General features: G+C 59.6%; 54 protein-coding genes and 1 tRNA gene (1 of these 55 only partly in view). 20 read left to right on the top strand and 35 right to left on the bottom strand.

What is annotated here, in order from left to right; translation table 11 throughout:
* Positions 1-55: 55 nt before the first annotated feature.
* Together QP802_RS03390 and QP802_RS03385 are read left to right on the top strand one after the other, a co-directional pair.
* Complete coding sequence (locus QP802_RS03390; protein WP_256021157.1) at positions 56-955, top strand: hypothetical protein; 900 nt, start codon at positions 56-58, stop codon at positions 953-955.
* Between the two features lie 560 nt (positions 956-1515).
* Positions 1516-5229 carry a multifunctional oxoglutarate decarboxylase/oxoglutarate dehydrogenase thiamine pyrophosphate-binding subunit/dihydrolipoyllysine-residue succinyltransferase subunit gene (locus tag QP802_RS03385; protein ID WP_284817597.1) on the top strand — a complete coding sequence of 1238 codons (3714 nt, stop codon included), beginning with the start codon at positions 1516-1518 and terminating at the stop codon, positions 5227-5229.
* 84 nt (positions 5230-5313) lie between these two features.
* Here QP802_RS03385 and QP802_RS03380 read toward each other — a convergent pair whose 3' ends face one another.
* A complete protein-coding gene (locus QP802_RS03380) occupies positions 5314-6057 on the bottom strand; it encodes a type 2 periplasmic-binding domain-containing protein (RefSeq protein WP_070479455.1) in 744 nt (247 codons plus the stop codon).
* Between the two features lie 50 nt (positions 6058-6107).
* The gene (locus QP802_RS03375; RefSeq protein ID WP_070362672.1) at positions 6108-6659 is read right to left on the bottom strand and encodes a YflT domain-containing protein; all 552 of its coding nucleotides are present in this window, start codon (positions 6657-6659) and stop codon (positions 6108-6110) included.
* A 60-nt stretch (positions 6660-6719) separates the two neighbouring features.
* On the opposite strand from QP802_RS03375, the gene QP802_RS03370 reads away from it, so the two are divergent.
* Positions 6720-7868, top strand: coding sequence for an Mrp/NBP35 family ATP-binding protein (locus tag QP802_RS03370; protein ID WP_284817596.1), 1149 nt, complete (start codon positions 6720-6722; stop codon positions 7866-7868).
* 11 nt (positions 7869-7879) lie between these two features.
* On the opposite strand, the gene tatB is transcribed toward QP802_RS03370, so the two are convergent.
* The 3 genes from tatB to sigE are packed head-to-tail and all read right to left on the bottom strand — an operon-like array spanning position 7880 to position 9320.
* Positions 7880-8299, bottom strand: a complete 420-nt coding sequence (gene tatB, locus QP802_RS03365; protein ID WP_070362674.1) for a Sec-independent protein translocase protein TatB — start codon at positions 8297-8299, stop codon at positions 7880-7882.
* Positions 8300-8309: 10 nt separating this feature from the next.
* Positions 8310-8651 carry a zf-HC2 domain-containing protein gene (locus tag QP802_RS03360; protein ID WP_070362675.1) on the bottom strand — a complete coding sequence of 114 codons (342 nt, stop codon included), beginning with the start codon at positions 8649-8651 and terminating at the stop codon, positions 8310-8312.
* Positions 8652-8696: 45 nt separating this feature from the next.
* Positions 8697-9320: an RNA polymerase sigma factor SigE gene (gene sigE, locus QP802_RS03355; protein WP_070362676.1), complete on the bottom strand. Its 624-nt coding sequence runs from the start codon at positions 9318-9320 to the stop codon at positions 8697-8699.
* A gap of 101 nt (positions 9321-9421) precedes the next feature.
* Between sigE and QP802_RS03350 the strand changes: the two genes are divergently transcribed.
* On the top strand, positions 9422-10114 hold the full coding sequence (locus tag QP802_RS03350) for an O-methyltransferase (RefSeq protein WP_284817637.1): 693 nt from the start codon (positions 9422-9424) through the stop codon (positions 10112-10114).
* A 72-nt stretch (positions 10115-10186) separates the two neighbouring features.
* On the opposite strand, the gene glgC is transcribed toward QP802_RS03350, so the two are convergent.
* Positions 10187-11410 (bottom strand): glucose-1-phosphate adenylyltransferase, encoded by a 1224-nt coding sequence (glgC, locus tag QP802_RS03345; protein ID WP_070479448.1) that lies wholly within the window; start codon positions 11408-11410, stop codon positions 10187-10189.
* A gap of 121 nt (positions 11411-11531) precedes the next feature.
* On the opposite strand from glgC, the gene glgA reads away from it, so the two are divergent.
* The gene (gene glgA / locus QP802_RS03340; protein ID WP_070362678.1) at positions 11532-12689 is read left to right on the top strand and encodes a glycogen synthase; all 1158 of its coding nucleotides are present in this window, start codon (positions 11532-11534) and stop codon (positions 12687-12689) included.
* A gap of 24 nt (positions 12690-12713) precedes the next feature.
* The gene (locus QP802_RS03335) at positions 12714-14102 is read left to right on the top strand and encodes a GH32 C-terminal domain-containing protein (protein WP_256000423.1); all 1389 of its coding nucleotides are present in this window, start codon (positions 12714-12716) and stop codon (positions 14100-14102) included.
* A 21-nt stretch (positions 14103-14123) separates the two neighbouring features.
* Here QP802_RS03335 and QP802_RS03330 read toward each other — a convergent pair whose 3' ends face one another.
* From QP802_RS03330 to QP802_RS03305, 6 genes are read right to left on the bottom strand one after another with little or no spacing between them, the layout of a single operon-like run.
* On the bottom strand, positions 14124-14987 hold the full coding sequence (locus QP802_RS03330) for a methyltransferase domain-containing protein (protein WP_284817595.1): 864 nt from the start codon (positions 14985-14987) through the stop codon (positions 14124-14126).
* Positions 14988-15019: 32 nt separating this feature from the next.
* Positions 15020-15187 (bottom strand): DUF3117 domain-containing protein, encoded by a 168-nt coding sequence (locus QP802_RS03325; RefSeq protein WP_070362681.1) that lies wholly within the window; start codon positions 15185-15187, stop codon positions 15020-15022.
* Positions 15159-15515 carry a hypothetical protein gene (locus tag QP802_RS03320; protein ID WP_070362682.1) on the bottom strand — a complete coding sequence of 119 codons (357 nt, stop codon included), beginning with the start codon at positions 15513-15515 and terminating at the stop codon, positions 15159-15161. The genes QP802_RS03325 and QP802_RS03320 overlap by 29 nt, the downstream gene beginning before the upstream one ends.
* 9 nt (positions 15516-15524) lie before the next feature.
* Positions 15525-16298 carry a glucosyl-3-phosphoglycerate synthase gene (locus QP802_RS03315; protein WP_256000422.1) on the bottom strand — a complete coding sequence of 258 codons (774 nt, stop codon included), beginning with the start codon at positions 16296-16298 and terminating at the stop codon, positions 15525-15527.
* The gene (gene folP / locus QP802_RS03310) at positions 16298-17134 is read right to left on the bottom strand and encodes a dihydropteroate synthase (protein WP_284817594.1); all 837 of its coding nucleotides are present in this window, start codon (positions 17132-17134) and stop codon (positions 16298-16300) included. Before folP ends, QP802_RS03315 begins: the two co-directional genes overlap by 1 nt.
* 3 nt (positions 17135-17137) lie before the next feature.
* The gene (locus QP802_RS03305; protein WP_070362685.1) at positions 17138-17941 is read right to left on the bottom strand and encodes an LOG family protein; all 804 of its coding nucleotides are present in this window, start codon (positions 17939-17941) and stop codon (positions 17138-17140) included.
* A 115-nt stretch (positions 17942-18056) separates the two neighbouring features.
* Between QP802_RS03305 and QP802_RS03300 the strand changes: the two genes are divergently transcribed.
* The 3 genes from QP802_RS03300 to QP802_RS03290 all read left to right on the top strand — a co-directional run bounded on the left by QP802_RS03300 (position 18057) and on the right by QP802_RS03290 (position 21886).
* On the top strand, positions 18057-18995 hold the full coding sequence (locus QP802_RS03300; RefSeq protein WP_070362686.1) for a 2,3,4,5-tetrahydropyridine-2,6-dicarboxylate N-succinyltransferase: 939 nt from the start codon (positions 18057-18059) through the stop codon (positions 18993-18995).
* A gap of 93 nt (positions 18996-19088) precedes the next feature.
* Positions 19089-20519 carry an amino acid permease gene (locus tag QP802_RS03295; RefSeq protein ID WP_284817593.1) on the top strand — a complete coding sequence of 477 codons (1431 nt, stop codon included), beginning with the start codon at positions 19089-19091 and terminating at the stop codon, positions 20517-20519.
* Complete coding sequence (locus QP802_RS03290) at positions 20516-21886, top strand: amino acid permease (protein WP_252931067.1); 1371 nt, start codon at positions 20516-20518, stop codon at positions 21884-21886. The genes QP802_RS03295 and QP802_RS03290 overlap by 4 nt, the downstream gene beginning before the upstream one ends.
* 13 nt (positions 21887-21899) lie before the next feature.
* Here the strand turns inward: QP802_RS03290 and QP802_RS03285 are convergent, their stop codons facing one another.
* The 7 genes from QP802_RS03285 to typA are packed head-to-tail and all read right to left on the bottom strand — an operon-like array spanning position 21900 to position 28779.
* On the bottom strand, positions 21900-22436 hold the full coding sequence (locus QP802_RS03285; RefSeq protein WP_284817636.1) for a GtrA family protein: 537 nt from the start codon (positions 22434-22436) through the stop codon (positions 21900-21902).
* 30 nt (positions 22437-22466) lie between these two features.
* Positions 22467-23573 carry a succinyldiaminopimelate transaminase gene (gene dapC / locus QP802_RS03280; protein WP_284817592.1) on the bottom strand — a complete coding sequence of 369 codons (1107 nt, stop codon included), beginning with the start codon at positions 23571-23573 and terminating at the stop codon, positions 22467-22469.
* A gap of 6 nt (positions 23574-23579) precedes the next feature.
* Positions 23580-23906, bottom strand: coding sequence for a ferredoxin (gene fdxA, locus QP802_RS03275; protein WP_070362691.1), 327 nt, complete (start codon positions 23904-23906; stop codon positions 23580-23582).
* A 13-nt stretch (positions 23907-23919) separates the two neighbouring features.
* Positions 23920-24297, bottom strand: coding sequence for a hypothetical protein (locus QP802_RS03270; protein ID WP_284817591.1), 378 nt, complete (start codon positions 24295-24297; stop codon positions 23920-23922).
* Positions 24294-25169, bottom strand: a complete 876-nt coding sequence (gene mshB, locus QP802_RS03265; protein WP_070362693.1) for an N-acetyl-1-D-myo-inositol-2-amino-2-deoxy-alpha-D-glucopyranoside deacetylase — start codon at positions 25167-25169, stop codon at positions 24294-24296. The genes QP802_RS03270 and mshB overlap by 4 nt, the downstream gene beginning before the upstream one ends.
* A complete protein-coding gene (locus QP802_RS03260) occupies positions 25153-26832 on the bottom strand; it encodes an ABC transporter family substrate-binding protein (RefSeq protein WP_070479431.1) in 1680 nt (559 codons plus the stop codon). The genes mshB and QP802_RS03260 overlap by 17 nt, the downstream gene beginning before the upstream one ends.
* Before the next feature lie 30 nt (positions 26833-26862).
* A complete protein-coding gene (gene typA, locus QP802_RS03255; RefSeq protein ID WP_070362695.1) occupies positions 26863-28779 on the bottom strand; it encodes a translational GTPase TypA in 1917 nt (638 codons plus the stop codon).
* Positions 28780-28960: 181 nt separating this feature from the next.
* Between typA and QP802_RS03250 the strand changes: the two genes are divergently transcribed.
* Complete coding sequence (locus QP802_RS03250) at positions 28961-29650, top strand: Rv1157c family protein (RefSeq protein WP_070362696.1); 690 nt, start codon at positions 28961-28963, stop codon at positions 29648-29650.
* A gap of 7 nt (positions 29651-29657) precedes the next feature.
* Positions 29658-30194: a ribonuclease FAU-1 family protein gene (locus QP802_RS03245; RefSeq protein WP_070362697.1), complete on the top strand. Its 537-nt coding sequence runs from the start codon at positions 29658-29660 to the stop codon at positions 30192-30194.
* Here QP802_RS03245 and QP802_RS03240 read toward each other — a convergent pair.
* The 8 genes from QP802_RS03240 to QP802_RS03205 all read right to left on the bottom strand — a co-directional run bounded on the left by QP802_RS03240 (position 30191) and on the right by QP802_RS03205 (position 38890).
* Positions 30191-30670 carry a nucleoside/nucleotide kinase family protein gene (locus QP802_RS03240; RefSeq protein WP_071573335.1) on the bottom strand — a complete coding sequence of 160 codons (480 nt, stop codon included), beginning with the start codon at positions 30668-30670 and terminating at the stop codon, positions 30191-30193. The two genes, QP802_RS03245 and QP802_RS03240, sit on opposite strands and share 4 nt — an antisense overlap.
* Before the next feature lie 3 nt (positions 30671-30673).
* On the bottom strand, positions 30674-31435 hold the full coding sequence (locus tag QP802_RS03235) for an energy-coupling factor transporter transmembrane component T family protein (RefSeq protein ID WP_070362699.1): 762 nt from the start codon (positions 31433-31435) through the stop codon (positions 30674-30676).
* Positions 31432-32790, bottom strand: a complete 1359-nt coding sequence (locus QP802_RS03230; RefSeq protein WP_284817590.1) for an ABC transporter ATP-binding protein — start codon at positions 32788-32790, stop codon at positions 31432-31434. Before QP802_RS03230 ends, QP802_RS03235 begins: the two co-directional genes overlap by 4 nt.
* Before the next feature lie 5 nt (positions 32791-32795).
* On the bottom strand, positions 32796-33395 hold the full coding sequence (locus tag QP802_RS03225) for an ECF transporter S component (RefSeq protein ID WP_256007823.1): 600 nt from the start codon (positions 33393-33395) through the stop codon (positions 32796-32798).
* A 208-nt stretch (positions 33396-33603) separates the two neighbouring features.
* A complete protein-coding gene (locus QP802_RS03220) occupies positions 33604-35283 on the bottom strand; it encodes a dipeptide ABC transporter ATP-binding protein (protein WP_070479428.1) in 1680 nt (559 codons plus the stop codon).
* On the bottom strand, positions 35280-36245 hold the full coding sequence (locus QP802_RS03215) for an ABC transporter permease (protein WP_284817589.1): 966 nt from the start codon (positions 36243-36245) through the stop codon (positions 35280-35282). Before QP802_RS03215 ends, QP802_RS03220 begins: the two co-directional genes overlap by 4 nt.
* Positions 36238-37164 carry an ABC transporter permease gene (locus tag QP802_RS03210; protein ID WP_284817588.1) on the bottom strand — a complete coding sequence of 309 codons (927 nt, stop codon included), beginning with the start codon at positions 37162-37164 and terminating at the stop codon, positions 36238-36240. Before QP802_RS03210 ends, QP802_RS03215 begins: the two co-directional genes overlap by 8 nt.
* Before the next feature lie 118 nt (positions 37165-37282).
* Positions 37283-38890 carry a peptide ABC transporter substrate-binding protein gene (locus QP802_RS03205; protein WP_284817587.1) on the bottom strand — a complete coding sequence of 536 codons (1608 nt, stop codon included), beginning with the start codon at positions 38888-38890 and terminating at the stop codon, positions 37283-37285.
* Positions 38891-39158: 268 nt separating this feature from the next.
* Between QP802_RS03205 and QP802_RS03200 the strand changes: the two genes are divergently transcribed.
* The 4 genes from QP802_RS03200 to QP802_RS03185 are packed head-to-tail and all read left to right on the top strand — an operon-like array spanning position 39159 to position 42494.
* Positions 39159-40067 (top strand): DUF808 domain-containing protein, encoded by a 909-nt coding sequence (locus tag QP802_RS03200; protein WP_284817586.1) that lies wholly within the window; start codon positions 39159-39161, stop codon positions 40065-40067.
* A gap of 12 nt (positions 40068-40079) precedes the next feature.
* Entirely contained in the window at positions 40080-40967 is an 888-nt protein-coding gene (locus QP802_RS03195) for an EamA family transporter (protein WP_071573332.1), read from the top strand.
* 38 nt (positions 40968-41005) lie between these two features.
* Positions 41006-42019, top strand: coding sequence for a hypothetical protein (locus tag QP802_RS03190; RefSeq protein WP_284817585.1), 1014 nt, complete (start codon positions 41006-41008; stop codon positions 42017-42019).
* Between the two features lie 49 nt (positions 42020-42068).
* Positions 42069-42494, top strand: coding sequence for a cupin domain-containing protein (locus tag QP802_RS03185; RefSeq protein WP_071573330.1), 426 nt, complete (start codon positions 42069-42071; stop codon positions 42492-42494).
* 18 nt (positions 42495-42512) lie between these two features.
* On the opposite strand, the gene selB is transcribed toward QP802_RS03185, so the two are convergent.
* The 3 genes from selB to QP802_RS03170 all read right to left on the bottom strand — a co-directional run bounded on the left by selB (position 42513) and on the right by QP802_RS03170 (position 45706).
* Positions 42513-44285, bottom strand: a complete 1773-nt coding sequence (gene selB, locus QP802_RS03180) for a selenocysteine-specific translation elongation factor (RefSeq protein ID WP_284817584.1) — start codon at positions 44283-44285, stop codon at positions 42513-42515.
* 7 nt (positions 44286-44292) lie between these two features.
* Positions 44293-45582, bottom strand: coding sequence for an L-seryl-tRNA(Sec) selenium transferase (gene selA / locus QP802_RS03175; protein WP_070479411.1), 1290 nt, complete (start codon positions 45580-45582; stop codon positions 44293-44295).
* Positions 45583-45611: 29 nt separating this feature from the next.
* Positions 45612-45706: transfer RNA gene (locus tag QP802_RS03170), tRNA-Sec, on the bottom strand.
* Between the two features lie 24 nt (positions 45707-45730).
* On the opposite strand from QP802_RS03170, the gene selD reads away from it, so the two are divergent.
* Positions 45731-46720, top strand: coding sequence for a selenide, water dikinase SelD (selD, locus tag QP802_RS03165; protein WP_256007829.1), 990 nt, complete (start codon positions 45731-45733; stop codon positions 46718-46720).
* Between the two features lie 85 nt (positions 46721-46805).
* Here selD and nrfD read toward each other — a convergent pair whose 3' ends face one another.
* The 3 genes from nrfD to fdnG are packed head-to-tail and all read right to left on the bottom strand — an operon-like array spanning position 46806 to position 52178.
* Positions 46806-47900 (bottom strand): NrfD/PsrC family molybdoenzyme membrane anchor subunit, encoded by a 1095-nt coding sequence (gene nrfD, locus QP802_RS03160; RefSeq protein WP_256007830.1) that lies wholly within the window; start codon positions 47898-47900, stop codon positions 46806-46808.
* Positions 47901-48899: a 4Fe-4S dicluster domain-containing protein gene (locus QP802_RS03155; RefSeq protein ID WP_070362714.1), complete on the bottom strand. Its 999-nt coding sequence runs from the start codon at positions 48897-48899 to the stop codon at positions 47901-47903.
* Positions 48900-48908: 9 nt separating this feature from the next.
* A complete protein-coding gene (gene fdnG / locus QP802_RS03150; RefSeq protein WP_256059989.1) occupies positions 48909-52178 on the bottom strand; it encodes a formate dehydrogenase-N subunit alpha in 3270 nt (1089 codons plus the stop codon).
* Positions 52179-52332: 154 nt separating this feature from the next.
* On the opposite strand from fdnG, the gene QP802_RS03145 reads away from it, so the two are divergent.
* Together QP802_RS03145 and QP802_RS03140 are read left to right on the top strand one after the other, a co-directional pair.
* Complete coding sequence (locus QP802_RS03145) at positions 52333-52830, top strand: ferritin (protein ID WP_071573325.1); 498 nt, start codon at positions 52333-52335, stop codon at positions 52828-52830.
* Between the two features lie 279 nt (positions 52831-53109).
* Positions 53110-54342, top strand: coding sequence for a DUF4185 domain-containing protein (locus QP802_RS03140; protein ID WP_070362718.1), 1233 nt, complete (start codon positions 53110-53112; stop codon positions 54340-54342).
* Here QP802_RS03140 and QP802_RS03135 read toward each other — a convergent pair.
* Positions 54339-55292: a Dyp-type peroxidase gene (locus tag QP802_RS03135; RefSeq protein WP_284817583.1), complete on the bottom strand. Its 954-nt coding sequence runs from the start codon at positions 55290-55292 to the stop codon at positions 54339-54341. The two genes, QP802_RS03140 and QP802_RS03135, sit on opposite strands and share 4 nt — an antisense overlap.
* A gap of 61 nt (positions 55293-55353) precedes the next feature.
* Here QP802_RS03135 and QP802_RS03130 point away from each other — a divergent pair, with 61 nt between their 5' ends.
* On the top strand, positions 55354-56796 hold the full coding sequence (locus QP802_RS03130; protein ID WP_284817582.1) for a DHA2 family efflux MFS transporter permease subunit: 1443 nt from the start codon (positions 55354-55356) through the stop codon (positions 56794-56796).
* Here QP802_RS03130 and QP802_RS03125 read toward each other — a convergent pair.
* Positions 56793-57212 (bottom strand): GNAT family N-acetyltransferase, encoded by a 420-nt coding sequence (locus tag QP802_RS03125; protein ID WP_070362721.1) that lies wholly within the window; start codon positions 57210-57212, stop codon positions 56793-56795. The genes QP802_RS03130 and QP802_RS03125 overlap by 4 nt on opposite strands.
* Before the next feature lie 37 nt (positions 57213-57249).
* On the opposite strand from QP802_RS03125, the gene QP802_RS03120 reads away from it, so the two are divergent.
* A protein-coding gene (locus QP802_RS03120; protein WP_284817581.1) for a spermidine synthase crosses the window boundary here: on the top strand, positions 57250-57671 show its 5' portion. Its footprint extends 376 nt past the window's final position; only the first 422 of its 798 coding nucleotides appear in the window; its start codon is at positions 57250-57252; the stop codon falls past the right edge of the window.

The raw sequence follows: 57671 nt of genomic DNA, 5'->3' as shown, positions 1-57671 counted from the left end.
AGGCGGGTACGATGAACGCTCGTACCAATAATTAATAAGGAGAAAAACACACAGCATGTTAGAAAAGTTCCGCAAAGATAAGCACGAAGACGACGAAACTGTAGTCGAAATTATTGAAGACGCCCGTGCTGAAGACTTAAGCTCCCTCGAGGAGGAAGCAGGCCCAGCAGGCCGAGCGTTTATCGCAGCAGTAGATAAGGCTGTCCATCTTCAGTCCGGTGCCATTCGGGCTTACGTGAACTGGCTTCGCCGTCAACACCCGGAGCAAAGTCCTGCGGAAATCCAGCACACGATGGACAAGCATTTTAAAAACGTAGTCTCCGCAACAGGTGCAGGCGTGGGCGCAGCAGCCGCGGTTCCTGGCGTAGGGCTCGTCACCGGCGCAGCAGCCGTTGCTGGCGAATCGGTAGTCTTCTTAGACCTCGCCGCGTTTTACACCCTCTCTTCCATGTACTTGCGCGACGTCAATATCGAAGACAAAGAGCGCCGACGCGCAGGCGTGCTCACGGTCATGATGGGCGCCCAGGGCGTTGCGATTGTTGACACGTTGCTCGGCGCGGACCGAGCTCGGCCGAGGGAGTTGGCGTCGAAAAATGTCCTGACGCGCTTTGCTGGCCCGGGCCTCGCCGAAGTCAATGGCATCCTGTCTCGTGTGGCCATGAAGTCGTTTACGAAGCGGTTCCGCCGAGCATGGATTGGCAAGATGCTGCCTCTGGGGCTCGGCGCGATCGCGGGCACCGCCGCCAACCGCAAGCTTGCCGACCACCTGATGGATAACATCGCCGTCGCCCTCGGCACTCCTCCCTCCCAATTCTTGAGCCCTCTTCCGGAAAAGCCTGACCAGGAGGAGGCCGGCCTCAGCGCGAATCCAAAGAACCTTCTGCGCTGGGTACTCCGACTCTTTGGTGACGACGACAAAGTACGCGACACCAATCAGCAAGAAATTACCAAATAGCTTCGGCTCCGAAGTTCATTCCCGCCTCCCCCAAAACTGAGGCGGGAATCACGCACTTCCATCTTTCGCCTACCCCCGGTAGCACCTCTGCTTTAGTTGGAGAACCACACCCTGCACCGCTACCGAAACACAGCGCCCCCTCAAATACGCGAGCCTGCTTTGGCCCCACCTTCTTGGTCCCCCCGAGACTGCACACGAGCGCTTCTCGACAGCTGCCACCGTGAATGCTGCTCGACGCCCACTCTGTACTTCCCCGCACGCCAGGCCAAAGTCGACGTGCCCGCCTCACCTCTTCAAGAGTTCGAAATCAATCAATCACGAGCAAGCAACCGTTCAAATACTTGTTGTCGAATGAGGACGTATCATTGATAACGGTTCTCATGAGACCCTTCTCACTCAAAACGGAAGATATGCCCATTTGTGGTGTATCAACCGCTAAAGGGGGTAGATCTCACAAGTACGAGGGCTTTTCGGGAATGTAAGGTAGCACTACCTAATCCCAGACAATTAAAGTCGTTGAAAAGTTACATACAACCCAAGAAGAGAGGCGAGCACCTGCCGTGAGCAGCGAAGATACGTTCGGCCAGAACGACTGGCTGGTTGAGGAGATGTTCCAGCAGTACAAACAGGATCCCAACTCCGTTGACGCGGAGTGGCGCGATCTTTTCGAGAAGAAGGGCACCCCGCCGACGGTGACAAACACCCCGGCACCAAAAGGTTCCTCGAAGACTGCGACGAGCGTCACCAGCTCCACGAGCGCTCCTACCCAGGACGGCCGTCAAACCCAGGTAGACCGCGCAGCCGCCGAAGCAGCTCCAAAGCGCACCAAGAAGCCGACCGCTTCCCCGTTGGACAAGCTCGATAGTGTCAAGGTCACTCCAGGCGAGGAACAACTCAAGGGTGCGTTCCGCGCTATCGCGAAGAACATGAACGAATCGCTCGAGGTGCCAACCGCCACCACCGTGCGCGATATGCCGGTCAAGCTCATGTTTGAAAACCGCACGTTGATCAATGAGCACCTCAAGCGCACTCGCGGCGGCAAGGTTTCGTTCACGCATATCCTTGGCTACGCAATCATTCAGTCCACCAAGCTCCACCCGGACATGAATAAGAACTACAAGGAGGACGGCAAGAAGTCCTTCGCAGTTCAGCCTGAGCACATCAACCTGGGTCTAGCAATCGACCTGCCGCAGAAAGACGGGTCCCGCTCCCTGGTCGTCGCTGCGATTAAGGAGTGCGAGAACAAGTCGTTTGCGGAGTTCGTCGAAAGCTACGAAGACATTGTGCGTCGCGCGCGCGACGGCAAGCTCACGATGGACGACTTCTCTGGCGTAACCATTCAGCTGACCAACCCAGGTGGCATCGGTACCCGCCACTCGATTCCGCGTCTGACAAAGGGCCAGGGCACCATCGTTGGTGTCGGCGCAATGGACTACCCTGCAGAGTTTGCAGGTGCCAGCGAGGACCGTTTGGCAGAGCTGGGCGTCGGCAAGCTTGTGACACTGACCTCCACCTATGACCACCGCGTCATCCAGGGTGCAGAGTCTGGTGAGTTCCTGCGCGATATTTCGCAGCTCCTCGTCGACGATAAGTTCTGGGATTCCATCTTCGAGTCCCTCGAGATCCCGTTCCTCCCGATGCGCTGGGCGAAGGACCTGCCTAATTCCGGCGTAAACAAGGACACCCGTGTCATGCAGCTCATCGAGGCGTACCGTTCCCGCGGCCACCTCATTGCTGACACGAACCCGCTTCGTTGGCGCCAGCCGGGCCTGCAGCAACCGGACTCCCGTGACCTGCTGATGGAAACCCACGGCCTGACGCTGTGGGACCTCGACCGCACGTTCCACGTCGGTGGTTTCGGGGGCAAGGAAACAATGACGTTGCGCGAGGTGCTTAGTCGCCTACGTGCTGCCTACACCCTGCACGTCGGTGCTGAATACACCCATATTCTCGACCGCGATGAGCGTGAGTGGCTGCTCGAGCGCATCGAGGCTGGCATGCCGAAGCCGACGAATGCTGAGCAAAAGTACATCCTGCAGAAGCTCAATGCTGCTGAAGCATTTGAGAACTTCCTCCAGACGAAGTACCTCGGCCAGAAGCGCTTCTCCCTCGAGGGTGCGGAAACACTCATCCCATTGATGGACGCGGTGATTGATACCGCCGCTGGCCAAGGCCTCGACGAAGCTGTCATCGGCATGCCACACCGTGGTCGCCTGAACGTGCTGTTTAACATCGTGGGCAAGCCTGTCGCTACGATCTTCAACGAGTTCGAGGGCAACATGCAGTCCGCACAGCAGGGTGGCTCTGGCGACGTGAAGTACCACCTCGGCTTCGAGGGCAAGCACATCCAGATGTTCGGCGACGGCGAGATCAAGGTCTCGCTGGCCGCGAACCCGTCACACCTCGAGGCTGTTGACCCAGTGCTCGTCGGTATTGCCCGCGCAAAGGCGGACACGCTGCGTGAAAACGGTGTTCGCGACGACAATCCAGTGGTTCCGATTATGCTGCACGGCGACGCCGCATTCGCTGGCCTCGGCATCGTGCAGGAGACACTGAACCTGTCTCGCCTCCCTGGCTACTCCGTTGGTGGCACCGTCCACATCGTTGTGAACAACCAGATTGGTTTCACCACTACCCCTGACTCTGGCCGTTCCTCCTACTACGCCACCGACCTGGCCAAGGGCTTCAACTGCCCAGTGTTCCACGTCAACGGCGACGACCCGGAGGCAGCCGCCTGGGTTGCTCATCTGGCAACCGAATACCGCCGCGCCTTCGGCAAGGACGTCTTCATCGACCTCATCTGCTACCGTCTGCGCGGCCACAACGAGGCAGACGACCCGACCGTGACGCAGCCAGTGATGTACGACCGCATCCACTCCCACGACTCGGTGCGTACCCGCTACACCAAGGACCTCATCGGCCGTGGCGACCTCACGCAGGAAGAAGCCAAGATCGCGGCACAGGACTTCCACGATCAGCTTGACGCAGTCTTCTCCGACGTCAAGTCCGCTGAGGGCAAGCCAAGCGAGCAGACCGGCATCACAGACTCGCAGAAGCTCACTCGTGGCCTGGACACCTCGATCAGCGAGGATACGTTCAAGCGCCTTGCGGATTCGTACGGCAAGCTGCCTGAGGAATTCGAGCCGAACAAGCGCCTGAACAACGTGCTCAAGAAGCGCGGTGGTTCCTTCGAAAACGGCGACATCGACTGGGGCTGGGGCGAGCTGCTCGCTTTCGGTTCCCTTGCAGAGCAGGGCAAGTTTGTCCGCCTTGCAGGTGAGGACTCACAGCGCGGTACGTTCACGCAGCGCCACGCGGTGCTCTACGACCCGAATAACGGCACTCCGTACAACCCACTCGACGCAAACGCGGAAGAACAAGACAACGGCGGACGCTTCGAGGTGTTCAACTCTGCACTGACCGAATATGCAGGTATGGGCTTCGAGTACGGCTACACCCTTGGCAACAAGGACGCTGTCGTCGCATGGGAGGCACAGTTCGGCGACTTCGCCAATGGCGCACAGACCATCATCGACGAGTACTTGTCCTCCAGCGAGACCAAGTGGGGCGAGCTTTCCAGCATGATTGCCCTCCTGCCGCACGGCTACGAAGGCCAGGGCCCGGACCACTCCTCCGCCCGTATCGAGCGCTTCCTCCAGCTGGTCGCCGAGGGCTCGATGACGATTGCCCAGCCGTCTACCCCGGCAAACCATTTCCACCTGCTGCGTCGTCAGGCGCTCGGTGAGATGAAGCGCCCGCTCGTCGTCTTCACCCCGAAGTCGATGCTGCGTAACAAGGCGGCGGTCTCGCAGCCTGCAGACTTCATCGAGGTGGACAAGTTCCAGTCAGTTATCGACGACCCCGAGTTCGTACAGCGTGGCAACGTCAAGGTTGACGGCGCAGATCACGACAAGGTCACCACGATCTTGCTGTGTTCCGGCAAGATCTACTACGAACTGGAGAAGCGTCGTAAGAAGGATAAGCGCGACGATGTCGCCATCATCCGTATCGAGATGCTGCACCCGATTCCATTCAACCGCATTCGGGATGCGTTCAAGAACTACCCGAACGCGAAGGAAATTCGCTGGGTTCAGGATGAACCTGCTAATCAGGGCGCATGGCCGTTCTACAACGAGCACCTGCGCACACTGATTCCGGACATGCCTGAAATGGCCCGTGTTTCCCGCCGTGCGCAGTCGACCACCGCAACCGGCGTGGCGAAGGTCCACCAGGAAGAGGAGAAGACTCTGCTGGATGAGGCGTTTGCGAAGTAAGTAGCGCTTACACGCAATGGCGCCCCAACCGCTTACTGCGGTTGGGGCGCTTCCCTTTTGCGGATTCACTCATTTGGCTTGCGCCTAGGGAGTAGCTGTCGCTTCGGCTTCCCCGCCGTTGGCATCTGGGTTTTCAACGTTGATGCTGGCGTATTCACGGAGCCAATCCGCAGTAACAACGCGCGGTTCTTTGCCCTGCGCGACTTCCTCGCTCATCTCTTCCAATTGCGCTGTGCTGAGCACGCGCGTCATCGCGTTGATGCGCCTGACTTCCTTGCGAGCAAACTTTGATTTGTAGAACAGCGGGATGACGCTGTTAGGAAGGTGCTCGAGCTCCACGTGCGATGCACAGCCCTGCGCAGGGGAAGGGTCAACCGATTGGATGTTGCCGGGCAGCGCACCCGCGAGGAGAGCGAACGTCGCTTCTGACGGATCCGCACCGTCGAGACGATCGTGCGCTATATCGTTGTCGAGCTCTTTCGCTCCGTGTGCGTCTAGTGCTTGCAACAGAACACCAGAGCACGCAACGACCATATCGACGTCTTCTTCTTGCAGCAGTTCGGCTGCATTTCGGGAGTACACGTCATTGAACGGGACTACTCCGGCAGGGTGCCCCATCGCTGTAATGATCTCGTAGTAGATCTCCCCCAGCACTACCTGTTCAGGTTCTGAGGTATCAATCCCGATTTTGACGATGTTGCCGCGGGATTCGCCGTTGACAAACTTCACCGGTGAAAGCGAGTCATCTGTGCAGCCAGTCAACCCGCCAACAAGGCTCGTTGCCAGTGCCGCAGCAATCAGTGTACGGAGAGGACGCAGGGACACCATAAATACCTTCTTCGTAGTGTGCTCAGACGAGCCTGGAAAACAGAGCTAGTCTAGCGCGCTGCGTTGTCTTCGGAGGCGTCGCTATCGGTGGACGACGGCTCAGTTGGCCGTCCAGTGTCGCGCTGTGGGCGCATTGCGGCGATCATGTCGCGGGCTCGACGCGCAGCGTCAGGTGCACACAGCACATCGTATCGACGCGCGACGATGCTTGTCGCTGAGGCGAAGTCACGCTTGCCACCTGTAAACGCGTAAGCGATAGCTGCGAAAATTGCTCCGAACACGCCACCCATCGCGACGCACGAGGCGAAGATGCCCCACCCACCTTCTTCCGCGAACAGCGAGAAAATGATGCCGATGAACATGCCCATCCACAGGCCCGATAGTGCGCCGCCACCAAGTACCTTGCCCCACGTGAGGCGGCCCGTAATACTCTCAACCTGCATCAAGTCCACACCGACAATTGTGAGCTTCTCTACCGGAAATTCCTTGTCCGACAGCGTGTCAACTGCTTCTTGTGCCTCCTGGTAGGTATTAAAACTGCCTACCGGCCACCCTGTTGGCACTTCGCGCGCTACCAGGCGGTTGTTGTTGAGTTGGGCCATTCGTTGTCACTCCTCTGCTCGTATGAACATCCAGCTTCTCTGACTATACTGAAGCCCGTTATGGCAAACGCAGAACTCATTTCAGAATTCCAGGTCCGCGAAGCGCTTGCTCGCGTTGACGATCCCGAAATTGGAAAACCCATTACCGAACTCGGGATGGTGGAGTCCGTACGTATCGACGGCCCCAACGTCACCGTCGGCATTTACCTCACCATCGCGGGCTGCCCGATGCGTGACACCATCGAGGGCAACGTCCGCGCAGTCGTAGAGGAAATCGACGGCGTGGAGAACGTGACAGTCACGCTTCACACTATGAGCGCGGAGCAGCGTCGCGAAATGGCTTCGAAGCTGCGTGCACAGCAGCCCGGGCCCGACATCCCTTTCGCTGACCCGTCGTCACGCACCCGGGTGTTCGCGGTAGCTTCAGGCAAAGGTGGCGTCGGCAAGTCCTCGATGACAGTGAACTTGGCCACTGCAATGGCAGCACAGGGCCTCAGCGTCGGAATTGTCGACGCTGACATTTACGGGCACTCCGTCCCTGGTCTCCTCGGCTCTTCCGACATGGGGCCGACTGTGGTCGAAGACATGATCATGCCGCCGATCGCACACGACGTCCGCCACATCTCTGTGGGGCAATTTGTGGAGGGCAATGCCCCTGTGGTGTGGCGTGGACCGATGCTCACCCGCGCAATCCAACAGTTCCTGTCTGATGTGTACTGGGGCGATCTTGACGTACTCTTCCTTGACCTTCCACCGGGGACCGGCGATGTGGCGATCACAGTGGCGCAGCTGATTCCAAATGCCGAACTGCTCATTGTTACCACTCCGCAAGCAGCCGCAGCTGAGGTCGCTGAGCGTGCCGGCACAATTTCTCAGCAGACTGAGCAGCGAATTGCTGGCGTCATCGAGAACATGGCCGGGATGGTCATGCCTGACGGCTCCGTCATGAATATCTTTGGTGAAGGTGGTGGCCAGCAGGTTGCGGAGCGCCTGACCGCGCTCACAGATAGTGACGTGCCGCTGCTGGGTTCCATCCCGTTGGATCCGAAGCTACGAGAAAACGGTGACACCGGAACCCCTGTCGTCACAGCAGAACCAGACTCCCCTGCCGCTGCGGCGATCCAGGAGATCGTCACCAAGCTGAAGATTCGCCGTAACTCACTTGCTGGCAAGTCCCTCAACCTTGGTGTGAAGCACACTGACGAATAGATCGGTGGGAACTAGGTAACGTCAGCCCAGGAGAATCCCCCTCCACTGGGCTGCCCCCCGTCCTCCGGCCCTTTCTTTGCTCTGGACTGTGGCTTTGATGGTTGGCGAGCCGGAGGCGCATCGTCTTCCATCATTTTGCGCGGATCAAAACTTTCGAGAAATTCCTCGTCATCTTCGAAGAAAAACTTCGCCATCGCGCGCTTTGGCCCCATAGACGCGTACTGCGACACCGTATCCAGTGGCTTGCGTAGCTCCTCAAACTCCTCGAGCTCACCGTTGAGCTCCCGCTTCGCGTTGTTGATCGCCTTGCGCGCAGCGTAAATGGCTGCGCGGACATCCTCGATAACGCTTGGGAGCCGCTCCGGACCAATCACAATGAGGCCGATGATCAGGATGAAAAAGACTTCACCCCAGCCAATACTGGAAAACACGGATCACATCCTACTCTCGGTGCCGCAGCGCCCGAAGCGTGGCGTCAACGGCGGCCACAATCGGTGATCGTTCCTTGTGATGAGCATCTTCACCGCAAGGCTCGGCAGGTTGCATCTCGTGGCACAGACCGCTGAGCTTCGCCACCAGCGAATCTGGGGCTCGCAGGTCGTCATCCTTGCAGGCCTTTACACGTGCGGACGCTCGCCGCTGCACAAGAACATCTTGGAAGCACTCTGGGCACTCCAACATATGTTTCATAGCGCGACGGCTTGCAGAGCGCGAAAGTTCACCGTCTGCGAAAGCTGCAATTGCTTCAGGGTTCAAATGCTCAGTGGAACAAAACGCTCGCATCGGTAACGCTCCTTTCGCATCCGTAGTCAACCACTATCTCGCGCCCTAGCGTAGTCGAATTAACTCTTCGGTGGCGACGTCATGCCGCGCCTGCTCCTCGAGCGATTCACGCAGCTGAGTTCTACCGCGATGGATGCGTGAACGGACGGTACCCATCTTGACTCCAAGCGTCTCAGCGATTTCTTCGTACGTCATACCGACGACGTCGCAAAGCACCACGGCAACGCGGAAGTCCGGACTCAATTCATCGAGTGCGTGCTGCAGAGCAGGATCGAGGTGCGCGACGTTATACGCCTGCTCCGGAGTCATATCAGTGCCGGGAACGCGCTCATAGTCTTCCGGGAGTGCTTCCATCCGGATCTTCGCCCGGTGGCGCACCATATCAAGGAACAGATTCGTTGTAATCCGATGAAGCCAGCCACCGAACGCACCCGGTTGGTAACTCTTTAAGTTACGGAACACGCGGATGAAGGTTTCTTGCGTAAGATCTTCCGCGTCGTGCTGGTTACCTGAAAGACGATACGCAAGGCGATACACACTGTCGGCGTGCTCTGCGACGAGCTCAGCCCACGAAGGCATCGCCCCCACCCCGGCATCAAATGCAGCCGTACCGCGCAAATCTTCGGGCGCGACGGAATCATGTTGGGCGGCAGCATCATCAGGTTGCATGCTTCATATTGTGGCAGATTGAAATCCCATTCACCAACGGAAAAACGTAAAGGTTACTGCATGCGCGTAGCGCACACGCTGTGAGGACAGTTCTGGTTATGATGTTGGCTGTGAGTGCGACCGCTTTTGATCAGTTGACAAATTACATCCATCAGTCTTTCACTGATGCCGAGCAACAGCCGTTCCCTGCTGCTTTCCGCGAAGCGTTGAAGTACGCCAGCGTAGAAGCGCAGGAGAACGGAGTCCGTGCGCCGTCGGTCATCGTCGGCACGTTACTTTCGACGCTCGCTGCAGCCTGCCCAAGTGGTCAGTCGCAAGGCGCAGTCGCCATCACTCCGGCTGCAGGCGTCGTCGGGCTCCACTTGCTGCGTGGTCTTCCAGAGCGCGCATCGCTTACCTGCATCGAACCCGAGGTCACGCTACAAACCGGCGCAAAGGAGGCATTCCGTGCCGCCGAGTACCCAACCTCCCGCACACGTTTCCTCACCGCGCGCCCGCTTGAGGTTATGGGCAGGCTTGCGAACGACGCCTACCACCTCGTTTACGCGGATGTCTCGCCGATCGAGTTCACCGCGGTTATTGATGCCGCCTGGCCGCTCCTCAGCGAGGGCGGCACGCTGATTCTCGCCGACTCTCTGCTGGACGGTACCGTCAGCGATTCGACACGCAGGGACCGCGAAACCGAGGCAGCGCGAGAGGCAGATAGGCACGTGAGCAGCCTCGCTGCCGACCACGGAGCGCTCGTAGCTCGCCTGCCTCTCGACGGTGGCCTGACCATCATTACGAAGCGCTAGCTCTACGTACGCACGAACAAGGCCCGCTCGAACTTCGCTGAGCTTCGAGCGGGCCTTGCCTATGAGTGTCAGTTATTCCTGAACCACCTGATTTTTGCCGACGACCACTACGCCGTTGTCCGAAACAGTGTAGCGTTTGCGGTCCTTTTCAAGGTCGACGCCAATAATTTCACCGTCAGCTACATAGACGTTCTTATCGAGGATGCAGTGGCGGACCACCGCCCCTTTACCGATGCGCACACCTGGCATCAGCACAGAACCTTCAACGGTCGCGCCTTCCTCAACACGCACATCCGTGGAAAGCACTGAATTGCGTACGGTAGCGCCCGAGATGATTGATCCCGACGCGACCATCGACTCCTGTGCGATACCGCCCACGACAAACTTCGCTGGTGGAAGGTTGCCGTCCTCTGTGGAGTGAATCGGCCACGTCGAGTTGTACAAGTTGAACACTGGGTACGAAGAGATGAGGTCCATGTGCGCCTCGTAGAAAGAATCAATCGTACCGACATCTCGCCAGTATCCCTTGTCGCGCTTTGTCGCGCCGGGTACTTCGTTCTGCGAGAAGTCGTACACGTTTGCTTCGCCCTTGCGCACGAAGTACGGGATGATGTCGCCACCCATATCGTGATCAGAGTCCTCGTTCTGCTCGTCCTCGAGCAGCGCTTGAATCAGCGGTTCCGTAGAGAATACATAGTTGCCCATCGAAGCGAACGTCATATCCGGATCGTCCGGGGTTCCTGGTGGATCCGCGGGCTTCTCCAAAAACTCGGTGATGGTACCGTCCTCTTCGGACTGGATGCAGCCGAACGCCGTGGCTTCTGATCGAGGCACGCGGATGCCGGCCACCGTTGCAGCCTTGCCTGACTTGATGTGGTTCTCCACCATCTGCGAAGGATCCATCCGGTAGACGTGGTCTGCACCAAAGACCAGCACGTAATCCGGCTTATCGTCGTAAATGAGGTTGAGCGACTGCACAATCGCGTCTGCAGAGCCGTTGTACCAGCGCTTGCCACGACGTTGCTGCGCCGGCACCGATGCGATGTACTGCGGAGTCGGGCCAGATACGTTCCAAGCCGTCGCCACGTGCCGGTCCAGCGAGTGCGACTTGTACTGTGTCAACACTGCGATTCGCATGTACCCAGCGTTGACCAAGTTCGACAGAACAAAATCAATTAATCGATAGTTGCCTCCAAAAGGAACGGCCGGTTTAGCTCGGTCCGCGGTCAACGGAAACAGGCGCTTCCCTTCGCCACCGGCAAGGACAATTGCAAGTACTCTAGGCTGACTTCTCACGCTTCCGAGCCTATTGAAAACTTCGTGACCTTGCAGCCTTTTGCCTCCTAAAGTGGGCAGCGCTACATTTCAGTTTTTGCTTTCCTGCACCGACGTGAATTCGTCACTATGCTCGGGCGGTATGAGAGTCGGAATGATGACCAAAGAGTATCCTCCCGAGATTTACGGGGGAGCCGGAGTCCACGTCACAGAGCTCACTCGCTTTATGCGGGAGATCGTTGACGTCGATGTTCACTGCATGGGCACTCCCCGCGACATGAAGGACGTTTACGTCCACGGGGTTGACCCTGCCCTTGAAAACGCGAACGGTGCCATCAAGACCTTATCGACGGGCCTTCGGATCGCCCACGCCGCCAACAATGTTGACGTGGCTCACTCCCATACGTGGTACGCCGGGCTCGGTGGCCACCTCACAGGCCTCCTCTACGACATTCCGCACGTTGTCACTGCGCACTCTCTCGAGCCTGACCGCCCTTGGAAGCGCGAGCAGCTCGGCGGTGGCTACAACGTTTCCTCGTGGAGCGAGAAGAACGCTTTCGAGAATGCGGACGCAGTCATTGCCGTTTCCGCGGGTATGAAAGAAGCCATCCTTCGTGCCTACCCGAGCATCCCGGCGGACAAGATTCACGTCGTACTCAACGGCATCGATCCGGCAAAGTGGTACCCCACCGAGGGGACCGTCCTGACAGACCTCGGTGTAGACCCGGCGAAGCCGATCGTCGCGTTCGTCGGTCGAATCACGCGCCAAAAGGGCGTCGCGCACCTCCTCAAGGCGGCGTCGCACTTTGAGGAAGACGTCCAGCTCGTGCTGTGCGCAGGTGCGCCTGATACACCGGAGATCGCCGCAGAGACGAAGGGGCTCGTCGAAAAGCTGCAATCTGAGCGCGATGGCGTGTTCTGGGTACAGGACATGTTGCCAGCAGAAAAGATCCGCGAGGTCTACTCCGCAGCCGACGTCTTTGTGTGCCCGTCAATCTACGAGCCGCTTGGCATCGTGAACTTGGAGGCCATGGCGTGCGAAACCGCTGTCGTGGCATCTCGCGTGGGTGGTATCCCGGAGGTCGTCGTGGACGGTGAGACGGGTGTGCTCGTTGACTACGACAAAACGCAGCCGGAAGCCTTCGAGCGCAATCTCGCCGAGGCAGTCAACCGGGTGGCTGGTGACAAGGATCTCTCCCGAAGGCTGGGCCAAGCTGGCCTGACGCGCGCCCGCAATGACTTCTCGTGGAAGACAATTGCGCAAGACACCGTCAAGATTTATGAACAACTCACGAAATAACGCAGGGGTGAACACCACTTAACGATGAGTACTTTCCGACCAGAACTTCACGTCACCGCAGACAGTGGCATCCTCGAGGGGCCAGCTGGTGTCATTTTCGACGGGCGCGAAGGAGAAAACAATTGGCATATTTTCTACCAATACCGCCCCACACCCGAAGCCCCGAGCCGCTGGGGCCACAACGTCAGCGACGGCGACCCGTTTAGCTGGGTCGAATGCAACGATGCCATTGTCCCCGCCGGTGGCGAATCCGCGGTTCGAGCAGGTGCCGTAATTGGTGCGCCGGAAGGCATCTACCTGTATTTCACTTCAGCAACTGCTGCTGGCAACACCATCCAGCTCGCCCACGCGCCTGAGCTGGAAGGGCTGTGCGATGAACTCCTCGAAGATACAAACGCCACACCTGGCGTGCAGCGACTTGGCGATATCGTCGAGGACACGCCTGAGTACAACAACTTCCGCTCGCCCTGCGTCGTTCCTGACTGGAAAGATGACGAGCGCGAGGAGCACGATGGCTGGCTCATGCTGGCGATCACGGGCAGCGTCGATACGCCGAAGCCAGTCGTGCTTCGCTCTATCGATGGCGTTGAGTGGCGCTTCGAAGGACCTCTCACTTTTGATGGCGACCCCGGAATCGACCTCGATGAGACGCTGGTAGCGCCACGTATTTGCAGGCTCCGCGATGAAGTTGATTCCAAGATCTACGACGTCTTCTTCTTCACGCTTGAGCGCGGTGGCAAAGACCGTTCGGCCTACATCATCGGCAAGCTGGAGAACAACACGTTCCGGGTAACCACACCTGCACAGGCGCTCGATTTCGGGCACGATTTCACTCGCCCCCGCAACACCAACTACCTCCCGGTTGCGATGGACCCGGCGCAGCGCTACCAAGGCACCTATCTCTTTGGCTTTATGACGCCCTCTGGCCGCCAAGGGTCCCCGACAAAAGAGCCGAACTGGGAAACCGAAGGCTGGGCAAATACGCTCACACTGCCACGCTATGTCACACTCCAGGATGGCCACCTGTACCAGGTACCTGCGCCAGGGCTCCCCGAGGCGGTGAGCACGACGCGCGGCGCCCATTTGTGGACTGCACTATGCGAGATCTCCGCAGGTGGCAGTGTCGTCGCTGAGATTGTCGACGGTAATGGTGAGGTCGCGGCTCGGGTCACCCATGCTGGCGACAAGCTCACCGTCGATCGATTCGATGGCCAAGTTGCGGAAGCCGAAATCGGCGAGGACGAGGAAGATACCATCACGGTTATCGTGGACGGTTCGACGCTCGAGGTCTATGCCGACGGCGGTGCAGTAGTGATGTCCTCGCGCATCTGGCCGGAGAACGGATGCATCGGCATCCGCTCCCGCGCCAAAGACGACGCCAGCATCTTGAACGAGTGGCGTCGTAGCCGCTAGCTGCTTCCTGAGCGGAACGGCTTACGCCTTGCGCAGGCGCACGAGCTGTGCGTGCGCGGTTACGGTCATGTGATCCGGCAGGGCGTCAAGACGACGCGCCAATTCGCCCCGCTCAATGTGGCGGGCGGATGGGCTCATTCCGACCTGGGCCGCGATAGATTCGCGGTCCAAACGCATCGGGAAGACAAGTTCCTTTGGGTCTTCGGCCAGCTCCAGGTGGCCCTCTGACTGCTCGACGAGGCGGTCCAGCTTGCCGGGCTCGACACCTAAGATACCGAGGGGCTCACGCAGCTCATCGAGGTGGCCTTGATCCGCAATGAGCGCTACAACCTGGCCGTCATCCGCAAGCACGCGAGCGAATTCTGCTGGGTTACGCGGGGCAAACACCACGGTAATCGCGTGGATGCTCCCGGTCGCAATTGGAAGCTGTTGCCACACATCGGCCACAATCGAGCCGATTCGCGGATGTGCCTTTGCAAGATACTTCGCAGCTGGAACCGAGATATCAAGTCCGACACCGCGCGCACCAACCACGGAGTCCAGGGTGTGCGACAGGTAGTAGCCGGTCCCCGCGCCGACTTCGAGGATCGCAGGGTGGTCTTCCTCAGGCGCGCTGAGGTCAAGCACGTGTTCTACGTGCTCCGTCATCGCTTCAACGAACGGGGCGAAGTGCCCCTGCGACAAAAATGACTCGCGGGAGAGGACCATCTCCAACGAGTCACCGACATGTTGCAGACCTTTTCCGCTCGCCAGCGTAACGTAGCCCTGCTTCGCCACATCGTACGAGTGGCCACTTTCGGAAACGAGGCGTGAAAACTCCCCTTCACCATGAAGACGAGTAAGGTCTATAGGATCTGCCAGCACATCAATTATGTCTTTGAGCATGCTGGATATATTACCTTAAGTTTAGAGAATTCTTATCCTACGGCTTCAATCAGCAGATTTCCGAGCTCAGTAGCCTCTTCCTTGCTCATCTCGATGACCAGGCGACCGCCCCCGTCGGACGGAATCCTCATGACAATCTTCCGGCTTTCTTCTGCGGCTTCCATTGGTCCATTACCGGTGCGCGGCTTCATTGCTGCCATCTGTCGCTTCTCCTTCAGTCAAAACGTTTGTATCCAATACTACGCTGTTTTCGGTTAGCTGACTGATAGTCGGAGCAAAGCCGTACTTCTCACCGAGTGCGGTAAGCAGGTCATCGACCTGGTCCATCCGGTAGCCACGGTGCACCACCTCAAGGTGCACGTCTCCAATGTTGCCCTCCTCAACTGCGAGCCGGTTCGCGGACTTGACGTCCTCGGTCTCCATCATGGGTGGCAGCTGTTCGCCGCGCCCAAACAGCTGGCTAAAGAGCAAGAAACCAAGCACGCAAAAAACGGCGATGGCGATAATCAGGATGATCCAAGAAAGCATGTCATCATACTAGCGTTCAGTGCTCAGAATTTCGCACCAGGGCAGCCGTTGCCTCGTCTTCTGCTCGGAACCAAGCTGTCCGGATACCAACGCCCTGTCGAGAATTGTCGACGCCACCACGTCCGCCATCGGCCCCAGCTCCTCAAGCGGGCGGTTGCGGTGTACGCGAGTTCCAAGATCCGCTTCCGCAATAGCATTGCGCCCATACCTGGCGAAGGTGTCGATGAGCAGCCCCGACTCAACGCCGTATCCCGCCACGAACGGCAGCCGCAGCGCTGTATCTCGACGTATTGCATATTCGCCGGCCAGTGGCTGACCAATATCACTCAATGCTGGGAAAAACCGTCGTAGCAACGGCTTTGCAGTCAGTTCCGTGACACGCCCGCCGCCAGAAGGCCGCCCGTCCAGGGATCTTTTGTAACGAGCTTTCACAAGGTGGATCTCCGGGGTCTTGAAGGGCTCGATGAGTGCATCAATCCACCACGGCTCGAGGGAGGTGACGTCGGCGTCGATAAACACGACGAACTCTCCGCGCGCGGCCTTCACACCGCGCCACAGTGCTTCGCCCTTGCCTTCCTGCGGTTCAATCGCGCTGACCTCGCGCCAGTTCACCACACGAGCCCCCGCCCTGGCGGCAAGCGTCGCGGTGTCGTCGTGTGAATCTGAGTCGATGACCAGTACTTCCCCATCGCGCCGAACTGCATCTGCAACGCAGCAGCGTCGCACAACGTGTCCGACGGTTGCGGCCTCGTTCAGCGCCGGGATGACCACACTGACGCGCACTACGCAAGCCCCCGCACGGTATTGATCGGTGGCATATGTCCCTGGATGGCGGCGGTCATTCGGATCACGTCGAGGGTTTCGGCGACTTCGTGGACGCGAAAGGCTGCGACGCCGCGTGCGGCGGACCACGCTGTCGCTGCGAGCGTCCCTGCGACTCGCTCGCCAACTGCACGGTCGAGCGTCTCGCCGACGAAGTCTTTGTTGCTCAGCGCCATGAGCACTGGCCACCCTGTTGCGACGAGCTCGTCGACTCGGCGCAGCAACTCCAGTCCGTGGAAGGTGTTCTTGCCGAAGTCGTGCGTTGGGTCGATCATCACGAGCTCTTCGGGCACGCCGCAAGCAACGACGCGCTCGGCGAGCGCTGTGGTTTCCCGGATGACGTCGGCGACGACATCGTCGTAGTGGACGCGGTGTGGGCGTGTGCGAGGTACCGCACCGCCGGTGTGGGAGCAGACGTACCCAACGCGATGCGCTCCGGCGACCTCGACGAGCTCGGGATCGTAGCCAGCCCAGGTGTCGTTGATTAGGTCGGCACCCGCCTCGATTGCAGTCTGTGCGACGTCGGCGCGCCAGGTGTCCACGCTGATGCGTATTGACGGGTGCCGGAGGCGGATGCCCCGGATGACAGGGACGACGCGTTCGATCTCCTCTGCGGGGTCGACTTCGTCGCCGGGACCTGCTTTTACCCCGCCCACGTCGACAATCGACGCTCCCTGCGCGATCACCGTATCGGCTCGATCCAGCGCTTGCTCTATCGCGAACGTTGCTCCTTTGTCGTAAAACGAATCTGGCGTCCGGTTGATGATCGCCATTACCTCTGCGATGCGGCCAGGCATCTGTTAGACGTCCTCGTTGTGAGCATCTCGCAGGCGCGCGTCTGTCATCACCTTATGTGCGTGCACGATGTGCGCGATCGCGTCGTCGACGGAATCGGTGACGTAGAACAGGGATTCATCGCCCGGCGAGATGAGGCCGCGGCCGAGCAGCTGCTCCTCAATCCACGCAACCAGGCCGGACCAGAACTCGGTGCCCATGAGCACTATCGGGAAGTTCGTAACCTTTTGGGTTTGCACCATCACGAGCGTTTCGAACAGCTCGTCCATGGTCCCGTACCCGCCCGGCAGCGCGATGAACGCCTGCGAGTACTTCAAGAACATTGTCTTGCGCGCGAAGAAGTAGCGGAAGTTCAGGCCGAGGTCGACCCAATCGTTAAGCGTTTGTTCGAACGGCAACTCAATGCCGAGCCCCACCGAGATGCCGTCGGCATCGTGGGCACCGCGGTTCGGCCCCTCCATCAAGCCTGGACCGCCACCAGTGATGACCGCGTATCCCGCCTCGACGAGCGCCTTGCCTACCTCGCATGACAGCGCATACTCTTCCGTGCCTTCGTTGAGGCGCGCGGAGCCAAACACAGTGACCGCCTTCGGCAAGTCGCTCAGTGCGTCGAAGCCTGCGACAAACTCAGACTGGATTCGCATCACACGCCACGGGTCCGCGTGCTTCCAGTCGTGGTCGCTGTAGCCCAAGGACTCCAGGAGGCGACGGTCGTGCGTCGTCGGCTGTTCGGTGTCCTCGCTTCGCAGCATGATTGGGCCGCGCAGTTTTCGCTCCTTGTCCGGTCGCGGTGACTTGTGAGGTGCCATGGGTCCTTCCTTCCTCAAAACACGTTGAGTTCGACTCTGCCAAAAACTTATATGCTAGGCCAACCCCTCCCCCGCTTGTCGTCCGAGTCCGGCCCTTTGTGACTGTGCGTTTAAGATGACAAGCATGTTACAAGGAGCGCAGGCCACAGGTATTGCCAATATTTCGCTGGACGGTACGGTACTCGACACCTGGTACCCTTCCCCTTCACTTATCGACGACCCCTCCGGCCTCACTTCCGGATCCCGCAGAGTCAGCGCGCACGAACTTGGGGACGCATTCCTCAGCCTGGTGGGCATGGACTCGGACCGGCTCGTCGAGCACGTGCCGGTGCGCACCACAATCGCGGACCTGTCCCAACCCCCTGTGGATGCCCACGACGTATATCTTCGGCTCCACCTGCTCTCCCACCGCCTGGTGCGCCCCTTCGAAGTCAACATGGAAGACTGCCTCGAACACCTCGAGCCGGTGGTATGGACGAATAAGGGTCCATGCTTGGCGGATAACTTCGAATTCGTGCGAACTCGCCTGCGTAGCAGGGGCAACATCCACGTCTACGGCATCGAGCGGCTTCCCCGCATGGTCGACTACGTGGTGCCGACTGGGGTCTCAATCTCCGAAGCGGAGCGCGTCCGCCTCGGGGCCTACTTGGCTCCGGGAACGTCCGTGATCCGTGAGGGCTACGTCTCACACAACTCCGGAGCTCTTGGACCGGCAAAGATTGAGGGGCGACTCTCCTCCGCTGTCACGGTTGGTGAAGGTACCGAGGTTGCGTTGTCGGCGGTGCTGATGGCTGCGCGCGGCAGCGGACATAACCGGATCCCGCTACGAGTCGGACGCAATTGCACGCTTCACCCCGCATCGGGTGTAATCGGGGTGGATCTCGGGGACAACTGCGAGATCGGTGTCAATGTGATGCTGGAGCCGTCGACAATTATCTACGACACAAGAAATGAGACACATATTCCAGCAAGTGAGATTGCTGGTCAGAGTGATATCAGCATCCACCAAGAGCCGGCAAGCACCACGCCCGTACTGCGCGCGCGAAGCAGCTAACGCTCTAGTTTTACGGGCCGAATTCGCAGAGCACGGGGCGACACAACTGCGAATGATAGGCATGAATGTACATGAGTGTTTAAGGTAATTGCCATGTCTTTGAAAGCTTCACCGGTTGTTGCCCCAACTCGGGCGTCGACATCGTTACAGCGCGGACTGAAGACCCGGCACCTGACCATGATGGGCCTCGGCTCAGCAATTGGCGCCGGGCTCTTCCTTGGCACTGGTGTGGGTATCGCCGCAGCAGGCCCCGCTGTCATCATTGCGTACATGATCGCTGGCGCAATCACCGTGTGCATCATGCAGATGCTCGCGGAGATGGTTGCCGCGCGCCCTTCTTCGGGCACGTTTTCTACCTACGCGGAACAGGCCTTCGGTCCGTGGGCAGGCTTTGCCATCGGCTGGCTCTACTGGTTCATGATGATCATGATCATGGCCGTCGAGATCACCGGCGCTTCCGCCATCATCGCATCATGGCTCGCGGTGTCTCCGTGGATCCCGGCACTGACAGCGATTGTTATCTTCACAGCGATTAACTTCGCCGCAGTGCGAAACCTCGGCGAATTCGAGTTCTGGTTTGCCCTGATTAAGGTCACCGTGATTTGTCTCTTCCTCGCCCTCGGCGTGGCGTTGTGGCTGGGGCTCCTGCCGGGAACGTCGTTCGTCGGCACAACGAACATTGCCGAGTTCGGGTTCATGCCGAACGGCTGGGGTGGCGTCGCCACGGCACTGCTCGCAGTTGCGTTCGCATTCGGCGGTATTGAGCTGGTCACCATCGCGGCGGCCGAATCCGAAGACCCCGAGGTTGCCGTGCACTCCGCGATCCGCTCCATCATCTGGAGAATCGGCATCTTCTACATCGGATCCGTGTTGCTCATCGTCTTGCTGCTGCCATACGAAGACATCGGTGGGGCGAACGACGCTTCCGAGTCCCCGTTTACCGCCGTGCTGCACTTGGCAAACATTCCGGGCGCGGTAGGCATTATGGAAGCCGTCATCGTCATCGCGCTGCTCTCCGCGTGCAACACACAGATCTACGGTTCTTCCAGGTTCCTCCACAACCTGGCCCTGCGCGGCGACGCCCCCGAGGCTTTCGCACGCACCGACCACCGCGGCGTACCGATGCGCGCCGTCGTGCTCTCCGTGTTCTTCGGCTTCGTAGCTGTCGCACTGCAGTACTGGAATCCCCCTGGACTGCTCGCATTCCTGCTCAACGCGGTAGGCGGCTGCCTGATCGTGTTGTGGTTCGCCATCACATTCTCGTTCCTGCGCATTCACCCGCAGCTAGTGAAGCGCAACGAGATCACGCACGTTCGCATGTGGGCTCCAGGAGTCTTGCCGTGGGCAACGGTTGTACTGGCGGGAGCCATCGTGGTGCTCATGCTGACCACCCCTGACGGCCGCTTCCAAATGTTCGCGGTAGCAGTCGTCGTGGGCATCATTTCAATCGCTGGTGTCCTCTGGACCCGCACCGACACTTTCCAACAACGCGCTAAGGACGCCGCCGAGAGGAACATCCGATGACAACTCAACGCAACACTGAATCCGACGACGCCACGCTGGGCACCGGCCTCAAATCGCGTCACCTGACCCTGATGGGTCTGGGCATGGCGGTAGGCGCCGGTCTCTTCCTCGGAGTAGGCGTCGGCATCCGGGCCGCAGGCCCCGCCATCTTGGTCGCATACGCGATCGCAGGCCTGATTGTTATCTCGGTTATGCGCATGCTCGGCGAGATGGCTGCAGCCCGCCCGTCTTCCGGCTCGTTCGCGACGTACGGGCGTCAGGCGTTCGGCCACTGGGCAGGCTTCCTGTTGGGCTGGCTCTACTGGTTCCTCCTCATCATGGTTGGTGGCGCCGAGATCACCGGCGCAGCCGCAATTATGTCTGGCTGGTTTGGCGTCCCCCAATGGGTTCCAGCGCTGGTCACAGTGGTATTCTTCGCCGTCATCAACCTCGCGCAGGTGAAAGGCTTTGGCGAGTTTGAGTACTGGTTCGCCATGATTAAGGTCGCCGTCATTATCCTCTTCTTGGCCATCGGCGCCGCGCTCTTCCTCGGCATCCTCCCCGGCCACGACTTCGTCGGCCTGGACAACGTCCGAGAGTCGGGCTTCATGCCGAACGGCTTCGCCGGCGTCGCCGCTGGGCTGCTCGCCGTGGCGTTCGCCTTCGGCGGTATCGAGGTTGTCACCATCGCGGCGGCAGAGTCGGAGAACCCCGCGCAGGCCGTCAAGCGCGCGGTCAACTCCATTATCTGGCGCATCGCACTCTTCTACATCGGAAGCATCATCGTCATCATCTTGCTGATCCCATACGCACAGATCGACGGTGCCGACTCCGCTGCAGATTCACCATTCACCCAGGTGCTCAGCATGGCAAACATCCCAGGCGTCGTCGGGTTCATGGAGGCCGTCATCGTCCTGGCGCTGCTCTCCGCGTTCAATGCCCAGATTTACGGCACGTCTCGCCTCGCCTACCAACAGGCGCTCGAAGGCGACGCGCCGCGCTGGCTTCGCGCCACGAACAAGAACGCCGTCCCAATGAACTCCGTATTGGTGTCGATGTTCTTCGCCTTCGCCGCAGTCGGCCTGCAGTGGTGGAACCCACCAGGGCTGCTCGACTTCCTCATGAACGCCGTCGGCGGCTGCCTCATGGTCACGTGGGTAATGATCACGCTGAGCTACATCCGACTGCACCCGCAGATCAAGAACTCCGCAGTGCAGGTACGCGGAGCGACCTGGGTTCCGTGGGCAACGCTGATTGCCCTCGTGGGACTCACCGTCCTCATGCTTTTCGACGCCTCCACCAGAGGCCAAATTATCGCGGTCCTCATCGTCTCCGCGGTATTGATCGGCGCATCTTTCCTGGTGCGCCCATCCAAGGAAAGCGTCTAACGGGCAAGCAAAACTAGGAAGACGCGGACGTTTTCGGAGCTGTTTTCGGCTTCGAAAACGTCCAAATTTTATTAATGATGTAGTTCACCGGTGTCGCGATCAGCGTCGCCAGGCCCTGCGACCAGTAGGACTTCGTGCGAAGACCGGTGGAGTCGTCGAAAATACTGTCCGGCAAGCCAATTGGGGAGTTCGGGTTCATAAACAACGTCAAGAACACCAGCGAAACAACGAATGCCATCACGCCGGTGGTGAGGAACGGGAAAAACCCGCGGATCCACGAACGCCGCTGCGGGCCACGGAACGTCCACGCCCTGTTGAGTTGGTAGTTCCACGTGTTTGCCACAAGGAACGCCACGGTTGCAAGCACGTGGTACCACCGGACGTTAAAGCGGGTGCCGAAGAGGTTAAAAAAGATGTCGCCTTCGTGAAGGTCGAAGCCGGCGTCGATCGCTTTCTTAGTGAGGTAGAACACCAAAAGATTGACCAGGACGCCGGAGCCTCCCACAATGCCGAAGCGCAAAAACTCGCGCAGGCTTCGAAGCGCACGCATCCCACGATGCTCTGTTGGAGTGGTCACGTGTTACTCCGAGAGTCGCTGTGCGGCCTCAGCGATGGCCTCGTCGGAAGCCGTGAGGCCAACTCGAACATGCTGTGAGCCGCCAGGGCCGTAAAAGTCTCCTGGCGCAACGAGGATTCCACGCTGCGCGAACCAGTCGAGCGTCTGGCGGGCATCTGCGCCTTCCCTGCGTGTCCAGAGGTACAGCCCGGCCTCGGAATGGTCAACGCTGCACCCTGCCGCGAGCAGCGCGCGCAAGAGCGTCACCCGACGGTTGGCGTAGCGAAGCCGCTGGAGTGTTTCGTGCTGATCGTCGCGGAGTGCAGCCAGCGTTGCTGCTTGGATTGGTCCTGGCACCATCATTCCGGTGTGCTTGCGCAACAGCAGAAGTTCTTGCACCAGTTTCTCGTCACCAGCGATGAAACCGACTCTGTAGGAGGCCATATTCGATGTCTTTGACAGCGAATGCATGACCAAGAGGTTGGTGTTGTCACCACCGCTGACCGCCGGGTCAAGCAAAGATACTGGCGCACGCTCTTCGTCCCACGCCAGACCCATATAGCACTCATCTGAAACGATGATCGCGCCGGTTTCCCGCGCGTAGTCAACCCATACGCGCATCTCCTCTGTGGAGAGGACGCGACCGGTTGGGTTGCTCGGGGTGTTTAAGAATACTAGCGACGCACCATCGACTGGAACGTCAGATCGCACGACCTTGCATCCCGCTATGATTGCGGCCACCTCGTAGGTTGGGTACGCGATCTCCGGGATCACCACTGTGCCACCGCGCAGGTTGAGCAGGGTCGGAAGCCACGCGACAGCCTCCTTTGTGCCGATGACGGGAAGCACGGCGTCTGCGTTCAGGCCCTGAATGTTGTATCGGCGCTCCAGCGAGTCGGCAATCGCTTGGCGTAGTTCCGCCGACCCCTGCGTCGGCGGGTAGCCAGGCGCAGCGGCATGCTCAGCCAGGGCAAGCTGGATGGAAGGGTCGACTGAATCTACCGGTGTCCCGACCGAGAGGTCAATGAGTCCGCCGGGATGGCTGGCTGCCTTCTGCTTGACATCGAGGATGGTATCCCAAGGGAACTCCGGCAGCTGCTCCCCCAAGTCGGCGCGATGGTGCGTGCTCATGCAGGTTTAACCGTCCTGGTTCTGCGGTGGCAGCGCCTCCACGAATGGGTGGTCGAAATCCTGCGGCCCAAGCTTGGTCGCCCCGCCTGGCGATCCGAGCTCGTCGAAAAAGCCGACGTTTGCGTCGTAGTACTCGGCCCATTCCTCCGGGGTGTCATCCTCGTAAAAGATGGCCTCTACCGGGCAAGCTGGCTCACATGCACCGCAGTCGACGCACTCGTCTGGGTGAATGTAGAGCATGCGCTTGCCCTCATAGATGCAGTCGACTGGGCATTCTTCGACGCAGCTGCGGTCCATTACGTCCACGCATGGTTGAGCAATCACATAAGTCATGCGTTCCAGTATGTCACTTTCGACCGAAAAGGGGCCAAACGCCCCCACCCAAACCCGCAAAAAGGAGCAGCAGCGTCAGCGGGCTCGCGGGGAGCACGACCGCTCCCCGCGCCGGGAGAGCGATAAGCAGAACAAAGAAACCTACCACCCAAACAACGAGTGGAACGAGCTTGACCAGCAGATGATCTGACCACAGCGCCGCAGTCTTCGTGAGCACCACATTAAAGAGCGCAGCGATGACTACCGTAAACGGCACCGCGATTCCAACAATACGTGTGTCCAAGTTGACAGCTTCTAACAAAAGTGAAATGAGCGCGCCGACAGAAAGCCAGATGAGACCTGCTGCTTTCTCGCCGCGGGCAATGTCCGCCTTGCAACGGGTTTCAGTCATCGCTCAAGTCCGCTGAGCACATCCGACGTATCGACGACCGCTTCGCCACCGCCCAGTTGGAAATGCTCCCACGGCTGAATCGGCTGCACAATCAAGTTGGACAGCGCGTAGTACATCACTGGCCCCTTGCCCAGCACCGCGTGCGGGTTCGTCGCGCTGGTCCGCCCGTCCGCAACCCAGATTTGTGTCGCATGCGCCGCCATCGCAGCGATCTTGGCGCTGTACGCCTCACCGTCCAGGCGCACCGAAACATCGACGCTGTCCACGCCGTCGAGCTCGCCAGGCTTTGGCAAGCGCCAGCCTTCAGGCGCGACCTCAGGCAAAAGTGCGTCGGTTTCCTCCCTCTTGCGCACAGCCCACAAGATCCGCGGGATATCAAACTCCTCAGCGGCCTCGTGCACAATCTCGTGCGCACGAATATGATCCGGGTGCCCGTACCCACCGTCGGGGCCGTAGGTCAAAACGAGGTGTGGACGCTCCCGGCGCAGTACTTCCAGCAACGCGTCGACTGCGCGACGCCCGCTATTGACAAATGCACGTGGGTTCTTGCTGGCCTCCGACCCCGCCATCCCACTGTCACGGAAACATCCTGCTCCGCCGAGAAACTCGCCACGAACACCTATTGCCTGGAGCGCGCCGTGCAGCTCCGCAATGCGGAACCCGCCTAGCTGATCACCATGATCATTCGTCAGCAGTTGATATGGCTCTCCAATGACCTCGCCTTCCTCCCCTAACGTGCAGGTCACCACTAGTACGTCCGCGCCGCGTCGCGCGAGGTCAAACAGCGTTCCGGCCATGGTGATGGACTCGTCGTCGGGGTGCGCGTGCACGGCGAGCACCCGGTAGCCCTGTAGGTCACGGGAGTTGTGCATGATTAATCCGATCTCCTTCGTTTCGTTTCGGTTGCAGGCGCCACGAAGCGGCCGTCGATAAGCCTGCTTTCCAGTTATTCAAATCTGCATCCGGCCCGATGATGCCCTCCCCGAGGGCGATAATACGACGCTCGCGCGCAATCGGCATCCATAGTGCCTCTTGCTCGAGCACCTCATTGACCGCCTCGGTGGCCTGCTTAAGCCCGTACGAACCGGCCAAGATTTCTTTCGCAAGCCCCACCGACTGAGGTTCACAAAAACCAGCGAGGTTGCCTGCACGAGGGGCGCCCGCGACGCAGTCCAAGCGACTCGCAGCATCCGGCAAATTTTCCGGATCGTGTTGCCACGCCACCAAAACATCGACGGTATTTTCCTCGAGACCTGAGCGAATCAGCGAACCGAAATCCGTCGCGACAACTCGTGCCGACACTCCACGATCGTGCAGCATGTCCGCCATCGATCGAGCCGCTGCTACCGCTGCAGGATCTGCAAGATCGGCACCAATGCGTATCGCACCGTGAGCCGCAACGTGTTGATACACCGCGTGCGGCTCATGCGTGCTCACTTGACCGTGCTTTGCAACCGAAACATCAGCCGTGCGGTCCAACGCAATGCTTGCAAGCAGCGGAACGTCGATCAGCGAACGAAGCTCCGACCGAACCTCAGGCGACATCCCAGACGTCGCAGAAAGCACAGCGCCTAGCACCCGTGGCGTATCGAGCATCCGCGTCTGCACACCCGGTACCAGGCTGAGCACGCGCCCGGTCGTCTCGCTAGGAACCCGATCCACAAACACCAGCTGGCCGGTGCGCAGCTGATCTGCAATCTGGGTGGTCCCGCGTACCGCATGCAGCGTCAAGATATCTATCTTGGCAGGATTGGCCGCCCAAAACCTATCATTGCGGTTCAGCGTAATCGTTCCACGACCACGGTCTACCCCGCGCACCATGTACCGGCCAGCAGAAACCGGAATCGTGTCGCGCAGCGCCACCCCGAAATCAGAGCCGTCGGCTGCAAACACATGCGCCGGCAACAAGTGGTCGAAAAGGCCACGCCAATCCGCAACCGGCTCAGCGAAGTCAACGTCGACGACCTTGCCCGTCGCGCCACTGACACGCACGGCATCGATCGCGCGATACCCGGCCGGGTTTCGCACTCCTGGCGTGTCCCGCATCCCCCGCCACAGGTACACAAAGTCCGCACCGGTCACCGGCGTGCCATCAGACCATTGCGCGGTCTCGCGAATGATGTAGCGCACCGTCATTGCACGGGGCGATTCTGAGAGCACCGTCGCCCCATTGAGCAGTGCGGAATTTCTCACCCCATCATGAAATGCGCTGGGAAGCACCAGATTCGCCACACTCTTCACAACCGCAGATTCATCAGCGATAAGGTGCGGGTTCAGCCCGTTTCGGAGCGAATCCACACCAACCTCCACCTGGGAGCGCACGCGAGTCTTGCCCTCCGGTCGAGCGGAAGTAGTCGTGGAATCCTCTTGCTCGTACATCTCACGAGCAGCAACATCGTTCGGATCGACGAGAGGCGGCGGGCCAGGCGACGCGGCGCATGCAGAAAGCGCAACCACGCCAGAGCACGCAAACAGCGCCACGCCGACTCGCAGTGATCGCGAGCGACGTGGCGCTGAAAAGATGTGCGGATTCATCGCAGTAAATACTACCGCACCAGCGCGTAACTACTTATTGCGCTGCTTTGCACGTGAACGGGCACGGCCACGCTCCGTGGAGTCGAGGATGATCTTACGCACGCGCATCGCCTCCGGAGCGACCTCAACGCACTCGTCCTCGTCGCAGAACTCAATTGCCTCATCCAAGGACAGCGTACGGGCCTTCGCCAGCGTGACGGTCGCGTCGGCGGTTGCGGAGCGCATGTTCGTCAGCTTCTTTTCCTTCGTGATGTTGATGTCCATATCCTCATCACGGTTGTTCGCACCAACGACCATTCCCTCGTAGGTCTCTGCACCAGGCTCCACGAAGAAATCGCCACGGTCCGCGAGCTGCGTCAGCGCGTACGCGGTGACCTGGCCAGAGCGGTCAGCGACCAGCGAACCGGTCGGACGGCCCTTGATCTCGCCCGCCCATGGGCGGTGCTCAATCGAGTAGGAGTTCGCAATGCCAGCGCCACGGGTCTCGGTCAGGAACGTCGTACGGAAGCCAATCAGGCCACGAGCCGGAACATCGAACTCCATGCGAACCCAATCGCCGGAGCCCGTGTTGCCCATTGCCGTCATCTGGCCCTTGCGGGCCGCCATCAGCTGGGTAACAGCACCCTGGTGTTCGGAGGGGACGTCGATAACCATGTGGTCGTACGGCTCGTACACCTTACCGTCGATCTCCTTGGTCACGACCTGCGGCTTACCAACGGTCAGCTCAAAGCCTTCACGACGCATCGTTTCAATCAGCACGGTCAGGGCCATCTCACCGCGTCCTTGCACTTCCCAGGTGTCCGGGCGCTCGGTCGGCAACACCTTGATGGAGACGTTACCGATGAGCTCCTGGTCCAGGCGCGCCTTGACCATGCGGGCGGTCAGCTTATCGCCACCGTTGCGCCCAGCCATCGGCGAGGTGTTCACACCGATCGTCATAGAAATTGCGGGATCGTCAATCTTGATGCGTTCGAGCGGCTCAATGTGGTCGACATCGCACAGCGTGTCACCAATCATGATTTCGTCGATGCCGGAAACAGCGGCAATATCGCCAGCAACTACGCCGTCCTTCGCCGGAACTCGGTCGAGCCCCTCGGTGACCAGCAGCTCGGCAATCTTCACGTTCTTCACGTGCTGCTCACCCTCGGCGTCATAGTGCACCCAAGCAACAGTGTCGCCCTTCTTGACGGTGCCCTTGTACACGCGAATCAGCGCGATACGGCCCAGGAACGAAGAGGAGTCAAGGTTCGTGACCTGCGCCTGCAGCGGTGCATCGATCTCAGCGGAAGGCTCCGGCAGCACGTCGTAGATGACGTTGAACAACGGGAGCAGATCATCATTGTCAGGCAGATTACCGTTGCCTGGGTTCTCGAGCGAAGCCCGGCCAGCGCGACCCGACGTGTACAGCACAGGGAGCTCGAGCAGGTTCTCCGCAGCCTCTGCTGCCTCCGGATCCTCCAGCCCCGCACCAAGCTCGAGCAGCAAGTCCTGGGCCTCTTCAACGACTTCGTCAATGCGGGCATCCGGGCGGTCGGTCTTATTTACGCAGATGATGACCGGCTTCTTCGCTTCCAACGCCTTGCCCAGCACGAAACGAGTCTGCGGCAGCGGGCCTTCGGAGGCGTCGATAAGCAAGACAACGCCGTCAACCATGGACAGGCCACGCTCGACCTCACCACCGAAGTCGGCGTGACCCGGCGTATCGATCACATTAATAACAAGGTCTGTACCGTTCTTGCCCTTCCCCTTGCGGCGGATAGCGGTATTCTTCGCCAAAATGGTGATGCCACGCTCGGACTCGAGCTCGCCGGAATCCATCACGCGGTCACCGTGTTCGCCGTGGTCAGAGAATACGCCGGACTGCTCCAGCATTGCGTTGACCAATGTAGTCTTGCCGTGGTCAACGTGAGCGACAATCGCTACGTTTCGAAATTCAGGATGCGACACTGAAACCGGTGCTCCTTCGCATAGGTGGAAATAACGGTTAAATGCTACTCGCAAAGCACAAAACATGCACCTTGTAGCCCGCTCCCCACTTGACCCTGTTACAAAAGTGACTATTGTGACTAGGGTTATGGCTTTTCGACGGCCACCCTACCTGTCATGCGAAGGAAAGTTAGGTCACCACGTGCGCCCCTCCCACTTCACGCGTCGCGCCGCGATCCGCCTTACTACGCTCTGCGCTGCGTGCGCCCTCGTTACTGCACCACTCGCGAGCGCTCAACAGCCCAGCATCCCGTCATCTCTCTCATCCGCGGTTGATGGACTCGGACGCCCCACGAACAACACCGTTGCTCGCGTCAACCAATTCGCAGATCAACCCTTCGTACCGCCACAGGTAGCTAACGCACTGCGCACCGCCGTAAACTTCTTCGCCGGTACAGGCGAACTTGGCGGCCCGCCACTGCCAAAAGACGCACCGGCGTTTACGCAGTTCTACTGGCCGACGGTCTCTAGTAACTGCATCGGTCCAGGCCTGCACTCCACGGCCTCCGCACTCGTTGTACCTGGACCCGCACCCGCACCAGCCCCAGGCGCCAAAGCTGGGGAAGCCACATTCGTGTTTACCGCCCTCGGTACTCCACCAGCGGCAGAGCGTCAAGGCCTCATGAACGCGTACTGGATCAACCTCAACTCGGGCAAGACCGGTGTAACGCCGCTTGCGAATAATCAGATAAACCCAACAGGACCAACCACCCTGTCCGCAACCGCAAAAACAGGGCCCGGCAAAGTCCTCGCAGTGATCAATGGTGCCGCGCGCACCGAAAACAATGTCTGTCACTTCGCCCCAACAGCAGCACAGTTCAACGTAAGGTAGCCAGCCTATGACCGTCGATCTTCATCCAGTGAAGCAGGAAACCTTCGACATCTCCGCGAAGGTCAACACCGATCCGAAGGGGTTCCTGCGCCAGGTGGATGTCTTCACGACGACCAACTTCGGCCTCTACATGGCCCGAGGCGCAAACCACCCACGGTTTGGATACTTGGAAAGCTGGCTGCTTCCATCGCTTGGTCTCCGCGCAAACATCTTCCACTTCCGCCAAGGCATCGATGTACAACAAGATTTCTACTTCGACGTCGCAGATATCACCGAAACAGATGGCGTCTGGCAGACGCGCGACCTCTACGTCGACCTAGTGTCCCTGACCGGACGTCCGATCGAAGTCCTTGACATCGACGAGCTTGCCGCGGCGACGTCCGCAGGGCTTATCACTGCAGAAGAAGCTGAACGCGCCATGGAAGTGACCCTCAACGCCGTCGAGGGAATTACCCGCCACGGCGACGACGCGATGCGGTGGCTCTCCAGCCTCGGCATCGACCTCACTTGGGCAGAGCGCGTCACGCTCACCCCGGCTGACTAACGCCGCTCAATAGTCACGTCGAAGTAAACGGCACCTCGCCTAGCTCTGTGCTCCTGCTCCTGGGCCGCCCACATATCCCAAAACGGCGCATACCCTGGGTCACGCTGCAACGCCCGCGAACGACGCAGCGACTCTGCCGCCTCTACCCACAGCGTGTTCACACAGCCACGCGCCCGCGCCGCCGCGATCGACGCCTCGGTCACTGCACCAACGCCCTCAATAATAAGGTCGCCTTCTGGGTCAAGGCTGACCCACTCCCCGCGGCGTTGACGCTCCCAGTCCCAACGCCAGTATCCCGGCTCATTGAGCGAAAGTACATCCCGCTCCACAATTCTGGATCCTTCTTCAAGCCCGCTCCAGCCAGGATAAAACTCATCGCAATGCACCACTCGAACGCTGAGCGCAGCACCAATTTGTTCAGCCAATGTGGTTTTGCCGGCGCCGGAGGGGCCGTCGATAAGCAGTGTGTAAGCCATGAGCTACGAGACGCTCCACACTGGCCGGAAGTACCCAGTGGCAACTGAAAGCCCCAGCGCGACGCACGCGACAGCGATGCATACAACCATGACAACCCAATCGCGCCTGGTAAGCCGCGACTCTCGAGCCCACGTACGCTTTTGCGGGCCGCCGAATGCGCGAGCCTCCATCGCGGTAGCAAGCTTGCCTGCCCTGCGCAGAGACATCACCAGCAAGCCGAAGGCCAACGAAAACCAATACTTCACGCGTCCCGTATCAGCAATGCCACGGGCACGGCGCGCCATTCGCATCGCCTCAACATCCTCACGAAGCAGCGTCAACATACGAAACGCAGCGACTGATCCCAGAACGAAGCGCTCTGGCAGCTTCAACACCTGGGACAGCCCATCGCCAAGATCCGTTGGATCCACGTGCGCAGACAACACAATGACGGGCAGCGCAATGGCAAACACGCGAAGCACCATTGATAATGCGAGCGAAATGGACAGCTCCGTCACATGGATGAGACCCCACTCAAGGTAGGTTTCCCCACCTGACTGGCCGTATAGCGCCATCGGGATACCCGCGAGCGGGGCAACAACAAGAATTGGTAACGCGCGTTTGAAAAACGTCCTAAATGACAGCCCGCACAGCGGCACGACTGCCAGCGTAAACGCAATGGCGACAACTGCAGAAACCCAATCGATCGTCACCATAAGCGGTGTAGTCAGCAACGCCAATCCCAGAATCCGCGTTACCGGATTCACCCCATTGAGCACGTTCATTCCCGCACCCCGCCTTCCGCATTCGTCTCGTTGCGCAGCTCCTCCATATGGTCGCCCAACGAACTGACGAAGGCCTCATCGTGAGTAATCGAGATGATGGTTTTCCCCTCGTTGGCCAACTCGCGGATCAACGAAACTACCTCTACAAAGGTTTTGTCATCCTGCCCAAAGGTCGGCTCATCAAGAATGAGGAGCTCAGGGGCATTCACTAGCGCAGTCGCTACCGAAAGCCTGCGCTTCTCTCCTCCTGAAAGTGTAAAGGGATTCGCTGCCACTACGTGTTCAAGCTTCAGTCGTTGCAACAGCTCATCGACGCGATGTGCCGACGCACCCGACAACGCAACTTCGTCGCGCACATTCGCGGTCACGAACTGATGCTCCGGTTCCTGGAACACATAACCAATCCGTTGGGCCAAGTCCTTCGACTTCCAGCGGTGCGACGGTGTAGTCAGCCCGCTTCGAATCCGCGGCGAGTACTCCAAAGTGCCACTGAGTGGCGCGACGAGCCCGGCGAGCGCTTGCACAAGCGTCGTCTTTCCAACGCCGTTCTTGCCTGTAATCACGGTAGAAAAGCCCTCTGGTACCGCGATGTTGCGGGGTGAACCGAATGCAACCCGGAGATTCTCAGTGCGTAGCGCGCTTACCGCGCTGGCAGGGACCTTCAACGCTGGCGGCAACTGCGGTGGCATTGGGAGCTGATCCGGGCCGCTGGCCTGTAGCCCATCCGCGGTGAGGTGGTAGAACGTGTCCACGAAGCCTACCCAGTGTGCAGGTCGGTGCTCCACCACAATCAAGGTCGCCCCTGTGCGGCGACACACGGCATCGACTGCCCGCACAACATCGTCGCGCCCTTCCGGGTCAAGGTTTGCCGTCGGCTCATCCAGCAAGATGATATCGGCACCCATGGCCAATACTCCCGCCAATGTGAGTCGCTGCTTCTGCCCACCAGAAAGATGCGCGGTGTTGTGGTCCAACGGCACATCCAGGCCCACTGCATCCAGCGCAGCGCGCACACGGGGCCAGATTTCCTCTGGCGGAATCCCCATATTCTCGGCACCAAACGCAACGTCGTCGCCAACGCGAGTCAAAATCGTTTGTGCCTCTGGGTCCTGCATCACCATGCCAACCGTGCCGTTGACACTCACGGTGCCAAGAACTTGGCCTTCCTCACCATCTGCCGCCAACCCAGCTAAAACGGCAAGCAGCGTTGACTTGCCAGCGCCAGAGTCTCCCGTGAGCAGCACGCGCTCCCCACGAGAGACGGTTAAGTCCGCCCCGGTAAACGCAGGCTTCGGGCGAGTCGCGTGTTTATAGCCCAGGCCCTGTGCTTGGATGACCTGGTCCCCCGTAGCCACCGAGGCTACACCTCCTGTTGGAACCGCTCGCGTCCTGCACCGAAGCGGTCAAGCGCACCAGTCTTGGCTAGAGCATCAACCAAGAGTTTTGAAACAATACCAGCAAGCAACGCGCCCGATACCAGCATGCAGCTGAGGTAAATCACGTTGAACGCCAGGCCCATCGCGAAGTTGGCAGACAGGAACAGCTCAAGCACGAACGCGCCCACTGCGCTGCCCATACCGGCAAGCACCGCCACAGTCGTCGAAAACTTCTTGTAGGCGAAGATCAGGAACACGATCTCTGCACCGAGACCCTGTGCCAATCCTGAATACAGCGTCTCGATCCCCCACTGGCTTCCGATGACCGCGGACACAGACGCCGCCAGCACTTCCACGAACACCGCAGCGCCAGGCTTGCGAATTACCAACCCACCAAGCGTGCCACCGAGGAACCAGATACCGGTGAACAGGCCACCAAGCCCCGGGGTGAGCGCATCAAAGGCCTTAAATCCTGCGTACCCGACGCTGTTCCACATCCAAAAAATGAGCCCGCATGCCACCCCCAAAACGGCTGCAGTAACAATATCAATGACACGCCACGAATGGCTTCCACGCGTATTCATACGCTTACATTCCTTCCTAAACGCCGGCATTACCCGGATCAGGTTCAACGGTTCGCTTGTGCATCTCAGCCTTCGCTTTTCTCTCCAACGAAGACACCCGTGTATGAAGTTGTGACAATACTGTACATTCCCTAAACGCTACGCCACAATCGCAGTATTCATCGCTGCGATTGTGGCGTAACGCACGAAACAAATCAGCAGGTGGGACCTACTCTCCTACCCCCAATTCAATGTTGAGACCAGGCACCGAATTAATCAGGTTCTGTGTATACGGATCCTGAGGGTTATCGAAGATGTCATCGGCCCGGCCCTGCTCCACTGCCTTACCCTGCCGCATCACCACGATGTCATCAGCAGTCTGGCGAACCACCGCTAGGTCGTGAGTGATGAACAGATATGAAAGGCGCATCTCCTCCTGCAGCTGAGTCAGCAACTGGAGAATCTGGTTTTGAACGAGCACGTCCAGCGCCGAAACAGCCTCGTCAAGGACAATCACTTCCGGGCCCAATGCCATCGCACGTGCAATTGCGATGCGCTGGCGCTGCCCACCGGATAGCTCATTCGGGTATCGACGCATCGCCGATCGCGGCATCTGCACCAGATCAAGCAGCTCGGCGACTCGCGCCTCGCGCTCCTTTCGGTTACCGACCTTGTGCAGCGTCAGCGGTTCCTCGATGCAGCGGTAAATGGAATACATCGGGTCCAGCGACCCATATGGATTCTGGAACACCACCTGCATTTTGCGGCGCATTTCAAACAACTCGCGCCCTTTAAGCTTCGCGATATCTTGTCCTTCAAACAAGACACGGCCACTCGTTGGCTCCAAGAGGCGAAGCGCCATGTTCGCCACCGTGGACTTACCGGAGCCGGACTCACCGACGAGCGCAAGCGTTGTGCCACGGCGAACATCGAACGTGACGTCGTCTACAGCACGAAGCACCTTCTGCTTGCCCTTCTGCCCGCGGACGTCGAACTCTTTCACCAAGTTCTGCACGCTCAGCACCACTTCTTCGGAGTCGTGGTGACCCGAGGCGAGCTCCTCGCTGGACTCAATGCCCTGAGCTTTCGCGCTCTGGATACGAGCGGATGCCAAGGAAGGCGCGGCAGTAACGAGGCGCTTCGTGTACGGGTGCTGCGGGTTGCGCAGAATCTGCAGGCTCGGACCTTTTTCAACGATGCGTCCGCGGTGCATGACTAGCAGGTGATCCGCGCGCTCGGCGGCCAGTCCCAAGTCGTGCGTGATGAACAGCAGCGCTGTGCCGAGTTCCTCCGTCAGCGTCTCCAGGTGGTCGAGAATCTTCTTCTGCACCGTCACATCCAACGCGGATGTTGGCTCGTCGGCAATCAACAACTCTGGGCGTGCCGCGAGACCGATAGCGATGAGCGCACGCTGTCGCATACCACCCGAAAACTCGTGCGGGTACTGTTTGGCGCGGCGTTCGGCCTCTGGAAGTCCCGCTTCCTCGAGCAGTTGGACGACGCGTGCGTGACGTTCAGAGCCCTCCACAACATGGTTTGCGCGGAGGGACTCCTCTACCTGTGTGCCAATCCTCCACACTGGATTGAGGTTGCTCATCGGGTCCTGTGGCACCAGACCAATCTTGTTACCCCGGACCTTCTGCCACCCCTTCTCATCAAGCTCGGTGAGCTCTTCACCGTTGAGCTTGATGGAACCATTGGTGACCTTGCCTGTTCCGGGCAACAATCCCAGGATGGACATCGCTGCAGTGGACTTTCCCGACCCGGACTCGCCCACGATAGCGATCGACTGGCCTGGATACACCGTCAGGTCGAAGTCACGCACCGCTTCGACAACACCGGTAGTTGACTCGAATGTAACTTTCAGGTCCGCTATCTCGAGTAGCGGTTGATCTTGTAACTCGCTCATCGTTTCCTCGATTTAGGGTCAAGGGCGTCGCGTACGGCGTCACCCATCATGATGAAGCTCAGCACTGTCAGTGCCAAAGCAATTGCAGGGTAGAACAGCACCATGGGCTGGGTCCTCAGGGATGCCTGTGCGGCAGAAATATCGCCGCCCCACGACACGACTGTCGTCGGCAAACCGATGCCGAGGAACGACAGCGTTGCCTCTGCGACGATGAACGTACCCAGCGCGACGGTAGCGTACACAATGATCGGTGCTGCCGCGTTGGGCAAGATATGCGAGAAGATAATCCGCACGTCACTCGCACCCAATGCGCGGGCGGCAGTCACAAACTCGTCGTTTTTCACACCCATCACCGCGCCTCGCGCGATTCTCGCGATCTGCGTCCAACCGAACATAGAGAGCGCGAACACCACCATCCAGATGGAGCGCTGGTTCTGGAACATGGACATCACCACGATCGCTGCCAGCACGAGTGGTACAGCGAAGAAGATATCCGTCAGGCGAGACAGCAAGGTGTCCCAGATACCGCCGTAGAAACCGGCGATCGCGCCGATCAGCGAACCTAGGACCGTCACGACGATCGTAGTAAGCACACCGACTGTGACCGATGCTCGCGCACCATAAATCGTGCGAGCGTAAATGTCACAGCCTTGACGGTCAAAGCCAAACGGGTGACCGGACTCCGGCGCGCCAAGTGAGCGCGACAACATGCACTCACGCGGGTCCACGCTAGTAAACAGGCCCGGCACCAAGGCAAGCAGAATGGCGAACAAAATCAGGAGTGCGGATACCCAAAACAGAGGACGGCGTCGCAACGCGCGCCAGGCCTCGCCCCACTGGCTTGCAGGAGCGGACTCGTCCTGGACTGCGTCAACAGCACCGAGTCCGGTTTCGTCCGTTTCCGCGATGAAATACTCCTGCCCAGCGCGGGCAGCTGCTGTGAGATCTTGAGAGTTATGCATAGCGGATCCTTGGGTCAAGTACTGCGTAGAGCAGGTCAACTATCAGGTTGGCAACGATGTAGATGATCACCAGCACGGTGGTAAAGGACACGACTGTCGCGGGCTCACCTTTAATGATGGCCTGGTAGATCGTGCCACCGACACCGTTGATACCGAAGATGCCTTCTGTCACAATCGCACCGCCCATGAGCGCGCCGAGGTCAGCACCCAAGAACGTCACCACTGGGATGAGGGAGTTTCGCAGCACATGGCGGGACATCACTGTGCCCTTAGACAGACCCTTAGCACGTGCGGTGCGCACATAGTCCGCGCGGAGGTTATCGCTGATGGATTGTCTGGTCAACCGAATCACGTACGCGCACGATAAGGCGCCCAACACGACGGCCGGCATCAACAAGGCAATGAAAGACTCATTCCTGCCCACTGTCACGGGGAGCAAGCCCCACCGCACGCCCACGAGGTACTGCAGCACGAAGCCGATGACAAAGGACGGCACTGCGATTACGAACAGGGACACAACCAGCACGGTCGAATCAAAAATTCCACCGCGGCGGGTTCCTGCGAAGAATCCGAAGAGAATGCCGAAGAACGCCTCAAACGCGAGCGCCATCAGGCCGAGCTTGATGGTCACCGGAAACGCATTTGCCATCACAGAGGCGACGGGCTGGCCAGAGAAAGTCTTTCCGAAGTCGCCAACCATAATGCCCTTCAGATAGAGCAGGTACTGGACGATGAAAGGTTTATCGAGGTTGTATTCGGCTTCAATGCGCGCTCTCGCGGCCTCGGTCAAGCCACGATCGCCGCCGAGGGCCTGGACAGGATCACCGGGCATGAGGAACACCAGCGCATAGAGCAGCAGCGTGGCCCCAAAGAACACGGGAATCATCTGAAGGAGCCGTCGCCCGATATATCGCAACATGGTTGCAGGCTCTCCTTAATTCTTCGTTTTGAACATGAGCTTATGGACGCACCCAAACCCAACACCCCGCATGCTTGTACGCAGGCGGGGTGGGATGGGTCAGAGCGTAGGGGTTTTGTTACTTCTTGGTGATTTGCGTGTACACCGGAACGGACTTCCAGTTGAACGCGACGTTCTCAACGTTCTCCGAGGAGCCACCGTTGACGTTCGCGTACCACAGCGGAACTGCCGGCAAGTCCTTCAGGAGCTGCTCCTGCACCTTGTTGTAGATAGGTGTAGCGGCCTCGACGTCGCCCGCAGCAGCGGCTTCCTTCAGCAGGTTGTCCACCTCAGGGTTAGCGTAGTCACCGTCGTTGGAACCACCATTGGAGGCGTACAGCGGGCTCAGGAAGTTACCCAGCGATGGGTAGTCTGCCTGCCAGCCGGTACGGAATGCGCCCTTGATGGTCCTATTCGTGACGTCATCACGCAGGGACTTGAAGTCCGGGTATGCGTTGCCAACTGCATCGATGCCAAGGGTGTTGCGGATGGAGTTTGCAACTGCATCGACCCATGCCTGGTGGCCGCCATCAGCGTTGTAGGACAAGGAGAACTCGCCGGTGAATGGTTTGATCTTGTCTGCTTCAGCCCACAGGCGCTTCGCTTCCTCTGGGTTGTACTCGAGCACCTCTGCCCCGTTGAGCGAATCAGAGTGGCCAGGGATGACTGGCGAGGTGAAGTCGGTCGCCGGGGTGCGGGTGCCCTGGAAGATCGTCTTCGTGATTTCATCACGGTCGATCGCCATCGAGATAGCTTGACGACGCAGCTGCCCTTCCTCACCGTTGAAGTGCTCCAGGTTCTCCGGAATGGTGAAGGACTGGAAGATAGCCGAAGGCTGATTTACTGCGCGGTCACCCAATTCCGTTTCGTAGCTTGCGAATGCGGAATCTGGAATAGCGTCGAGGACGTCCAGGTTGCCCGCGAGCAGGTCAGCGTATGCAGCATCCTGCTGTGCGTAGAAAACGAAAGTCACGCCATCGTTCTGCGGCTTCTTGTCGCCGGCGTATTCTTCATTCGGAACGATGGTTGCGTCCTGGTTGTGGTTCCACTCCGCCAGCTTGTACGGGCCGTTGGAAATTGGGTTCTCACCGTAGGCGTCGATGTCTTCGAACGCCGAAGGGTGCATTGGGAAGAACGCGGAGTAGCCAAGGCGGGTTGGGAAGTCTGCCTCAGGCTGGCTCAGCTCGATGGTAAAGGTCTTATCGTCGATGACGTTGAGGCCCTCAAGGGTTGGCACGCCTTCTGGGTCGTAGCCCTTGATGGATTCAAAGAAGCTCTCGCCGAGCAGCGAATTCGCAACGATGTAGTTCCATGCGTCAACAAAGTCGTTCGCCGTAACTGGAGTTCCGTCCTGCCACTTGATGCCGTCCTTCAGCGTGACTTTGTAGAGGGTGTCGCCCTCAAGGTCGATGGACTCTGCAAGGTCGTTATGGGTCTTACCCTCAGTGTCGTAGTAGACGAGGCCAGAGAAGATCTCGTCGATGATGCGACCGCCACCGACCTCATTCGTATTGCCCGGGATGAGCGGGTTCTGCGGCTCCGAGCCGTTTACCAACACATAGTTGTCGCCACCGGTCGACTCACTCTGACCGCTTGCGGCCTCGTCGTTGCCGGATCCACCACACGCAGCCAATCCGAGTGTGAGGGTTCCTACCGCCAAGATCGCTGCAGCTTTTACTGTACGCACAGCGCCTCCTTCAGATTGTTGTTAGCTAGCTTCAATTACCTTCACTCAAGTGGACTACATCACACCTGATGAGATGCATTCTATTCCACCACATAAGATTGCGACATTGGTAAATAATTCAGGTTTCTGACATGGTTCTACACTTTTGGGGGTGCTTACTGACAGCCTTTTCACAGTTCCTTCGCCCTTGAGCGCATAAAGGTATCTAGAGAGCGCCGTGTAGACTTTCGGTCGCCCACCGCAACGATTCCTAGGAAGGGAAATACACATGGCCGGAGGTCTCCTCGCCCTCTTTGACGACGTCGCCCTCATCGCCAGAACCGCAGCTTCTTCTGCAGACGATGTGGCTTCCCTCACGGCGAAAACGTCTGCCAAAGCCGCAGGTGTCGTCATCGACGACGCCGCCGTCACGCCCCAATACGTTTCCGGCGTCACCCCGGCGCGCGAGCTTCCAATGATCTGGAAGATCACGAAAGGTTCACTACGGAACAAGTTGCTCATCATTTTGCCAATCGCGTTAGCACTCAATGCGTTTGCTCCGTGGGCGCTCGTGCCAATTTTGATGATTGGTGGCGCGTATTTGTGCTTCGAGGGCGCCGAGAAGATCGTGCACAAACTAACCAGCGATACCAAGGTTGACGAAGATGCGGCCGTACACCGTACTGCTCATGACGAAGATGCACTCGTGAAAAGCGCAATTCGAACAGACCTCATCTTGAGCGCGGAGATCATGATCATCGCGCTCGACGAGGTCGCCGATCAATCTATTTGGATGGAAGCTGCCGTGCTCATTGCGGTGGGCATTTTTATCACCCTTGCGGTCTACGGTGCAGTGGCACTCCTGGTCAAGATCGATGACATTGGCCGCGCAATGATTCAGCGCGATCGTGCAGCGGGGCTGGGGCGCGCGATGGTGAAATCCATGCCCGCTGTGCTCTCAGCCATCGGCGTGATCGGCACCGTGGCGATGCTGTGGGTTGGTGGGCACCTCATCCTTCGTGGTCTGGACGAAGTTTTCGGACTGCATGTGATCCATGAGGTGATCGAACGCGCCGTGAACGCCGTGCATAACGGTGTCCTTGGTTGGTTCGTGGAGACTGGGATTTCTCTGACCGCGGGCCTGGTAGTTGGCCTGATCGTGGTCGGTGTGGTGTCCGCGATTCGGCGCGTCCGGTAAGGGGGAGGTTCCATGGCAGCGCGCTCGACCCGTACGTTGGTTCGCCCCATTGGCCTTATCTTCGTTGGGTCCCTGGGCAATCAGGTCTCCGCGTTGCTAGCTGCTTCCCTGTTCGTCGTCGCTAGTACCGTCAGCATTTCAACACTGCGCTTCTTGCTGGGCGCCGTTATTCTTCTCGTACTTTTTCGGCCGAACCCTGGTGAGATGTCGAAAGAGCAGTGGAAGCAGGCATTCATCTTCGGCGCGTCGATCGCGCTGATGAATCAGTTTTTGTACGCAGCTATCGCACGTATCCCCCTGGGTGCTGCAATCACTATCGATTTCTTGGGCCCGTGCTGCGTGACATTTTTTGGTATTCGGCAATGGTGGATTCGGCTGTGGGCGCTGGTTGCTCTCGCCGGGGTTGCATTGATTGCTGGGCCTTCGTCGGGGCTCAATCCCCTGGGAGTGGTGTTCGCGTTGTGCGGCGCCGCGTTCTGCGCGCTCTACACAATCTTCGCGGAAAAGGTGGGCAAGTCCTCGGGTGGAATGGGAGAGCTTGCAATCGCAATCACGATCGCAGCTCTGCTTACGTTGCCTTTTTCAATTCATGATGCAGTCAGGCTCGATGCGCATAGCTGGATGCTCCTGACGTTGGCGGGCTTCGTTGGCGTCGTCATCCCCTATATGGCGGACACGCTGGCTGCACGGTTTACATCGGCGCAGATTGTCGGCACGTTGTTCGCGATGGAGCCGGTGCTGGGCACGGTTCTCGGCGTGGTGTTTCGCGGTGACGTGCTCACTCCCCATCTGGTGTTAGGTATCTTGTGTGTCACGGTCGCGGGTGTTGTAATCGCATGGTTTGGCGCTGCTCCCCCACCGCCTGTTGAACAGGCCCCGCGGCGCTGGCCGCAGCAATGAGGTTGTGACTTTTTGGATGCAGATAGGAGTATGACGCTGTGGAACTCTCTCTCCCCGTGTACCCGCTTGCGCCATCGACGTGGGGCGCCGGCGAGGAGGTGACTGTCGTTGACGTCGTGCAGTCGCCTTTGTTTGCTGAATTCGGCGGCACGCGCCACACGTCATACGTGCCGGTAGTGCTCGAGCCAAACGCGGTCGAGGAGAGCTGGCGGGTGCGCAGGCTCGGCCATGGCATTGTCGGAGAAATTTCTCAGTTCGATAGGGCCCGCTATGTCGACCTGGAGCGGATCCACAAGTCTCAGCTCCTGCCGGTGACTTTAGCTGCGGTCAAGTTCGACGCCGAGCAAGGCAAATTCGCTGTTGATGTAATTCTGCCGCCGCCCCAGCTGGCGGTACCGCGCAACAACGCAGGTCTGCATAGCCTGGTACTGCCAAGTGGTGACATGGCTATCATCGATACGGAACGGGGCGAGTTCAGCGCAGAGCAGCTCGCAAGTCTCGCGCCGGGCCAGTGGTTTGTTGGACTACAAACCGCGGGTGACGCCGACGTCGTAGTGACGTTGGGTGAGCGCGTGCTCGGCTGCGTCTCGGCAGCTGACCTTGACGGTGTTCGTGCCATGCTTCTCGACGCCCCTTCGCCCGACAACGGATGTGTAGTCGCCCGCGCATTTTTCTTGGATGGCATGGCGGCCCTCGACATTGCTGATTATTCAGACGCAGCAGACCCGATGTGGCTGCACGTGCCTGACCTCACACACTCTGGCCCGGACGGTGGGAAACAATTTGAAACGGTTCAGTTCCCCGACGGCTCGTGGGCTGTCACCGTTGATCGTTCCCGTGCCGCAGTTCCTACCCGGCCGCGAACGAACACTCAGGGTGCTGAGCCTGCACCGCTGGTGGACATCGACGTCGTGGAGGACGAAGAGGCGTCGATACTTGCTGAGACAGCTACTGCTGAGCCCCCTAGCAGCGACGACGGCGATTACCTGACCGAGGTTCAAAAAGCACGGCGGCGCCGCAGCCAAGACGCAGGCCGGCACCGCAAGCCCTAAAGCGCGCTATGCTGTGGAGTGAAACCGAACCTATTTGCGAGGAGGAATCATGTCCAAGATTTTGCGCACTGACCACGGGCCGAACCCAGTTACGTTCGACATTGAGCAGGCAACGCTTGATAACGATGCATTTCGTGACACTCTGTGGACCGGAAAGCACCTTCAGCTGACGGTCATGAGCATCCCAGCAGGTGGCGAGATTGGCGCAGAGATTCACGACGATCACGACCAGTTCATTCGCGTCGAATCCGGCAAGCTGCGCGCGATGATCGGCCCATCCGAAGACAATCTGACTGTTGACAAGGTCATCGGCGACGATGACGCAGCGTTCGTTCCTGCTGGCCAGTGGCACAACTTCGTGAACGAGTCCGACGCCCCGGCGAAGGTGTACTCAATCTACGCCGCTCCAGAGCATAAGCCTGGCACTGTCCACGAGACGAAGGCCGACGCGGACGCAGACGAGCACGAACACTAGAACAGCCGAACGAGGCTGCTACGTCAGTACTCGAACACCCGCCTCTATCTGGCGGGTGATTCCGCGTGCGTCTAGAAGCTCGAGCAGCGGGATGGCAACGCGGCGGGTCGTTTCGAGCGCCTGGCGCGCGTCCGTCGTGCGGAAAGGCTGAGGCAAGTCCCGCAGCCTCGCGGTTGCAAGCGTGATCGCATCTGCGGCAACGACTACGCCGCCACCGAGTCGTAGAATCCTTCCGGCCCGCTCCGCTGCCGCAAGCTCTTTCGCCCCCAGGCCGAGCCGTTCGAGATCGCGCGCCTCGGGCGCCTTAAATGGATGGGCACGAAGCTGCGCCTCGAGTTTCTGGACCCCTGGCTCTGCCTCCCCAAGATTGACCTCGGCGGTGTTGCAGACGTACCCGTCGCGAGTGTTGAGTTTCGCAGCGGCGACAGCAAGCGGCAACAGCTTCGCGTCTGGCAGATGCAGAGCTTCCACGGCCGCGCCAGTAGCTAACCCAGCCGACAGTGGATGCGCCGCAAGGTGTGCTTGCAATGCCTGCAGCAACGTGTCTTTCCACTCCATTACCTGCTGCGCGCGGATCCAGTACCCGGCAAACGCCACGGTACCTTGCGGAGGCTTATCGCCGACCTCAAATCCAAGGCTTGCCAACAGTTCTGGCCGCACGGCCACCCGTCTGGCGATCTCCACGTTGATATCCGGCAGCTCCTCAAGCTGCGCCGAGCGCCTCCGCCCGTCGCCGCGCCGAGGAAGGGCGGGCGGGTCGACGTCGATAGCCTCTACCCCGCCGAGAATTTGCTGCGCACCGGAGCCTCGCAGCACCAACCGGTCCCCGATGCTCAGCACCAGGTCGTGCTCGAGGATGAGCCTGGCGTGCTTTGCACCGAACGGTCGCACTTTCGCGCTGACTCCTGCAGTACCGACGTGCACCACAACCTCCTGCGGCACGTCGTTCAGTGCAGCCCCGTGGGTATGGCGCACATCCACCACAGAGGTCGTGTGCCACTTCTCTGGCGTGCACAGCGCCGCGCCACGCGAAACTTCGTCGACGCTCACTCCGCGAAGGTTGAGCGCGACGCGCATCGTCGGCTTGGCTTCTTCAACTGCGGTGTCCTCCGACTGGATACCACGCACGGTGACTTCGCGTTGACCTGCAGCGGTCTGTAGCGTCAGCGTCTGCCCAGGTTGAATTGTTCCGTTGGTGAGCGTCCCCGTAACAACGGTGCCGGCGCCTTTGATGTGAAACGCCCTGTCGACCCACATCCGGATTCGCCCGGCAGGGTCCGCCGTCGGCTGTTGCCGCAGCATCGTCATAAGCGCGCTCCTGAGTTCTTCAACCCCCTCGCCCGTCTTGGCAGAAACTTCGACGACAGGCCAACGCTCCATACTGGTACCAGCGACATTCCGTCGAGTTTCTTCAGCCACAGCTTGTCGACGCCCAGCATCCGCCTTATCCACCCGTGTCATCGCGATAACACCGTGCTGGACGCCGAACGCGTCGATAGCGTCCCGATGGTCCAATGTTTGCTGCATCCAGCCCTCGTCCGCAGCGACGACAAACAAGACATCCGTGACTGGCCCAACACCCGCGAGCATGTTCGCGATGAAGCGCTCGTGCCCGGGGACGTCCACGAACGCGATGTCTTCGCCATCGACGTTGGTCCACACGAACCCGAGGTCGATCGTGAGCCCCCGGTCTTTCTCTTCCTCCCAGCGGTCCGGTTCCATTCCGGTAAGCGCTTTGACCAGGGTGGACTTTCCATGGTCGACGTGGCCAGCTGTCGCAACTACAAACACGTAACACTCAGTCCTTTCCTTGGGCCGCTCGAATCGCGGCTGCGATCTCGTGGTCGCGCTCGGGTGGCACGCAGCGCAGGTCAATCAACAACTCATTCTCGTGGACACGTCCGAGCACAACCGGGGTACCTGCCCGTAGCGGGGCTGCCAACGACTGATCAAGCGCAACAGCCCAACCGGGCAGTGGGAAGCCCGGCGCGCCGCCTCCTCCAACGCGGCCGTCGTGCGGAACCACACTGCCTCCAACCTCCGCTGCAATCGCTACTGCGCGGGCTTTGAGCTGGTCGGAGTTTGCGTGTAGGTAGTCGTGGACTGGTGTGCTGGCGATGTTCAGGCTTGCCTCCAGCGCCGCGAGGCGCAGCTTGTCGATGCGCACTGCGCGCGCCAGCGGGTGCCGCTTCAGCTTCGCAATGGCGTTCTTCGTTCCGACCATAACGCCCGCTTGTGGCCCACCAAGTAGTTTGTCGCCGGAAAACAGCACCACGTCCGCGCCATCGCGCAAAGCTGTGGTGGCATCTGGCTCGTCCGGCAGCAGTGGATCAGGGTGAAGCAGGCCCGAGCCGATGTCAGCGATCAGGGCGCAGCCGCGGGGCCGGACAAGCTCGCGAAGCTGCGCGATAGTGGTCTCCGCGGTAAACCCGTGCACCCTGTAGTTCGAGGGATGCACCTTCAGCACCGCTCCCGCGTTGTCGAGCGCCCGCTCATAGTCGAAAGGATGCGTACGGTTTGTCGCGCCGACTTCAACCAAAGACACTCGTGCGCTCTCAATGAGCTCAGGCAGGCGGAACCCCGCCCCAATCTCGATAAGTTCGCCGCGAGAGATAACGACGTCACGCCCCTCGGCGAACGTAGCCACGGCAAGGAGTAACGCCGCTGCGCCATTATTTACTACCAGCGCGTCCTCCGCCGCTGGACATGCAGCCAGGATTGCATCCGTGGCGGCCCTGCCTCTATCGCGGGAGCGAACGCCTGCTGCGAGGTCCATCTCTACATCCACATATTGCGCGGCATCCACCATCGCGTCTATTGCCTGCGGGGCAAGCGGTGCTCTGCCGATGTTGGTGTGCACAACCACGCCTGTTGCGTTGAGGACTGGCGTCAGGGACCCGGGGTGGCGTCGACAAGCGTGGAGAAACTCCGGGGTGACCTCTTCAGGGGTGATCTCGCCGTCGCGGGCGCGCTGCTGCAACTTCCCTGCGAGCGCCTTAAGCGCGTGTGGCGCCAACGCGGTGTGCTCCTGCGCTGCAAGCGTAAGCAGTGCGTCTGTGCGAGGGATTCGACGGCGAGGATCATTCATGTGCTTCCCCTTACAACAACACAACGTTTTGGCGGAGACGGACAGGAATCGAACCTGCCAGGCCGAGATGCTCGACCTCACCAGTTTTGAAGACTGGGGTGGCCACCAGGACACGTACGCCTCCGAAAAGCAACGCTACCATGTAGGTATGGCTGCTGATAATTCTAAGATTCGTTTGACCCAGTACGCATCCGGTGGCGGGTGTGCGTGCAAGATTCCACCCGGTGAGCTCGAAGAAGCCGTCCAGGGACTGGTTGGTTTCGCTGACCCGAACGTGATCGTTGGCCTCGACGACGGCGACGACGCCTCCGCGATTCACGTCCGCGACGACCTCGCCGTCATCTCCACAGCCGACTTCTTCACCCCGGTCTGCGATGACGCCTACACCTGGGGCAAGATCGCGGCCGTCAACGCGCTCTCAGACGTCTACGCGATGGGCGGCACCCCAATCACCGCCATCAACCTGCTCGCCTGGCCACGGGATGTCCTCCCCTCAGAGCTCATCCGCGACGTACTGCACGGTGGCATGGACGCCGCCACCGCAGCCGGCATCAGCGTGACCGGCGGGCACTCGATCACCGCACCCGAGCCGATCTACGGCATGGCTGCCACCGGCATCGTGGACCCGGCCAAGCTCATACGCAACGACGCCGCAGAGGCCGGCCTGCCCATCACCTTGACCAAGCCGATCGGCTCTGGCCTACTGAACAACCGCCACAAGGCAACCGGCGATGTCTTCCCGCAGGCCATCGAAGTAATGACCACGCTGAACAAGGAAGCCTCCGAAAAGGCAGTCGCCGCCGGTGTGAAAGCCGCTACCGACGTCACTGGTTTCGGCCTCCTCGGCCACTTGTTCAAGATGGCACGCGCCTCCGGAATCGACGCCGTCATCGACCACACGAAGGTCCCATTTATCGACGGCGCCCGTGAAACGCTCGAGGCCGGCTACATCCCTGGCGGCTCGAAGCGCAACCTCGACTGGGTACGCCCCAACATCGACTCTGATCTGGACGGCGACGAGCTGCTGCTCCTTGCGGACGCCCAGACTTCCGGCGGGCTGCTCGTCATCGGCGAGATCCCCGGCTACCCCGTCATCGGCGAAACTGTCGCAGGCACCGGCCGCGTTCAGGTGAAGTAGCCGAAATACCAAACTAGAAATACAACACTGCCCCTCCAACACGGTGTGCGAGAGGGGCAGTGTTGTGTGTTAGCTCCAGTCGCAGCTAGGCGGTAGTGATGCCGTCATCAACCTTGCCCGCTTCACGGCGCTTGCGCAGGCGCTCCCGCTGCGGTTCAACGACGTACTTCGGGTCCTCGGTGGACTGCTTACCGGCCTCGAGCACCGCGAAACGAGTCAGGCAGGAACCCGCCATCAACGCGACACCCGAAATACCTGCGAGCACTCGACTCTTTTTACTGAACAGCGCGCCAACGCCACCAACCGCGAGGCAAACCTCGGAAGCCTTGAAAAGCTTGCCTGCCTTGCCCGTGGAAAACGCTTCCTTAGAGACATCGTCCAGTTGGCTCGTCATGTAGGACGTCGCTGCGACATCGGCGGCTGCGCCCACGACACCGAGTGCTCGCGGCACAGCGGCATTCTCCGTCGAAGTGGTGAGCAAGCCCATGCCGCCCGTCGCTGCGGTCGCAGATGATACGAACACGAACGGTAGGTTCTTGCCCGCCTCCTGCCATGCAGGCACCGACGTGTTGCCGATCAGCACCGCGGTGTACGCCGCGAGCGGCGAGGCAAGCACACCGCCAGCAATACCAGCCGGGGTCGCTGCGAACTCAATAAACGAGCGCAGCGGGCTTGGCAGCGGCAGCTTCTTGCCAGTCAGCTCGTCGAGTTCCGGAAGCATAGCAAGCCCCTGCAACGAGGAGAACGAGCCCAGCAACCAAGAGCCGACACTCATCGGCGACGACAGCTTGAACACGCGGAACATGTTCAGCAAACGCTCCGGGCGACCAAGGTCAAGCACCAGGCAACCGGAGCCCACCGCGGCGGCAGCCATCGAACTAATCCGCATGTTGCGACGCAGCTCCTTGTTGCCTGTCGCGTCAGCTCCTACGGCCAACAAGGAGGAGCCTCCGGCGAGGCCGCCGAGGAAGAAGTAGACACCAATCGGCCACTCCCACGGAGGGAACTTCACAATCGGCTTACCGTAGTAGGAGTCAAAGTGCTCAAAGCTTGCCTCCGGCACCATTAGCTCCTCGCCACGACGCTTCTTCGGGCCCCGTGGGCGCTCGCCTTCCGCTTGATCACGTCGCCGCGGACGACGCGGCTCCTGCGGTGGACGGTAGCTATCAAACTCAGCCATTTACTTCCTACCTCCGATCAGGACCGCGGCTGCAATAGTGCCAACCATTCCGGCTGCGGCAATGACGCCGCGCTTCGCCAGCTCCGGCAAGTTCGCCGTTGGAACCACTGGGTCTGGCGGAAGCCCGTAGACCTCTGGCGCATCCAGCAGCAGGAAGATTGAGCCTGTACCGCCTACACCGTCGTTCTGGTTTGCGCCATACAGGCGAGCTTCCGTCATGCCCTGCGCGTGCAGTTCCTTCACGCGCGCCTTCGCAAGCGCGAGCATCTCGTCGTACGTGCCGTACTTGATCGACGTCGTCGGGCAGGTTTTGGCACATGCTGGCTGCTCGCCGACCTGAAGGCGGTCGAAGCACATGGTGCACTTCTGGGCCACCCCGATGTTCTTAATCGGCGCGCTCTCACCAGGTGTGAAGTCCTCGCCCTTGCCGGAACGCTCGTTGCGCTTGCGAACGCCACCATCGCTACGACGCTCAATGACGCCGAACGGGCAGCCAGCAACGCAGGTACCGCAGCCATTGCAGACGTCATCCTGTACGACGACGGTGCCGTGCTCGGTGCGGAACAACGCACCCGTCGGGCACACGTCCAAGCAACCAGCGTTCGTGCAGTGCTTGCACACGTCGGAGGACATCAGCCAGCGGAAATCCGGTGTATCCGGCAATACCGCGCGGGTGGAAGCCTCTTCGGCAGGCTTGACGCTCGGCATTCCAAGCCCGACGAGCTTTGCACCCTCTTCACGAGCCTGCAGAATCCGGTCCTCGCCTTGCTCAATGAACGCCACGTGGCGCCACGTGTCCGCGTTCAGCGAACCGGTGTTGTCGTAGGAGTTACCAGACAACTTGTAGCCGTCCTGCGGGTTTCGGTTCCATTCTTTACATGCAACCTCACACGCCTTGCAGCCAATACAAATCGACGTATCCGTGAAGAAAGCCTTACGAGCTTCCTTCTCGTACCCGATGTTGGCTGGGGATTCGGTGATCTGATTCTTCGTTTTCATCGTCAAAACCTATCCTTCCCCGTTCGCCATATTCTTCTTCGTCGAGTCGTACTTCGCCGCCTCTGTGTCACCGAGCTGCTCACCAACGATGACGTCTTTCGACTCGTCGGTCAGCTTGGTACCGGTGTCCTCCGTCAGGCGCGCACGGCGCTGGTACTCACGCACCAGCTTCATGCGGTCCTCGCCGCGCGGGCGTCGGCCCGGCCGGATATCAACCGCGGAAACCTTCGACGCCTGGATGTTGACGTTCGGGTCCAGCATGATGCCCAAAAGGTCGTTCGGTCCATCGCCTTCGACCTCGGCGTAAGAACCTGCGCCGAAGTGGTACGGCATACCAATCTGCTGGAACTCGTGACCGTCAATGACCAGAGTCTTCATGCGCTCCGTGACCAGCACTCGCGCCTCGATGGCGTTGCGCGGCGAGATGATCGTCGCCCAGTCACCATTCTTGAGACCGACCGCTTCGGCCAGCTTATGCGAGACCTCACAGAACAGCTCCGGCTGCAACTCCGCCAAGAACGGCAAGCTTCTCGTCATCGAACCAGAGGTGTACGCCTCCGTCAGACGGTAAGTGTTCAGCATGTACGGGTACACGCCAACACCCGGCTCGCCAAAGTTCGGCGCCGAGAGGTTGTCCTCCCCACGCATCACAATTCGCGACGGCGACTGCTGCTGCTTGTACAGCGGGTTCGCAAACGGGGACTCCTGTGGTTCGTAGTGCGTCGGCATCGGGCCGTCAACCATTCCGGTTGGCGCGAACAGCCAGGCCTTGCCGTCCGCCTGCATGATGAACGCATCGTCGCCTGCAAGCGCTGCAGGACCGACCGCGTCGCGCTCTGGCTTAAACCCAGGTGCGCGGTTGACCGGGAAGTCCACAACATCGTCGGACTCCCACAGCTCCTTGTCCTCGTTCCACCAGACCAGCTTCTTGCGCTCCGACCATGGCTTGCCGTCCGGATCCGCAGAAGCACGGTTGTAGAGCACGCGACGGTTCATTGGCCATGCCCAGCCCCACTCCAACGCCATCGCGTTCTGCTCCTGGCCTGGGCGCTTGTTCGCCGAACGGTTGACGTCGTCAGCGTACACACCACAGTAAATCCAGCAACCAGAGGAGGTTGAGCCGTCAGCCTTGAGATCCGCAAACTTGTCTACAAGCTGTCCCTTGCGAGGACCGTCGAGGTAGTAGCCGTTGATCTCCTTCAGCACCGACTCCGGCAGAATCTCACCGTGCTCATCGCACTCGTAGTCCCAGGTGATCTTCTGCAACGGCACGTCGCGCGGGTCGGTCGAGTCCTTGACTCGCTCCTTCAAGCGAAGTCCCAAGTCGTAGAAGAACTCGAGGTCACTCTCGGCATCGCCCGGCGCATCCTTGGCCTTGTAGCGCCACTGCAGCACGCGCGAGGTCTGGGTAAACGTACCTGCCTTCTCAACGTGGTTCGCAGCTGGGAAGAGGAACACCTCAGTGTCGATCTCCTCCGGCGAAATCTCACCGGACTGCACCTCTGGAGAGTCCTTCCAGAACGTTGCCGTTTCGATTTCAGAGAAATCACGTACGACGAGCCACTTCAGCTTGGTCAGCGCCATGCGCTGAATGCGACCGTTCGACTGCGCAACCGCAGGGTTCTGGCCGAAGACGAAGTAGCCGTCGACAAGCCCCTGGTTCATCAGCTGCAGCGTGTGGTACGTCGAGTGCGCACCAGTCAACCTTGGCATGAGGTCCATGCCCCAGTTGTTCTCCTCGGTTGCGGCGTCACCCCAGTAGGCCTTCATCAACGACACAGCGAAGGTGTCGCCGGTCTGCCAGAAGCCCTTCTGATCACGCTTCGACACTGCTGCCAAGTACTCGTCCCACGTCTGGTGCGTGGACTGCGGCATCGGCAGGTAGCCAGGCAGGATGTGGAACAGCGTCGGCACGTCCGTGGAGCCCTGAATCGATGCGTGGCCACGCAGCGCCATGATGCCCGAACCCGGACGGCCGATGTTGCCCATCAGCGTCTGCAGGATCGCACACGTACGGATGAACTGTGCGCCCAACGTGTGCTGAGTCCAGCCAAGCGCGTACGCGAAGCAGGTGGTGCGATCGCGGCCAGAGTTCTCCGCAATCGAGTTCGCGAGGAAGTAGAAGTCCTCCTCGGAAATACCACACGACTCAGCAACAACCTGCGGGGTGTAGCGAGAGTAGTGGCGCTTCAAAATCTGGAAGACTGTTCGCGGATCCTGAAGGGTTTCATCCTTCTCAACGTCCCACGAAGTCTGCGCATCCCACTTCTTACGCGTCTGCCACGAATCGTTGGAGTAGCCACCCGTTTCAGGGTCGTATCCAGAGAACAGACCCTCAAGGTCCTCCGTATCCTGGAAGTCTTCACTGATCAACGTCGAAGCGTTGGTGAATGCCTTGACGTACTCCTCGAAGTACAGGTTGTTTTCCAGCACGTAGTTGATGACAGCACCCAACAGAATAATGTCGGTACCACCACGAATCGGGATGTGCTTATGCGCCATCGCCGACGTACGCGTGAATCGAGGGTCAACGTGGATGATTCGTGCACCACGCGCCTTCGCCTCCATGACCCACTGGAACCCAACTGGGTGCGCTTCGGCCATGTTTGACCCTTGGATGACAATGCAGTCCGCATTCGCCATGTCCTGCAGTGGCTGGGTCGCTCCACCGCGTCCAAACGAGGATCCCAAACTGGGAACCGTGGAAGAGTGTCATATACGAGCTTGGTTTTCTACCTGCACCGCGCCCGCTGCAGTCCACAGCTTCTTGATCAGGTAGTTTTCCTCGTTATCCATCGCGGCGCCGCCCAGGCCTGCGATGCCCATGGTTCGACGCACAGGGCGCCCCTTGTCGTCGAAGTCCTGCCAGCCGTTTTCACGGGCTTCGAGGAACCTGTCGACGACCATTTCCATGGCGGTTTCGCGGTCAAGCTTGACCCATTCCTTGGAGCGCGGTGCTCGGTACAGAATGTCGGTCACGCGGTTTTCCGCGTTGACGAGCTGCTCGGAAGCTGCACCCTTCGGGCACAGGCGTCCGCGTGAGTGCGGAGAATCCGGGTCGCCTTCAATTTGAATGACCTTATTGTCTTTTACATATACGCGCTGGCCACAGCCAACAGCGCAGTACGGACACACGCTCTTGACAACGCGGTCCGCTTCTACAATGCGGCCTTCCATTTCTTGGCTGCGCGCAGATTCGGTGTTTTCGCCTCGGGCGAAGGCGTCACCACCGCGTATCTGGCGCACAACCGGCCAATTTAAGGGACTAAAACGAGACATACCGGCAAGGATAGCCCATTTTGCGAAGGTTCCCCATCGACATACCCCCAGGTCATTGATTAGGATACCCTTACTTTTGATGCATTTTTGCCTCGCAGGCGTAAAATAGCGCCGTAACATCAGTTTTCAACTACACCTTCAAAGGAGCTTGACTATGGACAAGAAATTGCAAGATGCAATGAACGAGCAGGTCACTGCGGAATACGAGGCGGCATTACTGTACCGCCAGCTCGCATACACGATGGAGGCACAGTCCTTCCCAGGCTTCGCGTCCTGGTTCGCTGAGCAGGCCCACGAGGAGTGCGACCACGCAGAGAAGTTCGCAACCCACCTGATCGACCGCGGCCACGACGTCACCCTGCACACAGTCGCCCTCGACGCACCTTCGATCGATTCCCCACTGGCGGCGTTCCAGGCGGCGCTTGAGCACGAGCGCAAGGTCTCCGCGATGATTCGAAACATCGCTGGCATCGCCGATGAGGTCAAGGACTTCGATTCCCGCTCCCTCATCACGTGGTTCCTCGACGAGCAGATCAGCGAAGAGGCAACGGTTTCCGAGATTGTTGACCAGCTGACACTTGTCGGCAATGATGGTTCTGGACTGCTGCGCCTGGACTCGGGTCTTGGTCAGCGCAACGATTCTTCGAACTAACCCAATATTCGCCCAATAATTATCGACGTCCACTTCCCCACAGCCTGCTGCGGTGAAAGGGGACGTCGAATATTTTGCCTCACGACGTTTCATCCCAGGAGCCCCATGCCTTTGCCGCCTTTGACCCGAATTATCGCCTGTGCCACTACTCTTGCTCTTGCTGCGACCGGTCTTTCGATTCCTGTCGCACACGCACAAGCGAACTCGATTTTGCCTGCCTGGCCTACGATCCGGCCGAATGGCCCTGAAGATCTTCCGACGAAGCCAAAGCAAAAACCGATGAAGATGCCAGATGGCACCGTCGTCCAAATCATGGGTGATGTGCTCGGCCCGTGGGCTGCACATGTCGGCATTGGGGCCGGCGACTTGGGCGCCATGACACCGCTCAACGGTGACGAATTCGCGATGATCTTCGGCGACTCATTCCGCGGCAAAAAGTTTGGGGAAGGCGACTGGATCAGCCCCATTGGCGTGGTTGCGCGAATGAATAACGGACAGATCGAAATCCTTCGCCCGCTCAAGGGGCACCGTGACGCATACGGCCTGATCAACTACTACCGCGAGGAAGGCGACAAGCTAACGCTCATCCCGTCGGATGTGATCAACATCAACGGCACGCTCTACATGCAAGGCATGTGGAACCGCGGCATCGGCAATGTGCTCGAGACACAGACATGGAAGTCCACCGATGAAGGGAAAACGTGGAAGAGCATTGGGCGCACTCCCAACCATTACCTCAATGGACTTGGCCAGCTCATTTCCTGGGAAAAGGGCCCGGACGGCTACATCTATGCAGTGATGTCGGGCTTCCAGCGCAAACACGACGTGTACCTGGCTCGCTTTACCGAGGACCAGATCGGCGACCAGCCAAGTTGGGAACTGTTTAATCCGAACACCGGCGAGTGGGGCAACGAAGCTGGCGCGATCCTGCACGGTAACAAGATCAAGGCCGGCGAGATGAACCTGCGCTTCATCGACAACCACTGGGTGTTCGTGATGTTCAACGAGGCCACGCTCGCCGTCGAGGTCCGCATTTCGGATACGCTGCCACAAAGCTGGAACGACGTGCCTGTCGCGACAATCGCCAAGAATGGCTACTGGGACTTTCAGCAGACGCCGATGAATTTCTCCCAACCTTACGGTGGGTACATCGTACCGGGTTCCACGATCGCGAACCTCGACGTCGTCATTTCGCAGTGGAACACGAACACCAACGAGCGCTACATGTCGACGCAGTTCAACGTCAAGGGCCTGGACACGTTCTTCGGTATTGACCCTGAATCGATGCGCCCGCACGACCAAAACGATGTCGACGTCAACGTCACACCAAACCCACCGCAGACCGACGACATGGACGCCGAAGATAACCTGATGTCCTCGGAGGGCAGTTCTAAGACGAAGGCGGCACTCATCACGGTTGGTGTGCTCGCCGGGCTGGGCTTAATCGCTGCGGTGGCGTGGCCTACTATCCGTCAGTATCTACCACCGCAGCTGCAGCAACTCGTGGGCTAGCGCAGCTCGTCCCTCACGTAATCCTCGACGTTTTCCATGAATGCCTTCGGCGGGGCAAAGAAGTTGCACCCGGTGAGTGCCGTGGAAAAGTCGAGGATTCTGTCGTAGTTGCCAACTGGCTCGCCGATGAACATGCGTCGCAGCATCCGCTCGGTGATGGCGACGTCTTTTGCGTAGCTCATAAAGAATGTGCCCTGCTGGCCGGCTGCGTCACCGAAGGTGAGGTTGTTGCGGACGATCTCCAACGATTCGCCGTCTTCATCTTCGATCGAGTTCACAGCGACGTGGCTGTTGGCCGGTTTCGCGTCGTCGTCGAACTCGATGTCTTCGTGCTTCGTTCGGCCGATGACGCGCTCCTGCTCCTCGACGGGCAAATCGTCCCAGGCTTTCAGATCGTGGACGTACTTTTGCAGCACGATGTGGCTGCCACCCGCCCACTTTCCTTCGCGGATAATCGCCGTTGCGATGCCGTCTTGGCCACGCGGGGACTCGGTGCCGTCGACAAACCCGAGTGGGTCGCGGAAGTCCTGGTACTGGAAGGCGTGCGTCTCATCGAAGTCTTCGATGGCGTCGCCGAGCTGTTTCGTGATGCGGCGCGCAAGTTCGAAGGCGACGTCGTATTCGTCGGCACGAATGTGGAAGAACAGGTCGCCCGGTGTCGACGGCGCGTGGTGCTTCTCTCCTTGCAGTTCAACGAACTCGTGGAGGCCTTCGGGCTTTTCCACGGTGAAGAGGCGATCCCACATCTTGGCACCGATGCCGAGCACTGCGCTCAAGTGAGCCTCGGGCCAGCGGAAGCCGACGCCGTTGACGAGCCCCGCGAGGCCACCGATGATGTCTACTACGTCGCGCTCGTGCCCTTGTGCGATGGTGAGCGTCAAAAAGATTGCGTCTTTTGACTGCGGGAGGATGACGTTCTGGGAGACTTCTGTCGAATGTATATCGCTCATAGGTGCCATCATATGCCCTATGCTCTTTCGCCACTGGCGACCACCCGGTAGAGTCAGTGCGATGGAGACTCCCCGCAGCACAGGGCCCTGGGCGGCGTTGTGGTCGATGATGGTCGGGTTTTTCGTGATTCTGGTGGACTCGACGATCGTTGCCGTCGCTATTCCTGCGATTTCCACCGCGTTTAACGCCACCTACAGCCAGATTATCTGGGTGAACAGTTCGTACTTGCTGGCGTACGCGGTGCCGCTGCTGATTACGGGGCGGCTCGGAGACAGGATCGGACCGCGGACCGTGTACCTGTGTGGCTTGAGCCTGTTCACGGTCGCCTCGCTGGCGTGCGGCTTGGCAACCTCGATCGAGGCTCTGATTCTTGCCCGGGCTGTGCAGGGCTTTGGCGGTGCCCTAGTGACACCGCAGACGATGTCGGTGATGCTGCGCACGTTCGCACCGCAGCAGCGGGGTGGCGCCATGGGCGTCTGGGGCGCAACGGCAGGGGTAGCGACAATCGTTGGGCCGCTGCTCGGCGGTCTCCTCGTGGACGCCTGGGGCTGGGCGTGGATCTTCATCATCAACGTCCCGGTGGGCATTGTTGGCATCGCATTGGCGTGGGTCTTCGTGCCGAAGCTCGAGCAGAATGCACGGACGTTTGACTGGGTTGGCGTCGCTCTGTCGGCTTCGGGCATGTTCTGCCTGGTGTTCGGCATCCAGGAAGGACAGAAATTTTCCTGGAGCTTCCCCATCGTTGCGCTCATTTGCGCCGGCGCCGTGTTGCTGTCGCTCTTCGTATGGTGGCAAACAAAAACCACCCGGGATCCATTGGTGCCGTTGGAGCTGTTTTCTGACCGAAACTTTTCCCTCGCCTGCGTAGCAATTTCTACGGTTGGGTTTGCAATCTCCACCTACGTCATTCCGTGGATGATCTACGTGCAAAACGTGCAACACTACTCGCCAACCCAAGCAGCGTTGCTCCTGCTTCCCGCGGGATTGATTTCTGGATGCTTCTCGCCTTGGGTCGGCAAGCTCACCAACACCCATCAGCCCAAGCCGTTCGCGATCGCAGGGCTCTCGCTCGTCGCGGTCGCGATTGGTGCCGCGGCCTTCATTACCGACCCGAGTGTCTCCCCAATGTGGTTACTCGTGGTCTCCGTGATCAACGGGTTTGGCAACTCAATGGTGTGGGGGCCATTGTCCATGATCGCGACGCGAAACCTCGATCCGCGCCTGGCCGGGGCGGGTTCCAGCGTGTATAACACCGTGCGCCAACTTGGCGCGGTCATTGGCTCAGCAGGGATCGCGGCGATGATGTCACAGCAGATTGCGCACCAACTCGGTCCAACAGCCGCTCACTTTTCAGGTGGAGGGGGCGCCCAGGCACTCCCCGACGTGCTTCACCAACCATTCGCGCAGGCGATGTCCACGTCTATGCTTCTGCCGTTGAGCCTCGTCATCGTTGGTGTACTGGTTTCCACCAGATTTGTGCGCACCCAGTCTTGGAACGATTAATCTTCCAGGGAAATCATGTACACAGGTGGCTCAATCTTGAAGTAGCCGAGGTGCTCCCAGAAAGCACGCCCTGCGTCATTTCCTTCCGCCACCATCAGGTGCACTGCGGGGGCCTTGCGCTCGCGCAGCCAGTCCACGCAGCCGTCGGAAAGCAGGCGCCCAACGCCGCCTCCCCGTGCGTTAGGACGCACACCGGTCATGTGGATCCACCCGCGGTGGCCGTCGAAACCTACGATGGTCGCGCCGTCGACGACACCTTGGGGGGACTCCGCTACGAGTACTGTGCTGCCGGGGCTTTCCATCGCAAGATCGAAGTCAGTCGGCGGGTCGTTCCATTCCTGGGTAATGCCAGATTCGTCCCAAACATCCACGACCGCCTGGCGGTCCTCGGGGCGGGCTTCACGCAATGTGTACATAACAGGTAAGAATAAACGCTGAAAGGTAGAGCATGAAATGCGACGCAAACCCCGCACCCAAAAGAAATCCATTACGGGAACATTCCCCGTAGACACCGGCAGAGCGACCATCATCGCCGACAAACTTCGCGACGGCGGCTACACCCTCGAACTCAACCGCGTCCCCAGCTCCTACGTTGTACTCGGTGCGCCGGAGGTGCTGACGTTCGACTACATGCAGTGGATCACGGGATTCATCCGCCCCGGCGACACCGTGCCCTCGGATTTCCGCGCAGTCCACCTCGGCGGGGCCGCGTGCACGCTGCCTGCATACTTCGCACACCGTTACCCCCAAAGCCACCAGACGGCAGTGGAGATCGACCGGGAACTCGCACAACTCGTACGCTGGGCATTTCAGGAGAACCTCGAGCCGGTCACAATCCGCTGCGCCGAAGCACGTGCTTTCACTCATGCCTGCCA

Origin of the sequence: Corynebacterium sp. UMB10119B, assembly GCF_030228125.1 — a bacterium.
GTDB lineage: Bacteria > Actinomycetota > Actinomycetes > Mycobacteriales > Mycobacteriaceae > Corynebacterium > Corynebacterium pseudogenitalium.
This window is presented reverse-complemented; position numbering and strand designations above follow the sequence as displayed.

What these genes read in the sequence shown, in the direction of transcription:
- QP802_RS03390 (WP_256021157.1), top strand. Translation starts at nt 56, where the DNA reads ATGTTAGAAAAGTTCCGCAAAGATAAGCACGAAGACGACGAAACTGTA.
- QP802_RS03380 (WP_070479455.1), bottom strand. Translation starts at nt 6,057, where the DNA reads ATGGTGTCCCTGCGTCCTCTCCGTACACTGATTGCTGCGGCACTGGCA.
- QP802_RS03375 (WP_070362672.1), bottom strand. Translation starts at nt 6,659, where the DNA reads ATGGCCCAACTCAACAACAACCGCCTGGTAGCGCGCGAAGTGCCAACA.
- QP802_RS03370 (WP_284817596.1), top strand. Translation starts at nt 6,720, where the DNA reads ATGGCAAACGCAGAACTCATTTCAGAATTCCAGGTCCGCGAAGCGCTT.
- QP802_RS03360 (WP_070362675.1), bottom strand. Translation starts at nt 8,651, where the DNA reads ATGCGAGCGTTTTGTTCCACTGAGCATTTGAACCCTGAAGCAATTGCA.
- sigE (WP_070362676.1), bottom strand. Translation starts at nt 9,320, where the DNA reads ATGCAACCTGATGATGCTGCCGCCCAACATGATTCCGTCGCGCCCGAA.
- QP802_RS03350 (WP_284817637.1), top strand. Translation starts at nt 9,422, where the DNA reads ATGTTGGCTGTGAGTGCGACCGCTTTTGATCAGTTGACAAATTACATC.
- glgA (WP_070362678.1), top strand. Translation starts at nt 11,532, where the DNA reads ATGAGAGTCGGAATGATGACCAAAGAGTATCCTCCCGAGATTTACGGG.
- QP802_RS03335 (WP_256000423.1), top strand. Translation starts at nt 12,714, where the DNA reads ATGAGTACTTTCCGACCAGAACTTCACGTCACCGCAGACAGTGGCATC.
- QP802_RS03330 (WP_284817595.1), bottom strand. Translation starts at nt 14,987, where the DNA reads ATGCTCAAAGACATAATTGATGTGCTGGCAGATCCTATAGACCTTACT.
- QP802_RS03325 (WP_070362681.1), bottom strand. Translation starts at nt 15,187, where the DNA reads ATGGCAGCAATGAAGCCGCGCACCGGTAATGGACCAATGGAAGCCGCA.
- QP802_RS03320 (WP_070362682.1), bottom strand. Translation starts at nt 15,515, where the DNA reads ATGCTTTCTTGGATCATCCTGATTATCGCCATCGCCGTTTTTTGCGTG.
- folP (WP_284817594.1), bottom strand. Translation starts at nt 17,134, where the DNA reads ATGCCTGGCCGCATCGCAGAGGTAATGGCGATCATCAACCGGACGCCA.
- QP802_RS03305 (WP_070362685.1), bottom strand. Translation starts at nt 17,941, where the DNA reads ATGGCACCTCACAAGTCACCGCGACCGGACAAGGAGCGAAAACTGCGC.
- QP802_RS03300 (WP_070362686.1), top strand. Translation starts at nt 18,057, where the DNA reads ATGACAAGCATGTTACAAGGAGCGCAGGCCACAGGTATTGCCAATATT.
- QP802_RS03295 (WP_284817593.1), top strand. Translation starts at nt 19,089, where the DNA reads ATGTCTTTGAAAGCTTCACCGGTTGTTGCCCCAACTCGGGCGTCGACA.
- QP802_RS03290 (WP_252931067.1), top strand. Translation starts at nt 20,516, where the DNA reads ATGACAACTCAACGCAACACTGAATCCGACGACGCCACGCTGGGCACC.
- QP802_RS03285 (WP_284817636.1), bottom strand. Translation starts at nt 22,436, where the DNA reads ATGCGTGCGCTTCGAAGCCTGCGCGAGTTTTTGCGCTTCGGCATTGTG.
- dapC (WP_284817592.1), bottom strand. Translation starts at nt 23,573, where the DNA reads ATGAGCACGCACCATCGCGCCGACTTGGGGGAGCAGCTGCCGGAGTTC.
- fdxA (WP_070362691.1), bottom strand. Translation starts at nt 23,906, where the DNA reads ATGACTTATGTGATTGCTCAACCATGCGTGGACGTAATGGACCGCAGC.
- QP802_RS03270 (WP_284817591.1), bottom strand. Translation starts at nt 24,297, where the DNA reads ATGACTGAAACCCGTTGCAAGGCGGACATTGCCCGCGGCGAGAAAGCA.
- mshB (WP_070362693.1), bottom strand. Translation starts at nt 25,169, where the DNA reads ATGCACAACTCCCGTGACCTACAGGGCTACCGGGTGCTCGCCGTGCAC.
- QP802_RS03260 (WP_070479431.1), bottom strand. Translation starts at nt 26,832, where the DNA reads ATGAATCCGCACATCTTTTCAGCGCCACGTCGCTCGCGATCACTGCGA.
- QP802_RS03245 (WP_070362697.1), top strand. Translation starts at nt 29,658, where the DNA reads ATGACCGTCGATCTTCATCCAGTGAAGCAGGAAACCTTCGACATCTCC.
- QP802_RS03240 (WP_071573335.1), bottom strand. Translation starts at nt 30,670, where the DNA reads ATGGCTTACACACTGCTTATCGACGGCCCCTCCGGCGCCGGCAAAACC.
- QP802_RS03235 (WP_070362699.1), bottom strand. Translation starts at nt 31,435, where the DNA reads ATGAACGTGCTCAATGGGGTGAATCCGGTAACGCGGATTCTGGGATTG.
- QP802_RS03225 (WP_256007823.1), bottom strand. Translation starts at nt 33,395, where the DNA reads ATGAATACGCGTGGAAGCCATTCGTGGCGTGTCATTGATATTGTTACT.
- QP802_RS03220 (WP_070479428.1), bottom strand. Translation starts at nt 35,283, where the DNA reads ATGAGCGAGTTACAAGATCAACCGCTACTCGAGATAGCGGACCTGAAA.
- QP802_RS03215 (WP_284817589.1), bottom strand. Translation starts at nt 36,245, where the DNA reads ATGCATAACTCTCAAGATCTCACAGCAGCTGCCCGCGCTGGGCAGGAG.
- QP802_RS03210 (WP_284817588.1), bottom strand. Translation starts at nt 37,164, where the DNA reads ATGTTGCGATATATCGGGCGACGGCTCCTTCAGATGATTCCCGTGTTC.
- QP802_RS03200 (WP_284817586.1), top strand. Translation starts at nt 39,159, where the DNA reads ATGGCCGGAGGTCTCCTCGCCCTCTTTGACGACGTCGCCCTCATCGCC.
- QP802_RS03195 (WP_071573332.1), top strand. Translation starts at nt 40,080, where the DNA reads ATGGCAGCGCGCTCGACCCGTACGTTGGTTCGCCCCATTGGCCTTATC.
- QP802_RS03185 (WP_071573330.1), top strand. Translation starts at nt 42,069, where the DNA reads ATGTCCAAGATTTTGCGCACTGACCACGGGCCGAACCCAGTTACGTTC.
- selA (WP_070479411.1), bottom strand. Translation starts at nt 45,582, where the DNA reads ATGAATGATCCTCGCCGTCGAATCCCTCGCACAGACGCACTGCTTACG.
- selD (WP_256007829.1), top strand. Translation starts at nt 45,731, where the DNA reads ATGGCTGCTGATAATTCTAAGATTCGTTTGACCCAGTACGCATCCGGT.
- nrfD (WP_256007830.1), bottom strand. Translation starts at nt 47,900, where the DNA reads ATGGCTGAGTTTGATAGCTACCGTCCACCGCAGGAGCCGCGTCGTCCG.
- QP802_RS03155 (WP_070362714.1), bottom strand. Translation starts at nt 48,899, where the DNA reads ATGAAAACGAAGAATCAGATCACCGAATCCCCAGCCAACATCGGGTAC.
- QP802_RS03145 (WP_071573325.1), top strand. Translation starts at nt 52,333, where the DNA reads ATGGACAAGAAATTGCAAGATGCAATGAACGAGCAGGTCACTGCGGAA.
- QP802_RS03140 (WP_070362718.1), top strand. Translation starts at nt 53,110, where the DNA reads ATGAAGATGCCAGATGGCACCGTCGTCCAAATCATGGGTGATGTGCTC.
- QP802_RS03135 (WP_284817583.1), bottom strand. Translation starts at nt 55,292, where the DNA reads ATGAGCGATATACATTCGACAGAAGTCTCCCAGAACGTCATCCTCCCG.
- QP802_RS03130 (WP_284817582.1), top strand. Translation starts at nt 55,354, where the DNA reads ATGGAGACTCCCCGCAGCACAGGGCCCTGGGCGGCGTTGTGGTCGATG.
- QP802_RS03125 (WP_070362721.1), bottom strand. Translation starts at nt 57,212, where the DNA reads ATGTACACATTGCGTGAAGCCCGCCCCGAGGACCGCCAGGCGGTCGTG.